The 56,686-nt window shown below is 70.0% G+C and carries 52 protein-coding genes and 1 pseudogene (1 of these 53 cut by a window edge); 17 read left to right on the top strand and 36 right to left on the bottom strand.

Features of this window, described 5'->3' with window-relative positions; all coding sequences use genetic code 11:
• Positions 1 to 290 carry the 5' portion of a response regulator transcription factor gene (locus ADK57_RS32690; protein ID WP_053753261.1) on the bottom strand. It extends 436 nt beyond the left edge of the window, so the window shows 290 of its 726 coding nt (coding positions 1-290); its start codon is at positions 288 to 290; its stop codon lies off the left edge, out of view.
• 135 nt (positions 291 to 425) lie between these two features.
• On the opposite strand from ADK57_RS32690, the gene ADK57_RS32685 reads away from it, so the two are divergent.
• The gene (locus tag ADK57_RS32685) at positions 426 to 1,061 is read left to right on the top strand and encodes a PepSY domain-containing protein (protein ID WP_053753260.1); all 636 of its coding nucleotides are present in this window, start codon (positions 426 to 428) and stop codon (positions 1,059 to 1,061) included.
• Between the two features lie 231 nt (positions 1,062 to 1,292).
• Here the strand turns inward: ADK57_RS32685 and ADK57_RS32680 are convergent, their stop codons facing one another.
• The 3 genes from ADK57_RS32680 to ADK57_RS32670 all read right to left on the bottom strand — a co-directional run bounded on the left by ADK57_RS32680 (position 1,293) and on the right by ADK57_RS32670 (position 4,882).
• Entirely contained in the window at positions 1,293 to 2,501 is a 1,209-nt protein-coding gene (locus tag ADK57_RS32680; protein ID WP_053753259.1) for an MFS transporter, read from the bottom strand.
• Between the two features lie 160 nt (positions 2,502 to 2,661).
• Complete coding sequence (gene meaB, locus ADK57_RS32675) at positions 2,662 to 3,618, bottom strand: methylmalonyl Co-A mutase-associated GTPase MeaB (RefSeq protein ID WP_053753258.1); 957 nt, start codon at positions 3,616 to 3,618, stop codon at positions 2,662 to 2,664.
• A 61-nt stretch (positions 3,619 to 3,679) separates the two neighbouring features.
• A complete protein-coding gene (locus tag ADK57_RS32670) occupies positions 3,680 to 4,882 on the bottom strand; it encodes an acetyl-CoA C-acetyltransferase (RefSeq protein ID WP_053753257.1) in 1,203 nt (400 codons plus the stop codon).
• 151 nt (positions 4,883 to 5,033) lie between these two features.
• Between ADK57_RS32670 and mce the strand changes: the two genes are divergently transcribed.
• The 8 genes from mce (at position 5,034) to ADK57_RS32630 (ending at position 15,169) form a co-directional block, all read left to right on the top strand.
• Complete coding sequence (gene mce / locus ADK57_RS32665) at positions 5,034 to 5,474, top strand: methylmalonyl-CoA epimerase (protein ID WP_053753256.1); 441 nt, start codon at positions 5,034 to 5,036, stop codon at positions 5,472 to 5,474.
• Between the two features lie 233 nt (positions 5,475 to 5,707).
• Positions 5,708 to 9,619: a polarized growth protein Scy gene (gene scy / locus ADK57_RS32660; protein ID WP_053753255.1), complete on the top strand. Its 3,912-nt coding sequence runs from the start codon at positions 5,708 to 5,710 to the stop codon at positions 9,617 to 9,619.
• A 183-nt stretch (positions 9,620 to 9,802) separates the two neighbouring features.
• Positions 9,803 to 10,738, top strand: coding sequence for a cellulose-binding protein (locus tag ADK57_RS32655; RefSeq protein WP_053753254.1), 936 nt, complete (start codon positions 9,803 to 9,805; stop codon positions 10,736 to 10,738).
• Positions 10,739 to 10,835: 97 nt separating this feature from the next.
• Positions 10,836 to 11,138: a hypothetical protein gene (locus ADK57_RS50645; protein ID WP_053753253.1), complete on the top strand. Its 303-nt coding sequence runs from the start codon at positions 10,836 to 10,838 to the stop codon at positions 11,136 to 11,138.
• Between the two features lie 10 nt (positions 11,139 to 11,148).
• Positions 11,149 to 12,105, top strand: coding sequence for an ABC transporter ATP-binding protein (locus tag ADK57_RS32645; protein WP_053753296.1), 957 nt, complete (start codon positions 11,149 to 11,151; stop codon positions 12,103 to 12,105).
• A gap of 2 nt (positions 12,106 to 12,107) precedes the next feature.
• Entirely contained in the window at positions 12,108 to 12,878 is a 771-nt protein-coding gene (locus tag ADK57_RS32640) for an ABC transporter permease (protein WP_053753252.1), read from the top strand.
• 171 nt (positions 12,879 to 13,049) lie between these two features.
• On the top strand, positions 13,050 to 14,303 hold the full coding sequence (locus tag ADK57_RS32635; protein WP_053753251.1) for an ABC transporter ATP-binding protein: 1,254 nt from the start codon (positions 13,050 to 13,052) through the stop codon (positions 14,301 to 14,303).
• Positions 14,300 to 15,169, top strand: coding sequence for an ABC transporter permease (locus ADK57_RS32630; RefSeq protein ID WP_053753250.1), 870 nt, complete (start codon positions 14,300 to 14,302; stop codon positions 15,167 to 15,169). The genes ADK57_RS32635 and ADK57_RS32630 overlap by 4 nt, the downstream gene beginning before the upstream one ends.
• A 12-nt stretch (positions 15,170 to 15,181) precedes the next feature.
• Here ADK57_RS32630 and ADK57_RS32625 read toward each other — a convergent pair whose 3' ends face one another.
• Complete coding sequence (locus ADK57_RS32625; protein WP_053753249.1) at positions 15,182 to 15,523, bottom strand: hypothetical protein; 342 nt, start codon at positions 15,521 to 15,523, stop codon at positions 15,182 to 15,184.
• Between the two features lie 222 nt (positions 15,524 to 15,745).
• On the opposite strand from ADK57_RS32625, the gene ADK57_RS32620 reads away from it, so the two are divergent.
• The gene (locus ADK57_RS32620) at positions 15,746 to 16,774 is read left to right on the top strand and encodes an LLM class flavin-dependent oxidoreductase (RefSeq protein ID WP_053753248.1); all 1,029 of its coding nucleotides are present in this window, start codon (positions 15,746 to 15,748) and stop codon (positions 16,772 to 16,774) included.
• A gap of 83 nt (positions 16,775 to 16,857) precedes the next feature.
• Here ADK57_RS32620 and ADK57_RS32615 read toward each other — a convergent pair whose 3' ends face one another.
• Positions 16,858 to 17,250 carry an SCO5389 family protein gene (locus tag ADK57_RS32615; RefSeq protein WP_053753247.1) on the bottom strand — a complete coding sequence of 131 codons (393 nt, stop codon included), beginning with the start codon at positions 17,248 to 17,250 and terminating at the stop codon, positions 16,858 to 16,860.
• 300 nt (positions 17,251 to 17,550) lie between these two features.
• Between ADK57_RS32615 and nucS the strand changes: the two genes are divergently transcribed.
• On the top strand, positions 17,551 to 18,222 hold the full coding sequence (gene nucS, locus ADK57_RS32610) for an endonuclease NucS (protein WP_053753246.1): 672 nt from the start codon (positions 17,551 to 17,553) through the stop codon (positions 18,220 to 18,222).
• Positions 18,223 to 18,300: 78 nt separating this feature from the next.
• Here nucS and ADK57_RS32605 read toward each other — a convergent pair whose 3' ends face one another.
• The 4 genes from ADK57_RS32605 to ADK57_RS32590 form a co-directional block, all read right to left on the bottom strand.
• A complete protein-coding gene (locus ADK57_RS32605; RefSeq protein WP_053753245.1) occupies positions 18,301 to 20,907 on the bottom strand; it encodes an ATP-binding protein in 2,607 nt (868 codons plus the stop codon).
• Positions 20,908 to 21,162: 255 nt separating this feature from the next.
• Positions 21,163 to 21,486, bottom strand: coding sequence for an STAS domain-containing protein (locus ADK57_RS32600; protein WP_053753244.1), 324 nt, complete (start codon positions 21,484 to 21,486; stop codon positions 21,163 to 21,165).
• Positions 21,487 to 21,650: 164 nt separating this feature from the next.
• The gene (locus tag ADK57_RS32595) at positions 21,651 to 22,499 is read right to left on the bottom strand and encodes a 3-hydroxyacyl-CoA dehydrogenase family protein (protein ID WP_053753243.1); all 849 of its coding nucleotides are present in this window, start codon (positions 22,497 to 22,499) and stop codon (positions 21,651 to 21,653) included.
• A 151-nt stretch (positions 22,500 to 22,650) separates the two neighbouring features.
• On the bottom strand, positions 22,651 to 23,289 hold the full coding sequence (locus tag ADK57_RS32590; RefSeq protein WP_053753242.1) for a TetR/AcrR family transcriptional regulator: 639 nt from the start codon (positions 23,287 to 23,289) through the stop codon (positions 22,651 to 22,653).
• Positions 23,290 to 23,369: 80 nt separating this feature from the next.
• Between ADK57_RS32590 and ADK57_RS32585 the strand changes: the two genes are divergently transcribed.
• The 3 genes from ADK57_RS32585 to ADK57_RS32575 are packed head-to-tail and all read left to right on the top strand — an operon-like array spanning position 23,370 to position 25,499.
• A complete protein-coding gene (locus ADK57_RS32585; RefSeq protein ID WP_053753241.1) occupies positions 23,370 to 24,152 on the top strand; it encodes an ABC transporter ATP-binding protein in 783 nt (260 codons plus the stop codon).
• Between the two features lie 11 nt (positions 24,153 to 24,163).
• The gene (locus ADK57_RS32580; protein ID WP_053753240.1) at positions 24,164 to 24,913 is read left to right on the top strand and encodes an ABC transporter permease; all 750 of its coding nucleotides are present in this window, start codon (positions 24,164 to 24,166) and stop codon (positions 24,911 to 24,913) included.
• Positions 24,914 to 24,926: 13 nt separating this feature from the next.
• On the top strand, positions 24,927 to 25,499 hold the full coding sequence (locus ADK57_RS32575) for a cob(I)yrinic acid a,c-diamide adenosyltransferase (RefSeq protein WP_053753239.1): 573 nt from the start codon (positions 24,927 to 24,929) through the stop codon (positions 25,497 to 25,499).
• On the opposite strand, the gene ADK57_RS32570 is transcribed toward ADK57_RS32575, so the two are convergent.
• A complete protein-coding gene (locus ADK57_RS32570; RefSeq protein WP_053753238.1) occupies positions 25,416 to 26,036 on the bottom strand; it encodes a hypothetical protein in 621 nt (206 codons plus the stop codon). The genes ADK57_RS32575 and ADK57_RS32570 overlap by 84 nt on opposite strands.
• A 152-nt stretch (positions 26,037 to 26,188) precedes the next feature.
• Here ADK57_RS32570 and ADK57_RS32565 point away from each other — a divergent pair, with 152 nt between their 5' ends.
• The 3 genes from ADK57_RS32565 (at position 26,189) to ADK57_RS32555 (ending at position 30,051) form a co-directional block, all read left to right on the top strand.
• Positions 26,189 to 27,346 (top strand): sensor histidine kinase, encoded by a 1,158-nt coding sequence (locus ADK57_RS32565; protein ID WP_053753237.1) that lies wholly within the window; start codon positions 26,189 to 26,191, stop codon positions 27,344 to 27,346.
• Positions 27,343 to 27,993, top strand: coding sequence for a response regulator (locus ADK57_RS32560; RefSeq protein ID WP_053753236.1), 651 nt, complete (start codon positions 27,343 to 27,345; stop codon positions 27,991 to 27,993). The genes ADK57_RS32565 and ADK57_RS32560 overlap by 4 nt, the downstream gene beginning before the upstream one ends.
• Positions 27,994 to 28,221: 228 nt before the next feature.
• Positions 28,222 to 30,051 carry a glycoside hydrolase family 18 chitinase gene (locus tag ADK57_RS32555; RefSeq protein WP_053753235.1) on the top strand — a complete coding sequence of 610 codons (1,830 nt, stop codon included), beginning with the start codon at positions 28,222 to 28,224 and terminating at the stop codon, positions 30,049 to 30,051.
• A gap of 14 nt (positions 30,052 to 30,065) precedes the next feature.
• Here ADK57_RS32555 and ADK57_RS32550 read toward each other — a convergent pair whose 3' ends face one another.
• The 25 genes and pseudogenes from ADK57_RS32550 to ADK57_RS48045 form a co-directional block, all read right to left on the bottom strand.
• Positions 30,066 to 30,512, bottom strand: coding sequence for a DUF2550 domain-containing protein (locus tag ADK57_RS32550; RefSeq protein ID WP_053753234.1), 447 nt, complete (start codon positions 30,510 to 30,512; stop codon positions 30,066 to 30,068).
• A gap of 142 nt (positions 30,513 to 30,654) precedes the next feature.
• The gene (locus ADK57_RS32545; protein ID WP_053753233.1) at positions 30,655 to 31,029 is read right to left on the bottom strand and encodes a F0F1 ATP synthase subunit epsilon; all 375 of its coding nucleotides are present in this window, start codon (positions 31,027 to 31,029) and stop codon (positions 30,655 to 30,657) included.
• Between the two features lie 108 nt (positions 31,030 to 31,137).
• Positions 31,138 to 32,574 carry a F0F1 ATP synthase subunit beta gene (gene atpD, locus ADK57_RS32540; protein ID WP_053753232.1) on the bottom strand — a complete coding sequence of 479 codons (1,437 nt, stop codon included), beginning with the start codon at positions 32,572 to 32,574 and terminating at the stop codon, positions 31,138 to 31,140.
• Positions 32,574 to 33,491 (bottom strand): F0F1 ATP synthase subunit gamma, encoded by a 918-nt coding sequence (locus tag ADK57_RS32535; RefSeq protein ID WP_053753231.1) that lies wholly within the window; start codon positions 33,489 to 33,491, stop codon positions 32,574 to 32,576. Before ADK57_RS32535 ends, atpD begins: the two co-directional genes overlap by 1 nt.
• 21 nt (positions 33,492 to 33,512) lie before the next feature.
• Complete coding sequence (gene atpA, locus ADK57_RS32530) at positions 33,513 to 35,102, bottom strand: F0F1 ATP synthase subunit alpha (RefSeq protein WP_053753230.1); 1,590 nt, start codon at positions 35,100 to 35,102, stop codon at positions 33,513 to 33,515.
• Between the two features lie 129 nt (positions 35,103 to 35,231).
• Positions 35,232 to 36,047 (bottom strand): F0F1 ATP synthase subunit delta, encoded by an 816-nt coding sequence (locus ADK57_RS32525; RefSeq protein WP_053753229.1) that lies wholly within the window; start codon positions 36,045 to 36,047, stop codon positions 35,232 to 35,234.
• Positions 36,044 to 36,601: a F0F1 ATP synthase subunit B gene (locus ADK57_RS32520; RefSeq protein WP_107091697.1), complete on the bottom strand. Its 558-nt coding sequence runs from the start codon at positions 36,599 to 36,601 to the stop codon at positions 36,044 to 36,046. Before ADK57_RS32520 ends, ADK57_RS32525 begins: the two co-directional genes overlap by 4 nt.
• Positions 36,602 to 36,644: 43 nt before the next feature.
• On the bottom strand, positions 36,645 to 36,869 hold the full coding sequence (gene atpE, locus ADK57_RS32515; RefSeq protein WP_018521144.1) for an ATP synthase F0 subunit C: 225 nt from the start codon (positions 36,867 to 36,869) through the stop codon (positions 36,645 to 36,647).
• 77 nt (positions 36,870 to 36,946) lie between these two features.
• The gene (gene atpB / locus ADK57_RS32510) at positions 36,947 to 37,771 is read right to left on the bottom strand and encodes a F0F1 ATP synthase subunit A (protein WP_053753228.1); all 825 of its coding nucleotides are present in this window, start codon (positions 37,769 to 37,771) and stop codon (positions 36,947 to 36,949) included.
• A gap of 225 nt (positions 37,772 to 37,996) precedes the next feature.
• On the bottom strand, positions 37,997 to 38,431 hold the full coding sequence (locus ADK57_RS32505) for a hypothetical protein (protein WP_053753227.1): 435 nt from the start codon (positions 38,429 to 38,431) through the stop codon (positions 37,997 to 37,999).
• A gap of 321 nt (positions 38,432 to 38,752) precedes the next feature.
• Entirely contained in the window at positions 38,753 to 40,096 is a 1,344-nt protein-coding gene (locus ADK57_RS32500) for an MraY family glycosyltransferase (RefSeq protein ID WP_053753226.1), read from the bottom strand.
• 129 nt (positions 40,097 to 40,225) lie between these two features.
• On the bottom strand, positions 40,226 to 41,470 hold the full coding sequence (glyA, locus tag ADK57_RS32495) for a serine hydroxymethyltransferase (RefSeq protein ID WP_053753225.1): 1,245 nt from the start codon (positions 41,468 to 41,470) through the stop codon (positions 40,226 to 40,228).
• Between the two features lie 68 nt (positions 41,471 to 41,538).
• Positions 41,539 to 42,222 (bottom strand): low molecular weight phosphatase family protein, encoded by a 684-nt coding sequence (locus tag ADK57_RS32490; protein WP_053753224.1) that lies wholly within the window; start codon positions 42,220 to 42,222, stop codon positions 41,539 to 41,541.
• Positions 42,219 to 42,866, bottom strand: a complete 648-nt coding sequence (locus tag ADK57_RS32485) for an L-threonylcarbamoyladenylate synthase (RefSeq protein WP_053753223.1) — start codon at positions 42,864 to 42,866, stop codon at positions 42,219 to 42,221. The genes ADK57_RS32490 and ADK57_RS32485 overlap by 4 nt, the downstream gene beginning before the upstream one ends.
• Before the next feature lie 52 nt (positions 42,867 to 42,918).
• Positions 42,919 to 43,764: a peptide chain release factor N(5)-glutamine methyltransferase gene (prmC, locus tag ADK57_RS32480; protein ID WP_053753222.1), complete on the bottom strand. Its 846-nt coding sequence runs from the start codon at positions 43,762 to 43,764 to the stop codon at positions 42,919 to 42,921.
• A 38-nt stretch (positions 43,765 to 43,802) separates the two neighbouring features.
• A complete protein-coding gene (prfA, locus tag ADK57_RS32475) occupies positions 43,803 to 44,879 on the bottom strand; it encodes a peptide chain release factor 1 (RefSeq protein ID WP_053753221.1) in 1,077 nt (358 codons plus the stop codon).
• A gap of 108 nt (positions 44,880 to 44,987) precedes the next feature.
• Complete coding sequence (gene rpmE, locus ADK57_RS32470; RefSeq protein WP_030042685.1) at positions 44,988 to 45,209, bottom strand: 50S ribosomal protein L31; 222 nt, start codon at positions 45,207 to 45,209, stop codon at positions 44,988 to 44,990.
• Between the two features lie 161 nt (positions 45,210 to 45,370).
• Positions 45,371 to 46,507 carry an LCP family protein gene (locus ADK57_RS32465; RefSeq protein ID WP_053753220.1) on the bottom strand — a complete coding sequence of 379 codons (1,137 nt, stop codon included), beginning with the start codon at positions 46,505 to 46,507 and terminating at the stop codon, positions 45,371 to 45,373.
• A gap of 206 nt (positions 46,508 to 46,713) precedes the next feature.
• Positions 46,714 to 48,531, bottom strand: coding sequence for a trypsin-like serine protease (locus ADK57_RS32460; RefSeq protein WP_053753219.1), 1,818 nt, complete (start codon positions 48,529 to 48,531; stop codon positions 46,714 to 46,716).
• Between the two features lie 139 nt (positions 48,532 to 48,670).
• Positions 48,671 to 50,743 carry a transcription termination factor Rho gene (rho, locus tag ADK57_RS32455; RefSeq protein ID WP_053753218.1) on the bottom strand — a complete coding sequence of 691 codons (2,073 nt, stop codon included), beginning with the start codon at positions 50,741 to 50,743 and terminating at the stop codon, positions 48,671 to 48,673.
• Between the two features lie 408 nt (positions 50,744 to 51,151).
• On the bottom strand, positions 51,152 to 52,081 hold the full coding sequence (thrB, locus tag ADK57_RS32450) for a homoserine kinase (RefSeq protein ID WP_053753217.1): 930 nt from the start codon (positions 52,079 to 52,081) through the stop codon (positions 51,152 to 51,154).
• Between the two features lie 266 nt (positions 52,082 to 52,347).
• On the bottom strand, positions 52,348 to 53,406 hold the full coding sequence (gene thrC, locus ADK57_RS32445; RefSeq protein ID WP_053753216.1) for a threonine synthase: 1,059 nt from the start codon (positions 53,404 to 53,406) through the stop codon (positions 52,348 to 52,350).
• A gap of 6 nt (positions 53,407 to 53,412) precedes the next feature.
• A complete protein-coding gene (locus tag ADK57_RS32440; protein WP_078973467.1) occupies positions 53,413 to 54,705 on the bottom strand; it encodes a homoserine dehydrogenase in 1,293 nt (430 codons plus the stop codon).
• A 214-nt stretch (positions 54,706 to 54,919) separates the two neighbouring features.
• A complete protein-coding gene (lysA, locus tag ADK57_RS32435; protein ID WP_053753215.1) occupies positions 54,920 to 56,311 on the bottom strand; it encodes a diaminopimelate decarboxylase in 1,392 nt (463 codons plus the stop codon).
• A gap of 16 nt (positions 56,312 to 56,327) precedes the next feature.
• Positions 56,328 to 56,686: pseudogene (locus ADK57_RS48045) on the bottom strand (DALR anticodon-binding domain-containing protein); the annotation flags it as partial.

The following is a 56,686-nucleotide window of genomic DNA, read 5'->3' as shown; positions in this document are numbered from 1 at the left end:
GTGAGCATCAGGATCGGCACGTCGTGGCCCGCGGCGCGCAGGGCGGCGCAGACGCGGTAGCCGTTGAGGCCGGGGAGCATGATGTCCAGGATCACGAGGTCGTACGTCCCCTCGGTGGCCCGGTGCAGACCCTCCCGGCCGTCGTGGACCACGTCCACGGCGTACCCCTCGGCCGTCAGGCCCTTGGCGAGCGACAGGGCCAGCCGCTTCTCGTCCTCCACGATCAAGAATCGAAAGGGGCGACGCGAAGCGTCTCGAGCAGGGTGGTGGTGGGTGACGGGTGGGCGCATGACTTCAGCTTGGCAAAGCCGAGCTGAAGATCTCTTCAGGGGGCTTCAGGTTCCTCTCAGCGTCGATCGGCCATGTTGGTTGACGTCGAAAGCGAAACGAAGCGACTGAATCAGCATGATTCCGGAGGTAACCCCATGAAGCGCAACATCGTGATCGCCGCCGTTACGGCCGCCGCTCTGGTCGGGGGCGGTACGGCCACGGCTCTCGCGGTGACGGGGGACGGCGACGAGGGGACGGCGCGGCAGACGGACGTCCAGGTGAACGGGAGCGGTGTCCAGGACGACGGCACGGCACGCGTGTCCGGTGACGTGACGGCCGCCGAGGCCATCGCCTCCGCGCTGCGGCACTCGCCGGGCACCGCCGTCTCCGCCGACCTGGACGACCAGGACGACGCCGGGCCGGTCGTGTGGGACGTCGACGTGCTCGGCAGCGGCAACACCTGGCACAGCGTGCGCATCGACCCCGGCACCGGCAAGGTCCTCGGCTCCCACACCGAGCACGAGGACGACACCGCCGAGGTGCGGGCCGCTCTGAAGGGGACGTCCGTGACGGCTGCGGAGGCGGCCGACGCCGCGGCCGGCAAGGGCACCGTGACATCGGTGGACCTGGACGAGGACGGCACCTCGAAGGCCTGGGAGGTGGAGACGCACAAGTCCGGCAAGGCCGAGCAGGACTGGAACGTCGGCCTGAAGACCGGCAAGGTCACGGCGGACCGGGCGGACGACGCGGACGATGCTGATGACGCCGGTGACGACGTCGACGACGACTGACGTGGGGTAGACGTGGGGTAGGGGCGCCGCCCCTGCAACCCGCCACAGGAGGCTCCGCCCCCTGGACCCCCGGCCTATGCCCACCCACCACCCGACTCGGTCGGACAGGAGTGGCCCTCGCCCTGCCGACTCGGTCGGACGGGAGGTGCCCCCCCGGGCTCCGCCTCTCGCCCCACCGGGACGGGTGGCAAGGTGGGCAAAGGCCGGGGGTCTGGGGGGCGGAGCCCCCAATTACGCCCGCGCCGGCGCCGGTGCGCGCACTCCCGCGATCACCGCCGCCCCCACCGACACCCCGCCCGCCACCACGAAGCACACCCCCAGCGGAAGTCGCTCCACCAGCACCCCCATCGTCGCCGCCCCAGCCGAACTCCCCGCGTTGAAGGCCGTGTTGACCCACGCCCCCGACTGCGTACGGAACCCGGCCGGGGCGGCTTCGTCGGCGATCAGATAAGCCGTCGTCAGGGCCGGTGCGACAAACAGCCCCGCACAGGCCGCGGCCCCCGCAAGGGTGACCACGCCGGGCGCCAGACCGGCGACGCCGAGCGTCACGCCCAGGCCCGCCGCCAGGAACGAAAGCCGGACCCGGGCCGGCATACGCCAGTCCACCGCACCGTTGAGCAGGCCACCGACGGCGCTGCCCGCCGACAGCGCCGCGAGCACCCAGGCCACGGTGTCGTCCCCGAGCTGCCGCTGCCCGGCGAAGGCGACGACGAGGAGGTCGACGGCGCTGAGGGACAGACCGACACCGCCCGCGACGACGATCGGCTGCAGCAACTCCCGCCCCGGCGTCAGCGGCGCCCGTCGGCCCTTGCGTACACGCCCGCTCCCGCGCACCGCGCCGACCGCCGGTGACAGGACGAACGCCGGCGTCCCCACCCCCATCAGCAGCGCGCCCAGCACCACGCCCACCGCGGGCGACGCGAAGCCGACCAGCACGCCGACCAGCAACGGGCCGGTGACGTAGAGGAGTTCCTCCGCGACCCCGTCCAGGCTGTACGCGCGCTGCAGCAGGAGCCGGTCCTCGGCGAGTTCGCCCCACACCGTGCGCATGGTGGGGCCGAGCGGCGGCGCGCAGGCGCCCGTGACGGCGGCGATCAGGCCGAGCAGCAGTCCGGAGGCGCCCGGACGCCAACAGGCCACCGCCAGCGCGCAGAGCAGCCCCGCGTACAGCAGCGCCATCGGCAGCAGCGCGCGGCGCGGGCCGTAACGGTCGACGAGGGCCGCCCGGTAGGGCGACAAGAAGACGCCCGTGGCGCCGAACACGGCCATGACGACGCCGGCGACGGCGTACGACCCGGTCGCCCGGGTCACGCAGAGCATCACGGCGATCGGGACCATGCCGTACGACAGCCGGGCGGCGAGGGCGGCCGCGAAGGTGCGCCGGGCATGGGGAATGCGGAGTACCGCGGCATACGAGGGCCGCGGGGAGACAGCGGACACGACAAAGTTCCTCTACTGGAGGCAGGGAAGGGACGCCGAAGTGCCGCGACGGCCACGGCGTGCTGCCGGGTGCGGTCGCGGGCTCGGGCGTGCCCTATGCCAGGAGGAGGAACATGTCGATCAACGTATCAGCGGGTCCGCGGAGTTCGCCATGGGCCGCTCAGCCCTCCGTCAGCCCCGCCACCAGCTCGTCCGCCGCCCGGTAGGGGTCCAGCTCCCCGGCGACGATCTTCTCCGCCAGGGTGCTCAGCCGGCGGTCGCCGTGCAGGTCGCCGATGCGTTCGCGCAGGGCCGTGACGGCGATGGTCTCGACCTCGCGGGCGGCGCGCGTGCGGCGGCGTTCGGCCAGGACGCCCCCCTCCTCCATCCAGGCGCGGTGCTTCTCCAGGGCCTCCACCACCTCGTCGATGCCCTCGGCGCGCGCGGCGACGGTCTTGACGATGGGCGGACGCCAGTCGCCGGGGCCGCGGGACTCGCCGAGGCCCAGCATGTGGTTCAGTTCGCGGGCCGTGGCGTCCGCGCCGTCGCGGTCGGCCTTGTTGACGACGTACACGTCGCCGATCTCCAGGATTCCGGCCTTCGCCGCCTGGATTCCGTCACCCATGCCCGGCGCCAGCAACACCACCGACGTGTCCGCCTGGGAGGCGATCTCGACCTCCGACTGGCCGACCCCGACCGTCTCGACCAGGATCACCTCGCAGCCGGCCGCGTCCAGGACACGGATCGCCTGCGGTGCGGCCCAGGCGAGGCCGCCCAGGTGGCCGCGCGTCGCCATCGAGCGGATGTAGACGCCCGGGTCGGAGGCGTGCTCCGACATGCGGACCCGGTCGCCGAGCAGCGCGCCGCCGGAGAACGGCGAGGACGGGTCGACGGCCAGGACGCCGACCCGCTTGCCCTGCTTGCGGTACGCGGTCACCAGGGCGGACGTGGACGTCGACTTGCCGACGCCCGGCGAGCCGGTGAGGCCGACGACGTACGCGTTGCCGGTCAGCGGAGCCAGTGCCGCCATGACCTCCCTGAGCTGCGGGGACGCCCCCTCCACCAGGGAAATCAGCCGGGCCACGGCCCGCGGCCGGCCCTCCCTGGCCTGGGCGACCAGTGTGGAGACGTCCTGCATCACAGCTCCGTTCAGCGAGATCAGAGAGACCAGAGAGATCAGAGACAGACCTACAGCGAACTCAGGCCTTCGGTACCCGCACGATCAGTGCGTCACCCTGACCGCCGCCACCGCACAGCGCCGCCGCGCCCACACCGCCGCCGCGCCGCCTGAGCTCCAGCGCCAGGTGCAGGACGAGCCGGGCGCCGGACATGCCGATCGGGTGGCCGAGGGCGATCGCGCCGCCGTTGACGTTCACCCGATCCGTGGACACCCCGAGGTCCTTCATTGACTGGACCGCGACCGCCGCGAAGGCCTCGTTGATCTCGACCAGATCGAGGTCGGAGACCTCCAGGCCCTCCTTCTTGAGGGCGTGCAGGATGGCGTTCGACGGTTGCGACTGCAAGGAGTTGTCCGGTCCGGCCACATTGCCGTGGGCGCCGATCTCGGCGATCCACTCCAGACCGAGCTCCTGCGCCTTGGCCTTGCTCATCACCACGACCGCGGCGGCACCGTCGGAGATCTGCGAGGCCGAACCCGCGGTGATCGTGCCGTCCTTGGTGAACGCCGGGCGCAGCTTGCCGAGCGACTCGGCGGTGGTCTCACCGCGGATGCCCTCGTCCTTGCTGAAGACGACCGGCTCGCCCTTGCGCTGCGGGATCTCCACCGGGGTGATCTCGGCCTCGAACAGGCCGTTCTTCTGGGCGGCCGCGGCACGCTGGTGGGACAGCGCGGCGATCTCGTCCTGCTCGGGGCGCCGGATGCCGAGGCGGGTGTTGTGCTTCTCCGTCGACTCGCCCATGGCGATGTTCTCGAAGGCGTCGGTGAGACCGTCGTACGCCATGGCGTCGAGCATCTCGATCGCCCCGTACTTGAAGCCCTCGCGGGACTTCGGCAGCAGGTGGGGGGCGTTGGTCATGGACTCCTGGCCGCCGGCGACGACCACGTCGAACTCGCCGGCGCGGATGAGCTGGTCGGCGAGGGCGATGGCGTCGAGGCCGGACAGACACACCTTGTTGACGGTGAGCGCCGGGACGCTCATCGGGATGCCGGCCTTGACCGCGGCCTGGCGGGCCGGGATCTGCCCTGCCCCGGCCTGGAGCACCTGGCCCATGATCACGTACTGCACCTGGTCGCCACCGATCCCCGCACGGTCGAGGGCGGCCTTGATCGCGAAGCCGCCGAGGTCGGCTCCCGAGAAGGACTTCAGCGAGCCCAGCAACCGTCCCATGGGCGTCCGGGCGCCTGCGACGATCACCGAGGTCGTGCTGTTCGATCCAGTCATGAGCTGCGATCCCCTTATCCGGCCTGCACAGGCCGAGGAGTGAACGAGGGTTTACTTCGAATGTACTGAGCGGTAGTCCACCCCGTCATCGGGCCGTCGGTGTGATCGCGCGCACGTTGCGTAACCACCTCCGGCGCGCTGCACTGAATCCATGCTGACGCGAATCGACCACATCGGGATCGCCTGCCACGACCTCGACAAGACCGTCGAGTTCTACCGGGCAACGTACGGCTTCGAGGTCTTCCACTCCGAGGTCAACGAGGAGCAGGGCGTACGCGAGGCCATGCTCAAGATCAACGATACGTCCGACGGCGGGGCTTCGTACCTGCAGCTCCTCGAGCCGACCAGGGAGGACTCCGCCGTGGGAAAGTGGCTCGCGAAGAACGGCGAGGGCGTGCATCACATCGCCTTCGGTACGGCGGACGTGGACACGGATGCCGCAGCCATCGGGCAGAAGGGCGTACGCGTTCTGTACGAAGAGCCGCGAATCGGTTCCATGGGGTCACGGATCACCTTCCTGCACCCGAAGGATTGCCACGGTGTACTGACAGAACTGGTCACTTCGGCGCCTGTTGAGTCACCTGAGCACTGACCCCCGTACATATGGGCCGGTAGGGTTGGGGGCGGTCGCCGCTCCACCCAGGGCGACCAGGGTCCTGCCATGACGGCGGGACCTGGCCGGGGTCCGGGTTTCGGGGGACGAGCGTCGGGGCAGCAGCCCGTGCTCCGCCGTTGATCTGACACCATTCCCCGGGAGCCCCGTTCGGCAGACGGACGGAGCTCGTTCGGAGAGACTTGCGACCAGGGGACGGATGGGACCGCGCAGTGCGGGGCTACGAGAGCCAGGAGCGGGAACCGGCGGCTGACGTCGACCACCTCACTCGTTTCGAAGCCGAGATGAAGCGGCTGAAGACCGAGCGGGAAAAGGCGATCCAGCATGCCGAGGACCTCGGCTACCAGGTCGAGGTGCTGCGCGCCAAGTTGCACGAGGCGCGTCGCACCATCATGTCCCGGCCCGCCTTCGACGGCGGCGACATCGGCTACCAGGCCGAGCAGTTGCTGCGCAACGCGCAGGTCCAGGCCGACCAGTTGCGCCTGGAGGCCGAGCGCGAGCTGAGCCAGGCCCGGGCGCAGACCCAGCGCATCCTCCAGGAGCACGCCGAGCAGGCCGCCCGCCTCCAGGCGGAGCTGCACCAGGAGGCGGTCACCCGCCGCCAGCAGCTCGACCAGGAGCTGGCCGAGCGCCGGCAGACCGTCGAGTCGCACGTCAACGAGAACGTGGCCTGGGCGGAGCAGCTGCGCGCCCGGACCGAGCAGCAGGCCCGCCGGCTCCTCGACGAGTCCCGCGCCGAGGCCGACCAGGCCATGGCGGCGGCCCGCGCGGAGGCCGAACGGGTGACCTCCGAGGCCCGCCAGCGCCTGACGAACGAGGCCGAGTCGGCCCGCGCGGAGGCCGAGCAGCTGCTGCGCCGCGCCCGCGCGGACGCCGAACGACTGCTGAACGCCGCCTCGACGCAGGCCCAGGAGGCCACCGACCACGCCGAGCAGCTGCGTACCTCCACGTTCTCCGAGTCGGACGCGGCCCGCCGCGAGGCGCAGGAGCTGAGCCGGACCGCCGAGCAGCGCATCGCGGAGGCCGACACGGCCCTGCGCGAGGCCCGCGCCGAGGCGGAGAAGCTGGTCGCCGAGGCCAAAGCCGCCGCCGAGAAGGCGCTGTCGAGCGCGGAGTCGACCAACGAGCAGCGCACGCGCACGGCGAAGGAGCAGGTCGCCCGGCTGGTCAGCGAGGCCACCAAGGAGGCCGAGGCCACCAGGTCGGACGCCGAGCAGATCGTCGCGGACGCCCGCGCCGAGGCCGAGAAGCTGCTCGACGAGGCCGCCGAGAAGGCCCGCACCCTCACCGCCGAGGAGAGCGCGACCCAGCTGTCCAAGGCGGCGAAGACGGCCGAGGACGTCCTCATCAAGGCCCAGGAGGACGCGCGGAACACCACCAAGGCCGCCGCCGAGGAGGCCGAGCGGATCCGCACCGAGGCGGAGTCCGAGGCGGACCGGCTGCGCGCCGAGGCGCACGACATCGCCGAGCAGCTCAAGGGCACGGCGAAGGACGACACCAAGGAGTACCGCGCCAAGACGGTCGAGCTGCAGGAGGAGGCCCGCCGACTGCGCGGCGAGGCCGAGCAGCTGCGCGCCGAGGCGGTCGCCGAGGGCGAGAAGATCCGCTCCGAGGCGCGCAAGGAGGCCGTCCAGCAGATCGAGGAGGCGGCCAGGACCGCCGAGGAACTGCTGGCGAAGACCCGGCAGGACGCGGACGAGCTGCGCCAGAAGGCCACCACGGACAGCGAGAAGGTCCGTACGGAGGCCATCGAGCGGGCGACGACCCTGCGCCGGCAGGCCGAGGAGACCCTCGAGCGCACCCGCAAGGAGGCCGAGCGGCACCGCGCCGAGGTCGTCGAGGAGTCCGAGGGCATCAAGGCGGACGCCGAGCGGGCCGCGCGCGAGCTGCACGAGGAGACCGAGCAGGCCATAGAGGCCCGCCGCGCGGAGGCCGCCGAGGAACTGACCCGGCTGCACACCGAGGCCGAGGAGCGACTCGCCGCCGCCGAGCAGGCGCTGACCGAAGCCCGTGAGGAGGCCTCACGGATCCGTCGTGAGGCCGCCGAGGAGGGCGACCGGCTGCGCAGCGAGGCCGCCGAGCGGATCCGTACGCTCCAGCAGCAGGCCGAGACGGAGGCCGAGCGGCTGCGTACCGAGGCCGCGTCCGACGCCTCCGCCTCCCGCGCGGAGGGCGAGGCCGTCGCCGTACGCCTGCGGTCGGAGGCCTCGGCCGAGGCCGAGCGCCTGAAGTCGGAGGCGCAGGACAGCGCCGATCGCGTACGGGCGGAGGCGCAGGCCGCCGCCGAGCGGCTGGCGACGGAGGCGTCGGAGACGCTGGCCGCCGCGCAGGAGGAGGCCAACCGGCGCCGCCGCGAGGCCGAGGACCTCCTCGGCGCGGCCCGCGAGGAGGCCGGCCAGGAGCGCGAGCGGGCCCGCGAGCAGAGCGAGGAACTGCTGGCCTCGGCGCGCAAGCGCGTCGAGGAGGCCCAGGCCGAGGCCGTACGCCTCGTCGAGGAAGCCGACCGGCGGGCCACCGAGATGGTGTCGGCCGCCGAGCAGCACGCCCAGCAGGTACGGGATTCGGTCGCCGGGCTGCACGAGCAGGCACAGGACGAGATCACCGGGCTGCGGTCGGCCGCCGAGCACGCGGCGGACCGTACGCGGCGCGAGGCCCAGGAGGAGTCGGACCGGGTCCGTGCCGACGCCTACGCCGAGCGGGAGCGGGCCACCGAGGACGCCAACCGGGTCCGGCGCGAGGCGGCCGCGGAGACGGACGCCGCCAAGGCGCTCGCCGAGCACACGGTTTCGGACGCGATCGCGGAGGCGGAGCAGCTGCGGTCGGACGCGGCCGAGCACGCCCAGCGGGTGCGTACGGAGGCATCGGACGCCATCGCCGAGGCCGACCAGGCGGCCGCGCGTACCCGGGCGGACGCCCGCGAGGACGCCAACCGCATCCGGTCGGACGCGGCGACGCAGGCCGACACCCTCATCACCGAGGCACGCAACGAGGCCGAGCGGCTCACCACCGAGACGATCACGGACACCGACCGGCTGCGCCAGGAGACGGTGGCCGAGGCGGAGCGGCTGCGGTCGGAGACCATCGCGGAGGCCGAGCGGGTACGGTCCGAGGCGCTCGCCAAGGCCGAGCAGCTGCTCGGGGAGGCGGGCGGCGAGGCGGAGCGGCTGCGCGCCGAGGCCGCCGAGACGGTCGGGGCGGCCCAGCAGCACGCCGAGCGGATCCGCAACGACTCGGAGCGGGTCAAGGCCGAGGCGCTGTCGGAGGCCGAGCGGGTCACCACGGCCGCGCGCGAGGAGGCCGAGCACACCCTCGACGAGGCTCGCAAGGCCGCCAACAAGCGGCGCTCCGAGGCGGCCGAGCAGGTCGACAAGCTCATCACGGAGACCACCGCCGAGGCCGACAAGCTGCTCACCGAGGCGCAGCAGCAGGCTCAGAAGACCACCGCGGACGCGGAGGCGCAGGCCGACAGCATGGTCGGCGCGGCCCGCACCGAGGCCGACCGGCTGGTGTCCGAGGCGACGGTCGAGGGCAACGCGCGGGTGGAGAAGGCCCGTACGGACGCGGACGAACTGCTCGTCGGCGCCCGCCGGGACGCCACCGCGATAAGGGAGCGGGCCGAGGAGCTGCGCGACCGCATCACGACCGAGATCGAGAACCTGCACGAGCGGGCCCGCCGCGAGGCCTCCGAGACGATGAGGTCGACCGGCGACCGCTGCGACGCGCTCATCAAGGCCTCCGAGGAGCAGCTGCAGAAGGCGCAGGCGAAGGCCAAGGAGCTGGTGTCGGAGGCGAACTCCGAGGCCGGCAAGGTGCGGATCGCCGCCGTCAAGAAGGCCGAAGGGCTTCTGAAGGAGGCCGAGCAGAAGAAGGCGGCCCTCGTGAGGGAGGCCGAGGAGCTCAAGGCCGAGGCGATCCGCGAGGCGAAGCGCACTGTCGAGGAGGGCAAGCGCGAGCTGGAGATCCTGGTGCGCCGTCGCGAGGACATCAACGCCGAGATCTCCCGTGTCCAGGACGTCCTGGAGGCGTTGGAATCCTTCGAGGCCCCCGCGGGAGGCAAGGACGGTGTCAAGGCGGGTGCCACCGTCGGCGCCCCTCGTTCGGGTACCAAGTCGTCGGACGGCTAGAACAGAGAGCGGATTCCGGTGTCTTCTGGGGCCTTTGACCAAGTCTTTGGCAAGTAGTCCGCGGGTTAGCCACCCAAAAGGGGTGTCATTCTCCAGATCAAACACGCATCCGCTCGATGACACACCGCTTCGGCCCCTAGGATTCCCCCTATCACCTCACCGGTCTCATTCGACAGGAACCCCATGAGCGACACTTCCCCCTACGGCTTCGAGCTTGTGCGGCGTGGGTACGACCGCGCTCAGGTGGACGAACGCATCTCGAAGCTCGTCTCCGACCGTGACAGCGCTCTGGCCCGTATCACTGCTCTGGAAAAGCGCATCGAGGAGCTCCACCTCGAGACGCAGAACGCCCAGGCTCAGGTCAGCGACGCCGAGCCGTCGTACGCCGGTCTCGGCGCGCGTGTCGAGAAGATCCTCCGCCTCGCCGAGGAAGAGGCCAAGGATCTGCGCGAGGAGGCCCGGCGCGCTGCCGAGCAGCACCGCGAGCTCGCCGAGTCCGCGGCCCAGCAGGTTCGCAACGATGCAGAATCGTTCGCTGCGGAGCGCAAGGCCAAGGCCGAGGACGAGGGCGTCCGGATCGTCGAGAAGGCCAAGAGCGAAGCCTCGCAGCTGCGCTCCGAGGCCCAGAAGGACGCGCAGTCGAAGCGCGAGGAGGCCGACGCCCTCTTCGAGGAGACCCGCGCCAAGGCCGCGCAGGCCGCCGCCGACTTCGAGACGAACCTCGCCAAGCGCCGCGAGCAGTCCGAGCGCGACCTGGCGTCCCGTCAGCAGAAGGCGGAGAAGCGCCTCGCGGAGATCGAGCACCGCGCGGAGCAGCTGCGTCTGGAGGCGGAGAAGCTGCGCACGGACGCCGAGCGTCGCGCCCGCCAGACCGTCGAGACGGCACAGCGCCAGGCCGAGGACATCGTGGCCGACGCCAACGCCAAGGCGGACCGCATCCGTTCGGAATCCGAGCGGGAGCTGGCGGCCCTCACCAACCGTCGCGACTCCATCAACGCCCAGCTGACGAACGTGCGCGAGATGCTCGCCACGCTCACGGGCGCCGCGGTGGCCGCCGCCGGCTCGCCGGCCGACGACGAGCCGATCTCCCGGGGTGTCCCGGCTCAGCAGTCCCGGTAAGCGAGTGAAGTAGTGAAGTAGTGCGACTGGGCCCGCATCCTCTGCGAAGGGGGTGCGGGCCTTCGTCGTGTCAGGGCATGTCATGCCATGGCATGACATGAGCGGCAGGAACCCCTCGTCCACGATCTCCTCCGGCGCCCCGCGCGATGCCGGCGAAGGACGGCCCCACGTCCCGGGCCTCGGCCGGCAGCCCGTGCACCATGTCCGGGTCGCCACCGGGATCGTGCGGCAGCTCGGCGGCTCCTTCGGCACGGCCGTCCTGGCCGCCGTACCGGCACCGGGACACGGCACCGGCGCCTTCGCCCACGCCTTCCTGTGGTCGACGGCTTTCACGGTTGTTGCCGCCCTCGTCGGTATCCGTTTGCCCATACGATTGGCATCCGCAGAACCCCGCCCCTAGCGTGGGGCGCATGATCGAGCTCGAGGGATTGACCAAGCGGTACGGCGAGAAGGTGGCGGTCAACAACCTGACCTTCACCGTCAGACCGGGCATCGTGACGGGCTTCCTCGGGCCCAACGGCGCCGGCAAGTCGACGACCATGCGGATGATGCTGGGGCTCGACCGGCCGACCGCCGGGGACGTCCGTATCGACGGCAAGCACTACGACCAGCTCAAGGACCCGTTCAAGTACATCGGCGCCCTGCTGGACGCCAAGGCCATGCACGGCGGGCGCAGCGCCTTCAACCACCTGCTGTGCCTGGCGCAGAGCAACGGCATCCCGAAGAAGCGGGTGCACCAGGTGCTGGACACGGTGGGCCTCACGGCCGTGGCGAAGAAGAAGGCCAAGGGCTTCTCGCTCGGCATGGGCCAGCGGCTCGGCATCGCGGGCGCGCTGCTCGGCGATCCGCGGATCCTGATGTTCGACGAGCCGGTCAACGGCCTCGACCCCGAGGGCATCCACTGGATCCGCAACCTGATGAAGTCGCTGGCCGCGCAGGGCCGTACGGTCTTCGTCTCCTCCCACCTCATGAGCGAGATGGCGCTGACCGCCGACCACCTGGTGGTCATCGGGCAGGGGCGGCTGCTGGCCGACACCTCCATGGCCGACTTCATCGCGCAGAACTCGCGGTCGTACGTGCGGATCCGCTCCCCCCACCGCGAGCGGCTGCTCGACGTGCTGCACAGCGCCGGGATCACCGTCGTGCAGACCGGCAACGGCACGCTGGAGGTCGACGGCTGCAAGCCCGAGTACATCGGCGAACTGGCTGCCCAGTACCAGATAGTGCTGCACGAGCTGAGCCCTCAGCAGGCCTCCCTGGAGGAGGCGTTCATGCAGCTGACCGCGGAGTCGGTCGAGTACCACGCACACGCCGACACGCCCGCCGCGCAGCAGCCGCAGTGGGGCGACGGCTGGAAGGGGAACTGACCATGGCGGCGATCCAGGTCGTCCGGTCCGAATGGACCAAGATCCGGTCGGTGGCGTCCACGGTGTGGACGCTCTCCCTGGCCGTGGTCGTCACCATCGCGCTCGGCATGCTGATCTCGGCGCTGTCGAAGAACGAGTTCGACAACATGAGCCGGGGCGACCGGCTCTCCTTCGACCCGACGTTCATCAGCTTCGCGGGCATGAGCCTCGGTCAGCTCGCGATGATCGTGTTCGGGGTGCTCGTGGTGTCGAACGAGTACAGCACCGGCATGATCCGCACCTCGCTGGCCGCCGTACCGCAGCGCGGCACCTTCCTCTTCAGCAAGATCGCGGTCGCCACCGGGCTCTCCCTCGCCGTCGGCCTGGCCACCAGCTTCGTCGCCTTCTTCCTGGGGCAGGCGATGCTCGGCACCCACAGGGCGGAGATCGGTGACTCCGGCGTACTGCGCGCGGTCATCGGCGGGGGCCTCTACATGACCCTCATCGCGATGTTCTCGATGGGCGTCGCCGCGATGCTGCGCTCGCCGATGCTGTCGCTGGGCATCCTGATGCCGTTCTTCTTCCTGATCTCCAACATCCTGGGCAACGTCGACGCGACGAAGAAGCTCGGCCGCTATCTGCCCGACCAGGCCGGCAGCAAGATCATGCAGGTGGTCACGCCGATCGACGACGACACCCCGTACGGCCCCTGGGGCGGCCTGGGGATCATGGCACTGTGGGTGGCCGCCGCGCTGCTCGGCGGTTACGTACTGCTCAAGAAGAGGGACGCCTGACGCCGACGAGCGACGCCTGATGCCGACGAGCGACTCCTGAAGCCGAAGAGGGCCACCGGAAGCTTTGGGCTTTGCTTTCATTTGAGCGGAACCGTCAGCGCCCCGATAAGCTCCTAACCCTTACGGGGGGCGTGTGCCCCGCTGTCCTGAACCTTGCGATGGGTGCGGAGCATGATCGAGGCAGTCGGCCTGACCAAGCGCTACGGCGACAAGACCGCTGTGTACAACCTTTCCTTCCAGGTGCGGCCCGGTGCCGTCACCGGCTTCCTCGGGCCCAACGGCTCGGGCAAGTCGACGACGATGCGGATGATCCTCGGTCTGGACAACCCCAGCTCGGGGCAGGTGACGATCGGCGGCTACCCGTACCGCAAGCTGCCCAACGCGCCCCGCCAGGTCGGCGCGCTGCTCGACGCCAAGGCCGTGCACGGCGGCCGGGCCGCCCGCAACCACCTGCTGTGCCTGGCCCAGCTCTCCGGCATCCCGGCCCGCCGGGTGGACGAGGTGCTCGGCGTGGTCGGCCTCCAGGACGTGGCGAGGAAGCGCTCCAAGGGCTTCTCCCTCGGCATGGGCCAGCGGCTCGGCATCGCCGCCGCGCTGCTCGGCGACCCTCAGGTGCTGCTGTTCGACGAGCCGGTCAACGGCCTCGACCCCGAGGGCATCCTCTGGGTGCGCAACCTGATGAAGGCACTCGCGGCGGAGGGCCGTACGGTCTTCGTCTCCTCCCACCTCATGAGCGAGATGGCGCTGACCGCCGACCACCTGATCGTGATCGGGCGCGGGCAGCTGCTCGCCGACATGAGCATCAAGGAGTTCATCTCGGCCAACTCCGCCGACTTCGCGCGCGTCCGTACGCCCGACACCGACCCGCAGCTGCGCGAGAAGCTGTCGTCCGCGCTCACCGAGGCGGGCGGGCACGTGCTGCCGGAGCAGGACGGCGGGCTGCGCGTGACGGGGCTGCCGCTGCCGCGCATCAGCGACATCGCGCACGACACCGACGTACGCCTGTGGGAGCTGTCGCCGCACCAGGCCTCGCTGGAGGAGGCGTACATGCGGATGACGCAGGGCGCCGTCGACTACCGCTCGACCATCGACCAGAAGGCCGGGCTCCAGCAGCCGCTGCCGCCCGGCGCGCAGCCGCCGATGCCGGTGCCGGGGCAGGGCCAGCCGGGCTGGTACGCCCCGCCGCCGCCCCAGCAGGGCGGGCAGCCGTTCCCGGTGCCACAGGGGCAGCCGCAGGCGGGTCCGTACGGCGCTCCCGGCGCCGCACCGGCCCCTGGCGCCGGTGCGCCCAACCCGTACGCCCCGCAGGCCCCGTACGCCCCTCAGCCCCCGCAGGCACCCGCGCAGCCCGCGGCCCCGGGAGCCCCTGCCCCCGCCTCCTCCGCCCCTGCCGCCGACCCGAACAAGCCCGAGGACGCCCGATGAGCACCCCGCAGCCCCAGATGCCGCAGGCCGCACCCACCTGGCAGGCGGCGCCCGGCCCGTCGTTCCCCACGTACACCTCGCCGATCCCGGTGGTGCGCACGCACCTCGGGCACGCGATCGCCTCCGAGTGGACCAAGATCCGGTCAGTGCGCTCCACGATGTGGACGCTCGGCGTGTTCGTGCTGCTCGTCATCGGCATCGGGCTCGCGGCCGGCGCGCTCGTCGCCGCCAACTCGGCGGAGGAGAGCCTCGCGGGCGAGAACCCCCTGTCGTTCGGCTTCTTCGGACTGCTCCTCGGCAGCATGTGCGTCATCACGCTCGGCGTGCTGACCACGGCCTCGGAGTACGGCACCGGCATGATCCGGACCACCATGGTGGCGTGCCCCTCGCGCGGCCGGGTCCTCGCCGCGAAGGCGATCGTGTTCTTCTCGGTGGCCTTCGTGGTGACGCTGGCGTCGGCCCTGCTGGTCGCCATGGCGGACGTCGCCCTGCTGGAAGGCGCGAAGGAGCCGTCCGGCCAGGAGTGGCTGAAGGGCACGGTCGGCATCTCGCTCTACATCGCGCTGCTCGGCCTGCTCTCGCTGGTGATGGGCTCGATCATCCGGCACTCGGCGGGCGCGATCACCATCATGATCGGCGTCGTGCTGGCCCCGCTGGTCATCGCGCTGTTCATGTTCTCGGCGTCGCTGGAGGACCTGCGCCAGGCCCTGTTCGAGTACTCCATCCCGAACCAGCTCAGCGTCTTCTACTCCAACTCCCTCACCGAGACGGGCCCGTCCGGCTGGGACCCGCTGTGGATCGCCCTCGGCGTGACGGCCGCCGCGTTCGCCGGCGCCTTCGCGCTGCTGGAGAAGCGGGACGTGTGAGCCGCGGGGTTCCTAGAACCTCGGCGCGTTACGGGACCGCTGCACCCGCGTGGTGCGGCGGTCCTTCGCGTTCCAGCACGCCTTGTGCCAGTGGCGGCGCTCGTCGACGCCCGAGTGCGCGGGCCAGGCGACGACGTGCGGGACGCCGTCCGGGATCAGCTGCTCGCAGCCCGGGCAGCGGTACGCCTTGCCCTGGGCACTCGCCCCGGCCACGTGCCGCACGCTCCACTGCTCCCCCTGCCAGTCCTCGGCGGACTGGAAGCCGCCGTAGCGGCCGGAACGGTCGTCCTCGGCGCTCCGGCCGGACGAGCCTGACGAACCAGCTCCCTTGGGTCGGTTGCGACGCGGGGACACGGGACACCTCACGGGGCTATACAGGAAGCACGGGCCGTGTCCAGCCTACGCGGCGCGGACGGGGGTACGCGTAGGGAACCAACCCCCACAAGTCCCCCTCCATCGCGACCCATTCTGCAGACAATCCGCAAATCTCTTCGCCAGGCCGTGTCCTCGGCACGTGTCAGACGGTTATGCCGCGTGGGGGAGCTCCGCGTCGGGGCCAAGGAAGCAGGAAGAGCGATGCACGTAGGAAGTTTCGTGTTGGCGGCCCAGTTCCCGGGGCAGGGCCAGGGAGAGGCGCTGCACCGCGCGGTCCGCTCGGCCGAAGCTGCCGAGGAGGCCGGCCTGGACGCGGTCTGGCTGGCCGAGCACCACTTCGTGCCGTACGGCACGTGTCCGTCGGCGGTCACGCTGGCGGCGCTGCTGCTCGGTCGCACCCACCGCATCCGGGTCGGCACTGCCGTCAGCGTACTGCCCACCACCCACCCCGTGGCGCTCGGTGAACAGGCCGCGCTGCTGCACATGACGAGCGGCGGGCGCTTCTCGCTGGGCGTGGGGCGCGGCGGACCGTGGGTGGACCTGGAGGTGTTCGGCTCGGGCCTCGATGCGTACGAGTCGGGGTTCCCGGAATCACTCGATCTGCTGGTGCGCTGGCTGCGCGAACCCTCGGTCGCGGCCGCCGGCGAGCGGTTCACCTTCCGCGAAGTCCCCGTCGTGCCGCGGCCGTCGGAGGCGCTGACGGAGGCCTCGGGCCCCGAGGTCGTCGTCGCGTGCACCTCCCCGGCGAGCGTGCGGCTGGCCGCCGAGCGCGGGCTGGCGATGCTGCTCGGGATGCACGTCGGGGACGAGGAGAAGGCCGAGATGGTCGCCCTGTGGCGCAGGTGCGCGCGCGCGGCGGGGCGTTCGCCGGAGGAGGTCCTCGGCGCGGCCCATGTGTCGGCCGGTGTCTGCCAGATCGCGGACCGGCGTACGGACGCGGTGGAGGCGCTGACGAAGGCGATGCCGGGCTGGCTGAAGGAGGGCCTCGGCGCCCATGTCACGGTGGACGGCCGCGAGCGCCGGATGCGCGATCCGCTGGCGTACACCGAACTGCTCTGCGGGCTGCACCCGGTGGGCACCCCGCGACTGTGCGCCGACCGGCTCGCGGCGACCAGCGAGCGGACCGGCGTCTCCCGCTTCGCCCTGCTCACGGAGGGCTCGGGAGACCTGGCGGCCACCGAGGAGAACATCCGGCGGCTGGGTGCCGAAGTCATCCCGCAGCTCGGCTGAACCGCCCTGTCCGGCGAGGAGCTTGCCGCCCCGGTACGAATGCACCTCCCGCGTCCGGAGCGGCAAGCAAGCGGCTCACCGCGTCAGCAGTCCCGCAGTTCCGGGGACTGGTTCAGCAGTTGGTTGCGCGCCGAGGTGAAGCGGGCCAGCGTCTCGTCGACGGAGGAGTCCAACGGGAAGACGGCCACCCGGTGGCAGTTCTGGAATGCCAGCCGCACACCGAAGTGCCGTTGCAGCGCGCCGCGTATCGCGTCACTCGCAAGCGCACGCAGCAGCTGACCGCGTGCCTGCTCGTCCGGCGGAGGCGTCTGGTTGTCGGCGAACGGTCCGCCGTCGACCTTCAGCTGGGCCACCAGGGAGCTGATCATCTCCCATGCGTAGGGCAGGGAGGTCCGGACGCAGTCGACGAAGGCAGCTTCGTCGACCTCGCCTCGCTCGGCCTGTTCGAGTAGGGCCGGTGAGACGTCGAGCGACATGGGTTCTCCTCTCGCACCCCCGGTCAACAGGGGTTGCCGGACAGATAAAGGGAGTTCGCGATACCGAACACGCTGCGTACACAACTCGCGACCTCCCGTTTACTACGGTAAGCAACGGACGGTGACGGCACCAGGAGAATGCGTACATGCGGAGACCTCATTAGGCACACAATCGGCCACAACCGAACAGGCATGTTCCACAACAAGAGGGACGGGCCGCAGGCCCTCGGTTGAGGGCGGTGGTGGGCGACGGGAGGGCGAATCGCGTGTACCTGTGCCCGTCGAGTAGCGTTGCCGACCATGCGTCTCGTCATCGCCCGGTGCTCCGTCGACTACGCCGGCCGGCTCACCGCCCACCTCCCCTCCGCCCCCCGTCTCATCCTGGTGAAGGCGGACGGCAGCGTCTCCATCCACGCGGACGACCGGGCCTACAAGCCCCTGAACTGGATGTCGCCGCCCTGCACGCTGAAGGAGGGTTCCGGCGAGGAGGAAGGCGTCTGGACCGTCATCAACAAGGCGGGCGAGAAGCTCATCATCACGATGGAGGAAGTTCTCCACGACTCCTCGCACGAACTGGGCGTGGATCCCGGCCTGATCAAGGACGGCGTGGAAGCGCACCTCCAGGAGCTCCTCGCCGACCGCATCGAGACCCTCGGCGAGGGCTACACGCTCATCCGCCGCGAGTACATGACGGCCATCGGCCCGGTCGACATCCTGTGCCGGGACGCGGACGGCAGGACCGTCGCGGTGGAGATCAAGCGACGCGGTGAGATCGACGGAGTCGAGCAACTCACCCGCTACCTCGAGCTGTTGAACCGCGATCCCCATCTCGCCCCGGTCCGCGGCGTCTTCGCCGCCCAGGAGATCAAGCCGCAGGCCCGCGTCCTCGCCACGGACCGCGGCATCGGCTGCACGGTCCTCGACTACAACGCCCTGCGGGGGATCGAGGACGACAAGCTGCGGCTGTTCTGACGGTCACACTCCCACGACGTGAAGGGCCCGGTCCGTTTCCTCGGACCGGGCCCTTGTGCGCTGTGCCTGTACGGGACGTCAGATCACCGGATCCGCGCTGCTCGTGCCTGCCTCGCTGCTCTGCGGGGCACCGGCGGAGCTGCTGGACTCCACCGGTGAGGATGCCGGGCCACTGGCCGAGTCGGAGGTCGACGGGGTGGTCGTGGGGTCATCCGTCGGCGTGGTCGTCCCGGTCCCGGTGGGCGTCGGCGTCGGTGTCGGTGTCGGCGTCGGAGACGTCGAAGTGCTCGGCGGCTTCGACGGCGACGTCGGCGGCTTGGACGAGGACGGCGGCTTCGTCGACGGCTTGGTGGGCGACGTCGACGAACCGCTGCTCGCCCCCTGCGTCCCGCTCGGCTCGTCGGACGGCTCGGCCGCGTCCGTGGGCGTCGGGTCGTCGGAGGTGCCGTACGTGCCGTCAGGGCCCGGATCGGTCGGCCGGCTGGTGGCCGAGCCGGTGTCGCCGGAGCCGTCGTCCTTCGGCACGTCCGCGCCCAGGCTGCCGTCGTTCAGGTCCTGGCTGGCCGACGGGTTGACGCCGACCTGGTCGGACGGATTCTTGGCGTCGTTCTCGGAGGTCGCGCCGAGCGTCACCACCGTGCCGAGTACGGCCACGAGCAGCGCGCCCGCGCCGGCCGCCACGAGGTTGCGCCGGGCAAGGCCCCTGAGGCCGCCCCGCGCCTTGTGAGACGCCGGGGACGGCCCGGAGGACCCGGGCGCGGAGGACGACGCGGACGCAGCCTGGTAGGTGACCAGCGTGGAGCTGTCCGCGGGCCGCTGAAGCTGCGGGAACGCCGCGGGGACGCCGCCGGGAGGCGACTGCGACTCCTCGTACCGGGCGTCCGGCACCTCCTCCCCCGCCATCGCGGCGAGGCCGGGCACGGTGCCCGAGCGGTCGGCCACCAGGGCGAGGGCGCGGCGCCCGGCGACGGTGCCGCGCTTGTCGGCGAGCGCCGCGCGCAGGCCGATGGAGGCCTCCAGCTCGGCACGGGCCCGGTCGAGCTGTCCGCCGCAGAGCGCGAGGATGCCCAACTCGTGCTGGAAGTAGGCTTGTTCCGACACGTCCCCGGCGAGCCGGGAGGCCTCCGCGCCGGAGCGCAGCGCCCGCTCCCAGGCGCCCCAGTGCCCGCCCGCGGCGAACGCCGGAGCCGCCGTGCGGGCCAGCTGCACGGTGGCGCTCTCCTCGTCCTCGGCGGGCGGTGTCGTGCCCGGCACGAGCAGCCCGAGGGCGGCGAGCACGGCATCGGCCTCGACGCACACCCGCTCGGGGGTGACGGAGGGGTGGCCGGCCCACCAGGCGTAATGCTGGGCGGCGGTGCGGGCGGCGGCCTCGATGTCGTCGCCGTAGCCGGCGGCTTCCAGCTGGGTCTGCACGCCGGCGGCGAGGCGGTAACGGGAGCCGACCGGGGAGACCAGGCCGCAGGAGGCCAGCTCACCGAGGGCGGCGTCCGCGTGGGTGTCGCCGACGAGGGCGGGCAGGTGCGCCTGATGCGGCACCTCTCCGCCGAGCGCGACGGCGAACCGCAGGGTGGCGCGGGCCGACTCGCTGAGGCGTGCGGCGAGCAGCGGGGCGGGTGCGGCGGCCTCGCCGAGCGCGGGCAACGGCGGGGTCTCGGCGTCGTCCGTGTCGAGGGACGGATCCACGGAGGTGTCGAAGGGCGCGTCGAAAGGTGCGTCAAAGGGTGCGTCGACCGGCGTGGCGTCCGCGAAGACACCGAACTCGTCGACGGCACCGGCTTCGGCCCGCTGGCGCTCGCGCTGCCTCAGCAGCGCCCCGGCCTGGACGAACCGCAACGGAAGGCCCTCGGATTCGAACCAGAGGTCCCCGGCCCAGTTCGCCTCTTCCTCCGTGAGGACGCGGCCGACGGCACGCTCCAGGAGCTCCACGCCGTCGGCCCGCTCCAGGCCGGCGAGGAAGACCTCTTCGAGCGCGGAGTCGGCGGACGGGGCGGGCACGTCGGGCGTGGCCGCGATCAGGAAGGCGCACTCGGGCGTGGCGTCCAGCAGTTCGTCGAGGGCGGCGCCGCCGAACTCGACGTCGTCGAGGACGACGACCGCGCCGATCTCACGGACGTGGGAGAGCAGTTCGTCCCGGTCCGGGCGGTGCAGGGGCGCGTTGTGGACGGCGTAGAAGAGGTCGTGGAGCAGGTCGCTCGACGTGCGGTGGAAGCCGCTGAGGCGGACGACGCCGTCGGGGGCGAGGTCCGCGCAGTCCTCGGCGACGACGTCGAGGAGGCTGGTGCGGCCGGAGCCGGCCGGGCCGGTGAGGCGTACGGAGCGGCCGCGGGCGAGCAGCCGTACCAGCCGCTCACGCTCCTCCTGGCGGGCCAGGAGCGGCAGCTCGGGCTGCGTCGGTCCCGGCGGGACCGGCGGCTTGGCCGTGCGGGCGACCTCCGCGCGTTCGGCGGCGCCGAGCTTCTCGGGACGGCCGGGGCGCTCGCCCGGCGGGCAGGCCTCTATCTCGCTGCCGTCGACAGGGTTGACGGTGAGCAGGTAGTCGCCGACCACGAGTTGCACGGTCCGGGCGATTACGGGTGAATGTGGTGCGAAGTCCGATGTGAGGGGATCCCTCGGCGGACGCCGGCCGGACGCATGGGCGTCACCGTCGTGGCCGTACTCCTCGGGCTCCCGGTTGTTCGGGTCCATAGGTTCAAGCCCCCCAAAAGCGTCGTGTGCCAGCTCCGGCCCCTCCCGGCCTGTTGCACACCGCGCTGTCGCTTCTGGTCCGGGCCCGCTCGAGGGTTGTCTGTAGCGGGCGACCGAACCCTAAACCTTCGCACAGTATCTACGACAGCCCGGGGTCCCGCGCCGTCCGAGACGTCACAGTCTCATGAGGATTGCGCGCGTCGTGTGTTTCGCAACCGGAAACGCCCGGCCGCCTGCCCCCACCCGTACCGGGCGTCACACCCGGGGCAGTGACTCCACCCCGATGCCGCCCTCGATCGCCAGGATCCGGTGCAGCCTGGTGGCGACCAGCAGGCGCTGCATCTGCGGCGGTACGCCGCGCAGCACGAGCCGTCGGCCGCAGCGGCCGGCGCGCCGGTGGGCCCCCATGATCACCCCGAGGCCGGTGGCGTCCCAGGAGTCCAGCTCGGACAGGTCCAGCACGAGGTCGCCGACTCCGTCGTCGACGGCCGTGTGCAGGACCGTACGGGCGTCCGCCGCGCTGCGGACGTCGAGGCGGCCCCCGACGACCAGCTCGGCGTGGTCGCCCCTGATGTACATATGCGCTCCCCGTGCGTCGTCTGTGCTCCGCGGAAGTGAAAGGCCGGTGATGCAACTCCGGTGATGCAACCTCTGACGGTGTTGGGCGGTCAGAGGTTGCCGTCTGTAAGCGAACCGATACCGAATTCACCCAGGGGTGTGAAGCCCCAGGGGCCTGTGCGGTTTCAGTGCTTGTAGAAGCCCTGCCCGCTCTTGCGTCCGATGTCACCGGCGTCAACCATCCGGCGCATCAGCTCGGGCGGGGCGAACTTCTCGTCCTGGGACTCGGTGTAGATGTTGCCGGTGGCGTGCAGGAGGATGTCGACGCCGGTGAGGTCCGCCGTGGCGAGCGGCCCCATGGCGTGGCCGAAGCCCAGCTTGCAGGCGAGGTCGATGTCCTCGGCGGTGGCCACGCCCGACTCGTACAGCTTCGCCGCCTCGACGACGAGCGCCGAGATGAGACGGGTCGTCACGAAGCCGGCCACGTCACGGTTGACGACGATGCAGGTCTTGCCGACGGACTCGGCGAACTCCCGCGCGGTGGCGAGGGTTTCGTCGCTCGTCTTGTAGCCGCGTACGAGCTCGCACAACTGCATCATCGGGACCGGCGAGAAGAAGTGCGTGCCGACCACGCGCTCCGGGCGCTCCGTCACGGCCGCGATCTTGGTGATCGGGATGGCGGAGGTGTTGGAGGCGAGCACGGCGTCGTCCCGCACGATCTTGTCGAGGGCGCGGAAGATCTCGTGCTTGACTTCGAGCTTCTCGAAGACGGCCTCGACGACGATGTCGGCGTCCGCGACGGCATCCATGTCGGTGGTCGCGGTGATCCGGGCGAGGGCGGCGTCGGCATCGTGCGCCTCCAGCCTGCCCTTGCTCACGAACTTGTCGTACGAGGCCTTGATGCCGTCGGTGCCACGTTTGAGTGCCTCGTCGGTGACGTCACGCAGGACGACGTCCCAGCCCGCCTGCGCGGAGACCTGGGCGATACCGGAACCCATCAGGCCGGCGCCGATGACGGCAAGCTTCCGTGCCACTGTGCGACTCCCCTTTGATGACTGCACACGCGCGCTTACACGCTGTTTACGATTGCCTCTCCGGCGGACCTTAGCGAAGGTGAGGGGCCGTGTGACCGGTAAGTAATGCGCGTCACGTCTCATCTGACGGACATCACACCGGCACGGCTCACTACTGGCCTCGTACGGCGTAGTTGAGCACCTTCTCGCTCAACAGCTCCTCGATGTGGTCGAGAAGCACAAGCACCTCTCGTGACACTTCGTCCGGATTGCGCCCGGCGACCATCTCGCGGCCGATGACACCCATGACCGCCTGGTGGACCCAGTTGAGCTGACCGGCCATCAGGGTGGGGATCGGGTCGTCGGCCGCCGCGCCCGTCTCCTCGCGCAGGGCCACCTCCAGGTTCTCCTGGACCTGCTGCTGGATGCTCCAGAGCCGGGAGCGCAGCGGGGGCGCGTCGTGGATGACCCGCATGAACCGCTCGTAGCCCTCCATCAGGCCGACCCGGGGCGAGACCGCCTCGACCTCGTCGCGCAGCTCCCGCAGCACGGCCGCGGCCGCCGACTCACCCACGTCACGGGCGCGCACCCAGCGCGAGAGCCGGTCGACGACGCCCTTGCTGCGGTCGAGGAAGAGGTCCTCCTTGGTCGGGAAGTAGTTGTAGACGGTGTTCACGGAGACGTCGGCGGCCTCCGCCACCTCCGCGATGGTGACCGTGACGAAGCCGTGCTCCAGGAACAGCCCGGTGGCGATGTCCGAGATGCGCTGCCTGGTCTCGCGCTTCTTCCGTTCCCTGAGTCCCTCAACCATGTCCGAATCCTATCGCTTCTTGGACTCCCTGAAATTTTGGGGCTGTTGCAAAATTTAAGAGGCTCTGTTTTTCTGGGGCCATGGCAATCATCAGTACGGCCGGTCTGGCCCGTACCTTCCAGACGAAGCTCGGCCCGGTGGAGGCCGTGCGCGGCATCGACCTGACCGTCCGAGAAGGGGAGATCCTCGGCTTCCTGGGCCCGAACGGCGCCGGGAAGACCACGACCCTGCGCATGCTGACCACGTTGCTGCCCCCGACCGGCGGCGCCGCCACCGTCGCCGGCTGCGACCTGGCCGCCGACCCGGCCGGGGTACGGCGGGCCTGCGGCTATGTGGCGCAGTCGGGCGGGGTCGACCCGCAGATCGGCGTGCGGGAGGAGCTGGTCACCCAGGGCCGCCTGTACCGCCTGACGAAGGCGCAGGCGACCGAGCGTGCCGAGGAGTTGGCCCGCGACCTGGATCTCACCGGCCTCCTCGACCGCAAGGCGGGCGCGCTCTCCGGCGGGCAGCGCAGGCGCCTGGACATCGCGATGGCACTCACGCACCGCCCGAAGGTCCTCTTCCTCGACGAGCCGACGACCGGACTGGACCCGGGCAGCCGCGCCGACCTGTGGGACCTGGTCCGCCGCCTGCGCGACGACCACGGCACGACCGTCTTCCTCACGACCCACTACCTCGACGAGGCCGACGCCCTGTCCGACCGCCTGGTGATCGTCGACAAGGGCGTCGTGGTGGCGGAGGGCACGCCGAGCGCGCTGAAGCTGGAGTACGGCGGCTCGATCGACGCGAGCCTCCAGGACACCTTCCTCGCGATCACCGGCCGCAGCGCCACGCCGACCGACGCCGCCCCCGTAGCCGTATAGGAATCGAAGAGATGCTGCTCCACGACACGGCCCTCATCTACGGCCGCTACCTCCGTCAGTCCCTGCGCTCCCGCTTCGCACTGCTCTTCGGCGTGCTGATGCCGCTGCTGTATCTGGTGTTCTTCGGCCCGCTGCTGACCGGGCTGCCGCTCGGCGGGCAGGGCAGTTCCTGGCAGCTGCTGGTCCCCGGCCTGCTGCTCCAACTCGGCCTGTTCGGGGCGTCGTTCGCGGGTTTCTCGATCATCATCGAGAAGAGTCAGGGCGTGGTCGAGCGCATGCGGGTCACGCCCGTCAGCCGCCTGGCCCTGCTGCTGGGCCGCGTCCTGCGCGACGCCACGGTGTTCGTCTTCCAGGCGGTGCTGCTGGTGCTGGCCGCGGTGGCGATGGGGCTGCGCGCTCCCCTGCCCGGGATCCTGATCGGCTTCGCGTTCGTGGCGCTGCTCACGGTCTCGCTGGCCGCGCTGTCGTACGCGCTCGCCATGAAGGTCGCCACCCCGGGGGAGTTCGGCCCCACGATCAACGCCCTGACCATGCCGTCCATGCTCCTGTCCGGCCTGATGCTCCCCATGGCCCTGGGCCCGGCCTGGCTGGACGTCCTCTCGCACTTCATGCCGTTCCGCTATCTGGTGGACGCGGTGCGGGAGGCGTACATCGGCTCGTACACGTCGATGCCCATGCTGTACGGCGTCCTGGTGGCCGTCGGCCTCGCCGCGCTGTCCGTGACGGTGGGCACACGGGTCTTCCGGACGTCCGGGGCGTAATTACGCTGGCCTCATGGTCAATCTGACGCGCATCTACACGAAGACCGGCGACAAGGGCACCACCAACCTCGGTGACATGAGCCGGGTCGCCAAGACCGATCTGCGGATCTCGGCGTACGCCGACGCCAACGAGGCGAACGCGGTGATCGGCACGGCAATCGCGCTGGGCAACCTCCACGAGGAGATCGTCAAGGTCCTCATCCGCGTCCAGAACGACCTGTTCGACGTGGGTGCGGACCTGTCGACGCCGGTGGTGGAGAACCCGGAGTTCCCGCCCCTCAGGGTCGAGCAGTTCTACATCGACAAGCTGGAGGCGGACTGCGACCGCTTCAACGAGCAGCTGGAGAAGCTCCGCTCCTTCATTCTCCCGGGGGGAACCCCGGGCGCGGCCCTGCTCCACCAGGCCTGCACGGTGGTGCGCCGGGCCGAGCGGTCCACGTGGGCGGCGATGGAGGTGCACGGCGAGGTGATGAACCCGCTCACCGCGACCTACCTCAACCGCCTATCGGACCTGCTCTTCATCCTTGCCCGGGCGGCGAACAAGGACGTCGGGGACGTGCTCTGGGTCCCGGGCGGGGAGCGCTGACCCGGGCGGCCGCCTCCTCGGCCAGATCGTGTAGGAGAGGGCGATCAGGCCGTAGATGCCGACCGTGCGCAGCGCCACCCACTGGAAGCTGCGCAGCGAGCTGACGTCACCCGAGTCGCCGACGTACCAGACGGCGAGCTGGAGCAGGGCCAGGGCCACCGCACCCCCGTACACCGCCCGAAGCCACAGCTTGGCCTCGTGCCGGGCACGGGCGCGGCCGTAGCGCGGCGGCTTCGCCGGGGGCGGGGCGCCGGCCAGGCGGTGGGCGGCGTGACCGTCGAGCCACCGGATCGTGTAGTGGCCGTAGGCGACGGTGAAGCCGATGTAGAGCGCCGCCAGGCCGTGCTCCCAGCTCGGCTCGGCGCCGTTCTTCAGGTCGATCGCCGTCACGACGAACAGGACCAGTTCCAGTACGGGCTCGCACAGCAGCAGCACCACGCTCGTCCGGCGCCACTTCAGCAGGTAGCGGACGGCCAGGCCCAGCGCCAGCAGCACCCAGAAGCCGACCTCGCAGGCGATGATCAACGCGACGATCACGGTTCGCTCCTCTCGGTCACCCTTCCAGGCTCCCGGTGCGCTCCACGGGAATCGTCGTCGGCGTTGACGAGGTCGCGGTACATCGAAAGATGCAGTTCCGGACCCTTCCCGGGAATCAGGCGCCCGGCGTGCGGCCCGTGTTGGATGGAGTCATGGCCCTGCGACTGCCCCGCCCGCACCGCTTCGACGTGTGCGTCGCCGTCACCGGACTGCTCTGCGGTGTGCTGGTCTGGGCGCTCGGTCTGTACTCCAACCCCGGGCGGGTCCTCCCCGGAGCGTGGGTGCTGGCGCCGCTCGCCGTGATGTCGGTCCTGGAGCTGATGCGCCGGACCAGGCCCCAGCTTGCGGTCTGCATCGGGACCGTCATGGTGATCGCCGACCAGTTCACCCGCGGCAACATCGTCACGGTCACGATGTACACGGACCTGATGTACGCGGCCGCCCTGTACGGCAGCCCGTCCGCCGCCCGCCGTCTGCCCGTCACCACGGGCCTGGTCACCGTGGCCATGACCATCGGGTTCGTGGCCTGGTGGCGGGAGCCGGAGGCGCTGCTGATCGGGTTCGTGACCGGCGTGGTGTCCTTCGCCCCGGCCGCCACCGGCGCACTCGTCCGCTACCACCGCGACGCCGCCGAGGCGGCCCGGCTGCGTGCCGAACAGACCGCGCTGCTCGCCGAGGTGGACCGCTCCCAGGCGGTCGTCGCCGAGCGTGCCCGGATGGCCCGCGAGCTGCACGACCTGGTCGCGGGCCATCTCTCCGCGATCGCCATCCACTCCACGGCCGCGCTCTCCCTGGAGGACCCCGCCACCTCCCGGGAGGCCCTCGGCGTCATCCGCGAGAACAGCGTCGAGGGACTCGCCGAGATGCGGCGGCTCATCGGCATCCTGCGCGACAGCAGCGGCGACCTGGAACCGGCCGCGGCCCCGACCCTCGACGGCCTCGGCTCCCTCGTCGACGGCGCCCGCACCAACGGCCTCGACGTCATCCTCGACACCGAGTACGGCCCGCTGCCCACGCCGGTCGAGCTCGCCGCGTACCGCATCGTGCAGGAGTCCCTCACCAACGCCCTCAAGCACGCCCGCCCCGGCCGCGTCACCGTGGCGCTCGCCCAGCGGGACGGCTCGCTCACCGTCGCGGTCAGCAGCCCGTACGGCGACCGGGACGGGCCGCGCGCCCCCGGTTCGGGCGCCGGACTGGTCGGCATGCGGGAGCGGACGGCGCTGCTGGGCGGCACGTTCGAGGCCGGCCCCGAGGGCAGGTCCTGGACCGTACGCGCCACGCTTCCCCTCACCGAAGGAGATCCCGCATGAGCCGACCCGTCCGGGTCCTTGTCGCCGAGGACCAGTCGGCCGTCCGTGCCGGACTGGTCCTCATCCTGCGCAGCGCCCCCGACATCGAGGTGGTCGGCGAGGCGGCGGACGGCGAGCAGGCGGTGGCGCTGGCCCGCGAGCTGCGGCCCGACCTCGTGCTGATGGACATTCAGATGCCGCGCCTGGACGGGGTGTCGGCGACGGGGCAGGTCGTCGCCGAGGGCCTGGCGGACGTGCTCGTGCTCACCACCTTCGACCTCGACGAGTACGTGTTCGGGGCGCTGCGGGCGGGGGCCGCCGGGTTCCTGCTGAAGAACACGGAGGCGAAGGACCTCCTCGAAGCCGTCCGCACGGTGGCCCGAGGCGAGGGCCTGATCGCACCGGCCGTCACCCGGCGCCTGATCGCCGAGTTCGCGGCGAAGCCCGTACGGGAACCGGGCACCGATCCGGCGGTCCTCGACGCCCTCACCCGCCGCGAACGCGAGGTGCTGTCCTGTCTCGGCGAGGGTCTGTCCAACGCCGGCATCGCGACCCGCCTCGACATGGCCGAGGCGACGGTGAAGACGCACGTCAGCAGGCTGCTGGGGAAGCTGGAGCTGCGCAGCCGGGTCCAAGCGGCCGTACTGGCACTGGAGTTGGGGATCTGACCGACCAGTAGGCCTACTGGTCCAGACCTATTGACCGATGGTCCAGACCTTTCTATTCTCTCGGCACCGTGGGTGCGAAGGCTCAGTCGCGCCCCCAATTCCCCCGCCAAAGGCGCGCGACGGTGTCGAGAGTGCGAGCGCGCGGAGGCCCGAAGGGCTGAGCACGGTCGTGCTCTCGACACCGGCTGCAGCGCGCCGGAGGCGCAAAATGACAAGAGGAGGCGCAGCATGCGCTTCAGACTCAGACACAAAGCCGCGGCAGGGTTCGCCACCCTCCTGCTCCCCTTCGCCGGCCTGGTCGGCCTCGCGAGCCCGGCCCAGGCCGCGACGTCCGCCACCGCCACCTACACCAAGGCCTCCGACTGGGGCACCGGCTTCGAAGGCAAGTGGACGGTGAAGAACACCGGCACCACCTCCCTCAGCTCCTGGACGGTCGAGTGGGACTTCCCCTCCGGTACGTCCGTCACCTCCGCCTGGGACGCCGACGTCACATCCTCCGGAACCCACTGGACCGCCAAGAACAAGTCCTGGAACGGCACCCTCGCCCCGGGCTCCTCCGTCTCCTTCGGCTTCAACGGCACCGGCTCCGGCTCCCCCGCCAACTGCAAGCTCAACGGCGGCAGTTGTGACGGCACCACCGTCCCCGGCGACGCGGCTCCCTCCGCCCCCGGCACCCCCACCGCCTCCGACGTCACCAACACCTCGGTGAAACTGGCCTGGAGCGCGGCCACGGACGACAAGGGCATCAAGAACTACGACGTCCTGCGCGACGGTGCGAAGATCGCCACCGTGACGACGACCTCGTACACGAACACCGGCCTCACCGCCGGCACCGACTACTCCTACTCCGTCCAGGCCCGCGACACCGCCGACCAGACCGGTCCGGTCAGCGGCGCGGTCGCCGTGCGCACCACCGGCGGCACCACCGACCCGCCGCCCACCGGCGGCAAGGTCAAGCTCGGCTACTTCACCGAGTGGGGCGTCTACGGCCGCAACTACCACGTCAAGAACCTGGTGACCTCGGGCTCGGCCTCCAAGATCACGCACATCAACTACGCGTTCGGCAACGTCAAGGACGGCAAGTGCGTCGTGGACGACACCTACGCCGCCTATGACAAGGCCTACACCGCCGACCAGTCCGTCAGCGGCACCGCCGACACCTGGGACCAGCCGCTGCGCGGCAACTTCAACCAGCTCCGCCAGCTCAAGGCCAAGTACCCGCACATCAAGGTGCTGTACTCCTTCGGCGGCTGGACCTACTCGGGCGGCTTCGCCCAGGCCGCGGCCAACCCGGCCGCCTTCGCCGCCTCCTGCAAGGCCGTCGTCGAGGACCCGCGCTGGGCCGACGTGTTCGACGGCATCGACATCGACTGGGAGTACCCGAACGCCTGCGGGCTGACCTGCGACACCAGCGGGCCGGCAGCCTTCAAGAACCTGATGTCGGCGCTGCGTTCGTCATTCGGCTCCGACTACCTGGTCACCGCGGCCATCACCGCCGACGGCTCCACCGGCGGCAAGATCGACGCGGCCGACTACGGCGGCGCCTCGGCCTACGTCGACTGGTACAACGTGATGACGTACGACTACTTCGGCGCCTTCGACGCGGACGGCCCGACGGCCCCGCACTCCCCGCTCACCTCGTACTCCGGCATCCCGACCGCGGGCTTCAACTCCGCCGACGCGATCGCCAAGCTGAAGTCGAAGGGGGTCCCGTCCGCCAAGCTCCTGCTCGGCATCGGCTTCTACGGCCGTGGCTGGACCGGCGTCACCCAGTCCGCCCCCGGCGGCACGGCGACCGGCGCCGCCCCCGGCACCTACGAGGCCGGCATCGAGGACTACAAGGTGCTCAAGACGTCCTGCCCGGCCACCGGCACGATCGCGGGCACGGCGTACGCGTACTGCGGCACCAACTGGTGGTCCTACGACACTCCCTCGACGATCGCCGGGAAGATGACCTGGGCGAAGAACCAGGGCCTGGGCGGCGCGTTCTTCTGGGAGTTCAGCGGTGACACCGCGGGCGGCGAGCTGGTGAGCGCCATCAACAGCGGCCTGCAGTAGACCCGTCAGGCCCGTCAGGCCACGTTGACGCGCTGTCCGGGTGGGGCTGCCTCCAGCCACGCGAGGAAACCGGTCAGCGCGTCTTCGCTCATGGCGAGTTCGAGGCGCGTGCCCCGGTGCAGACAGGTGAGGATGATCGCGTCGGAGAGCAGCGCCAGCTCCTCCTCGCCCTCGGGCAGACGGCGGCCGGCCACCTCGATCGACGAGCGCTCCAGGACGCGGCGCGGGCGGTAGGCGTAGGAGAAGACGCGGTACCACTCGACACGGTCGCCGTTGTAGCGGGCGACGCCGTAGCTCCAGCCCTTGCCACTGGTGTCCGGTTTCTCGGAGACGTCCCAGCGCAGCGAACAGTCGAACGTCCCGCCGGAGCGCTGGATGAGTCTGCGGCGCAGGCCGAAGACGAAAAGCCCCAGTACCACCAGGGCCACGACGATTCCGCACACAGTCAGAGCGAGGACCATCGACACCGACCTCCTCGTCTCCTAGGTACCCGAAATAGGTAACGGAACGGAAAAAACATCCATATCTGCCTCAGCCGCGGTCGGCTCCGGATTGCTCCGGTGCCGGCCGCGGCTGAGTGACGTCATCGCATCCGCGCTGGGGTCAGCGCGCCGCCGCCGCACGCAGTCGTACGTCCGCGCGACGCTCGGCGGAGGCGTCGCCCTCCGCCTTCGCGCGCTCGAGCTCCCGCTCCGCGCGCTGGACGTCGATCTCGTCCGAGAGCTCGGCGATCTCGGCCAGCAGCGACAGCTTGTTGTCGGCGAACGAGATGAAACCGCCGTGCACCGCGGCGACGACCGTTCCACCGTCACTCGTACGGATGGTCACCGGGCCCGACTCCAGCACACCGAGCAGCGGCTGGTGACCGGGCATGACGCCGATGTCGCCGGACGTGGTGCGCGCGACGACCAGGGTGGCCTCGCCGGACCAGACCTCTCGGTCGGCCGCGACCAGCGCGACGTGCAGCTCAGCAGCCAAGGTGGCTCCTCGGGTCACCACCCGGCGGGTCTGCCGGGTGTTGGTTACAAGTCTAGTGGGCGTGGAAGAGGGGGCGGGACGCACCCGCCCCCTCTACGAGCACGAGGCTCAGGAGACGCCCAGCTCCTTGGCGTTGGCCTTGAGGTCCTCGATGCCACCGCACAGGAAGAACGCCTGCTCCGGGAAGTGGTCGTACTCGCCGTCGATGATCGCGTTGAACGCGGTGATCGACTCGTCCAGCGGGACGTCCGACCCGTCGACGCCGGTGAACTGCTTGGCGACGTGGGTGTTCTGGGACAGGAAGCGCTCCACGCGACGGGCACGGTGGACGGTGAGCTTGTCCTCCTCGCCCAGCTCGTCGATACCGAGGATCGCGATGATGTCCTGGAGGTCCTTGTACTTCTGCAGCACCGTCTTGACGCGCATGGCGGTGTTGTAGTGGTCCGCCGCGATGTAGCGCGGGTCCAGGATGCGGGAGGTGGAGTCCAGCGGGTCCACGGCCGGGTAGATGCCCTTCTCGGAGATCGGACGGGAGAGAACCGTCGTCGCGTCGAGGTGGGCGAACGTGGTGGCCGGGGCCGGGTCGGTCAGGTCGTCCGCGGGGACGTAGATCGCCTGCATCGAGGTGATCGAGTGACCACGGGTCGAGGTGATGCGCTCCTGGAGGAGACCCATCTCGTCGGCCAGGTTCGGCTGGTAACCCACCGCGGAGGGCATACGGCCGAGCAGCGTCGAGACCTCGGAACCGGCCTGCGTGAAGCGGAAGATGTTGTCGATGAAGAACAGCACGTCCTGCTTCTGCACATCGCGGAAGTACTCCGCCATGGTCAGACCGGCCAGGGCCACGCGCAGACGGGTGCCCGGGGGCTCGTCCATCTGACCGAAGACCAGGGCGGTCTTGTCGATGACGCCCGACTCCGCCATCTCCTCGATGAGGTCGTTGCCCTCACGGGTGCGCTCGCCGACACCGGCGAACACGGAGACACCGTCGTGGTTGTTGGCGACGCGGTAGATCATCTCCTGGATGAGCACCGTCTTGCCGACGCCGGCACCACCGAACAGACCGATCTTGCCACCCTTGACGTACGGGGTCAGCAGGTCGATGACCTTGACGCCGGTCTCGAACATCTCGGTCTTCGACTCGAGCTCGTCGAAGTTCGGCGCCTTGCGGTGGATGGACCAGCGCTCACCGTCGTAGGTCTCGTCGACGTTCAGCACCTCACCGAGGGTGTTGAACACCTTGCCCTTGGTGAAGTCGCCGACCGGGACGGTGATGCCCGTGCCGGTGTCGGTGACCGGGGCCTGGCGGACCAGACCGTCGGTGGGCTGCATCGAGATCGTGCGGACCAGGCCGTCACCCAGGTGCTGGGCGACCTCCAGGGTCAGCGTCTTCTTCGCACCGGCCTCGGCCGGGTCGGAGATCTCGACGTGAAGGGCGTTGTAGATCTCCGGCATGGCGTCGACGGGGAATTCCACGTCGACGACCGGGCCGATGACCCGGGCGACGCGGCCCGTGGCAACGGCCGTCTCAACTGTCGTCGTCATTACCTGTCACTCCCCGCGGACGCGTCGGCCAGGGCTGCGGAGCCACCGACGATCTCGCTGATTTCCTGGGTGATTTCGGCCTGGCGGGCCGCGTTGGCAAGGCGGGAGAGGGTCTCGATGAGCTCTCCGGCGTTGTCGGTCGCCGACTTCATCGCGCGCCGCGTCGCGGCGTGCTTGGAGGCGGCCGACTGGAGAAGCGCGTTGTAGATGCGGCTCTCCACATAGCGCGGCAGCAGGGCGTCGAGGACGTCCTCTGCCGACGGCTCGAAGTCGAACAGCGGAAGGATCTCGTCCTTCGTCGCCGACTCCTGAGCCACCTCGTCGAGGCTGAGCGGCAGCAGCCGGTCGTCGAGCGCCGTCTGCGTCATCATCGAGACGAACTCGGTGAACACGATGTGGATCTCGTCCACACCGCCGTCCGCCGTGTCCTTCTCGATGGCCTCGATCAGCGGGGCCGCGACCTGCTTGGCGTCCGCGTACGTCGGCTCGTCGGTGAACCCGGACCACGACTCCGTGACCTTGCGCTCACGGAAGTTGTAGTGGGCGAGGCCACGACGGCCGACGATGTACGTGTCGACCTGCTTGCCCTCGCGCTCCAGGCGCTCGGTCAGCTTCTCCGCGGCCTTGATGGCGTTGGAGTTGAAGGCGCCGGCCAGACCGCGGTCACTGGTCAGAAGCAGTACCGCGGACCGCACGACCGTCTCGGCCTGCGTGGTCAGCGGGTGCTTCGTGTTCGAACCGGTACCGACCGCCGTGACCGCGCGGGTGAGCTCGGTCGCGTACGGCGCGGAGGCCGTCACCTTGCGCTGCGCCTTGACGACGCGCGAGGCGGCGATCATCTCCATCGCCTTGGTGATCTTCTTGGTCGCGGTGACGGAGCGGATGCGACGCTTGTAGACCCGGAGCTGGGCTCCCATGAGTCAGGTCCCTTCCTTACGTCACTTGGCCGCGGCCGGGGCGTCCTCACCGAGGAGCTTGCCGTCCGAGGTCTCGAACTGCTTCTTGAACTCGGCGATGGCGTCCGCGATGGCGGTGAGGGTGTCGTCCGACATCTTGCCGCCCTCCTTGATGGAGGTCATGAGGCCCTGCTCCTTGCGGTGCAGGTACTCCAGGAGCTCCTTCTCGAAGCGGCGGACGTCGGCGACCGGTACGTCGTCCATCCTGCCGGTGGTACCGGCCCACACGGAGACGACCTGATCCTCGGTCGGCATCGGCTGGTACTGAGGCTGCTTGAGCAGCTCGACCAGCCGCTGGCCCCGCTCCAGCTGCGACTTCGACGCGGCGTCCAGGTCGGAACCGAAGGCGGCGAACGCCTCCAGCTCACGGTACTGGGCGAGGTCGAGGCGGAGCCGGCCGGAGACCTGCTTCATCGCCTTGTGCTGCGCGGAACCACCGACTCGGGAGACGGAGATACCGACGTTCAGCGCGGGGCGCTGACCGGCGTTGAACAGGTCCGACTCCAGGAAGCACTGGCCGTCGGTGATGGAGATGACGTTGGTCGGGATGAACGCCGACACGTCGTTGGCCTTGGTCTCGACGATCGGCAGACCGGTCATCGAGCCGGCGCCCAGGTCGTCGGAGAGCTTCGCGCAGCGCTCCAGCAGACGGGAGTGCAGGTAGAAGACGTCGCCCGGGTAGGCCTCGCGGCCCGGCGGACGGCGCAGCAGCAGCGACACGGCGCGGTAGGCGTCGGCCTGCTTCGAGAGGTCGTCGAAGATGATGAGGACGTGCTTGCCCTCGTACATCCACTGCTGACCGATGGCCGAACCGGTGTACGGCGCCAGGTACTTGAAGCCGGCCGGGTCGGACGCCGGGGCGGCGACGATGGTCGTGTACTCCAGCGCGCCGGCCTCGTCGAGGGCGCCACGCACGGAGGCGATGGTCGAACCCTTCTGGCCGATGGCGACGTAGACGCAGCGGACCTGCTTCTTCGGGTCGCCGGAGCGCCAGTTGTCACGCTGGTTGATGATCGTGTCGACAGCCAGGGCGGTCTTGCCGGTCTGGCGGTCACCGATGATCAGCTGACGCTGGCCACGGCCGACCGGGGTCATCGCGTCGACGGCCTTGTAGCCGGTCTCCATGGGCTCGTGCACCGACTTACGGGCCATGACGCCCGGGGCCTGCAGCTCGAGGGCGCGGCGGCCGGACGTCTCGATCTCGCCGAGGCCGTCGATCGGGTTGCCGAGCGGGTCGACCACGCGGCCGAGGTAGCCCTCGCCCACGGCGACCGACAGGACCTCGCCGGTACGGGTGACCGGCTGACCCTCCTCGATGCCGCTGAACTCACCGAGGACGACGCAGCCGATCTCGCGCTCTTCCAGGTTGAGCGCGAGGCCGAGGGTTCCGTCCTCGAACTTCAGCAGTTCGTTGGCCATGGCCGAGGGCAGTCCCTCGACCTTCGCGATGCCGTCGCCGGCAAGGGTGACCGTACCGACCTCCTCGCGCGAGGCCGCGTCCGGCTTGTACGACTGGACGAAGTTCTCCAGTGCGTCCCGGATCTCCTCCGGCCGGATCGTGAGCTCCGCCATCTGGGTTCCCTGCTCTCCTTGTTGGGCCCGAAGTTTCAACTTGGGGGTCTGGGGGCGACCCCCAGGAATCCTCTGCACGGCCCAACCGGGCCGTAGGTACACGTACTGCTCTGCTTTATGAAGTTGCTGCTAGCTCGCCATGCGGCGGCCGACGTCCTCGATACGGTCCGCGATGGAGCCGTTGATGACCTCGTCACCGACCTGCACCCGGATCCCGCCGAGGACCTCGGGGTCCACGTCGAGGTTGAGGTGCATCCTGCGGCCGTAGAGCTTCGCGAGGGCGGCACCCAGGCGCTGCTTCTGCGGGTCGCTCAGCGGTACCGCCGAGGTGACGACGGCCACCATGCGGTCCCGGCGCTCGGCGGCGAGCTTGGACAGGGACTCCAGTCCCGCCTCCAGGCTACGTCCCCGCGGCACGGTCACAAGGCGCGTCACCAGACGCTCGGTGGTCGCGGCGGTCCGGCTGCCGAGCAGGCTGCCGAGCAGCTCGCCCTTGGCCGAGGCCGGGGCCTTGTGGTCGGTCAGCGCGGCACGCAGCTCGGTGCTCGAGGTGACGATCCGGCCGAACCGGAACAGCTCGTCCTCGACGCTGTCGAGCGTGCCCGCCTGCTGCGCGGCGGTCAGGTCGGCCAGGGCGGCCAGCTGCTCCAGCGCGTCCACCAGGTCGCGCGACTGCGACCAGCGGGAACGCACCAGACCGGACACCAGGTCGACGGCCGAGCCGCTGACCTGGGAGCCGAGCAGGCGCTGGGCCAGTTCGGCCTTGGCCTCGCCGGACTGCGCCGGGTCGGTCAGGACCCGACGCAGCGACACCTCGCGGTCGAGCAGCGCGGTGACGGCGGCCAGCTCGTCGGCGAGCGAGCCGGCGTCCACGGACGTGGAGTCCGTCAGCGCGTCGAGACGCTCGCGTGCGGCTGCCAGGGCCTCGCGGCTCGCTCCGTTCATCGCGTGGCCTCGGCCTTCGAAGCTGCGTCATCGAGCCCGTCGAGGAAGCGGTCGATGACACGGCTCTGCCGGGCGTGGTCCTCGAGGGACTCGCCGACGAGCTTGCCGGCCAGTTCGGTCGCGAGCGTGCCGACGTCCTGGCGCAGCGCGGACGCGGCGGCCTTGCGGTCGGCTTCGAGCTGGGAGTGACCCGCGGCGACGATCTCCTCGCGCTGCCGCTGGCCTTCCGCACGCATCTCGGCGATGAGCGCGGCACCCTGCTCCTGCGCCTCCTGGCGCAGCCGCGCGGCCTCGTGGCGGGCCTCGGCGAGCTGGGCCTTGTACTGCTCAAGGACGCTCTGGGCCTCGGTCTGTGCGGCCTCGGCCTTCTCGATACCGCCCTCGATGGCCTCGCGACGCTCTTCCAGAACCTTGTTGATGGTCGGGAGGAGCTTCTTGGCGAGGAAGCCGAAGACGATGACGAAGGCGATCAGGCCGATGACGAGCTCCGGCCACGGCGGAATGAGGGGGTTCTCCTTCTCCGCCTCGGCCGCCAGCTGAACCAGGGGGTTCACATCAGTGCCTTTCGTCTAATACGGCTGGTCGTGGGGGTTCGTCTTAGTAGACGAACGGCATGACCAGACCGATGAGGGCGAGCGCCTCACAGAACGCGAAGCCCAGGATCTGGTTGGCGCGGATCAGGCCGGCCGCCTCGGGCTGGCGGGCGAGAGCCTGCGTGCCGTTACCGAAGATGATGCCGACGCCGACGCCGGGGCCGATGGCCGCAAGACCGTAACCGACGGAGCCAAGGTCACCGGTGACAGCAGCGAGGGTCTGGGACATGCCAGTTCTTCCTTCTCTTTACGGACCGGTGGGGGTTGGCCACCGGACGACTCTGGGGTGTTCGAAAGCGGCGGTGCTCAGTGGTGCTCGGCGAGCGCGCCCTGGATGAAGGTGCAGGTCAGGAGGACGAAGACGTACGCCTGAACAGCCTGGATGAAGAGCTCGAAGGCAGTCATCACGATGACCATCACGAACGAGACGGCGGAGTAGGCGATGCCGATGCCGTTCAGCATGTACCAGCTGGCGATCGTGAAGAGCAGCAGCAGGGTGTGGCCGGCGAACATGTTCGCGAACAGTCGCACCGCGTGCGTGAAGGGGCGGACCAGCAGGTTCGAGAAGAACTCGATGGTCATGGCCAGCGGGAGCACCGGGCCGAGCGACTTGTCGTAGCCGGTGAAGTTCTTGAAGGCGCCCACGAAGCCGTGCCGCTTGAAGGTCAGCGAGACCCAGGTGATGTAGACGATCGCCGCCAGGACCATCGGGTAGGCGATGATCGACGTCACCGGGAAGGCGGCGACCGGGACGATCGACCAGAGGTTCATCATCCAGATGAAGAAGAACAGCGAGACGGCGAGCGGGACGTACTTCTCGCCTTCCTTCTTGCCGATCGTCTCGTAGACGACGCCGCGACGTACGAAGTCGTAGCCGGCCTCGGCGACCATCTGGAGCTTGCCGGGGATCAACTTCGGCCTGGCGAACGCGGCCCAGAAGAAGCCCACGATGATGATGGAGCCCAAAAGCGCCAGCAGCATCGGCTTGTTGAAGTAGAGGCCGTTGCCGTCGGCGTCGCCCAAGAGCGGCTCGAACAGGAACGAGTGCAGGCCCGGAGCCGGGAAGCCACAACCGTCGAACAAGTGGCAGTCGGTCTCGAAGGCGAGCGTCTGCGTCGGGTCAGCACTCACCGCGGGCTCCTTCAGCGTGGCGCATAGGTACGGCAACCTCGTTGTGTCGGCGCGGCGCGCAGCCGCGGTTCGGCACGGGACTGGTGTTTCGGATGTGGGGGCGGCTGGGGGGCATCTCGCCTCGCGATTGAGCAGGCGTCAGCTCAGATGCCCGCGCCCGCGATGCCGCAGTTGGCACCGGACGATAGCAGCATCTCTGTAGCGCCCTTATCCCGGCCCTACCCCTCACGACGAGTGCCCCGTCTTTTCGGGCTTGTCGCCCGACGACTCGGGTTCTACGTAGAGGATCTTGGCCTTCATGTGGGCGCGCGTCTGTGCGGCGATCCACACGAGGGTGCCGGCGACGAGCGTGAGCGCGAAGGCCCGGGCGTTGAACAACGTCGTGTTCTTGAAGGCGGCGAGGAAGATGAACAGCAGCAGGATCTGTGCCGCGTACAGCATCAGACCCATCGCCTGGAAAAGGTGCGGAAGCGATTTGGCAGTGCGCTGCAGAACGTAGAGACCGATCCCCATGAACAGGATCACGATCAGCGTCGCGACGCCCGCCCCGATCGCACCCTTGCCACCGGCGACCACACCACTGATGACGGCGGCTACGGCGCCGACGGCAGCTGTGGGCACAGCAGCGTGGAGCAGGATCCGGACGTCATTGGACGGCATGGCGGCAACTCCGCTTTCACAGGGGGCAGGGTGTCGTCATGGACGAGCGTAGTCCCGGGGCGAGGGTCGAAACCTCACACCAATGGACCGTCGCACTACGGTCCTTCGGCTCCATCCGGGGTTCTCGTGAACCGTATCACAAACTATTTGATGCGGTCTTTACCAAGTGGGTGTGCTCGCTGTCACACATGAGAGTGACAGTGCGCGTCTGTGCAGAATCGCGGCCGAATTGTCTGGTATTGGGGCCGTTTGCACCCCAACTCGTCCCCCACGCTTTGGCAATGCTTTAGTCAGATTCTTACCTTGGGCGTCAGCGTGACGTCAGCGCGACGAGTCGGCTTTACCCCGGTCCAGGAAGCGCGAACGGGCGCCGAGGGCGGTCGCGCCGTTGACTCCCGCCACCCCGGCGGCGACCGGAGTGCGCGGCTCCTCTTCGATCGGGGCGCTCTCGTCGGCCTCGATCTGCCCGCCGACGGCGGCCGGTTCCTCCACCGCCCCGCGGCGGCGGTAGCGCGGCGGCACGAAGTGCTCGGCCCAGCGCGGGGCGCGCGGGGTGAAGCGGGGCAGCAGGAGCAGCGCGAGGCCGATCGCACTGAGGAAGACGACGCCGAGCACGATCCACATGGACGCCGAGTTCACCGAGTAGGCGAGGGCGCCGAAGGCGATCAGCGCCGACCAGAAGTACATGATCAGCACCGCCCGGCTGTGCGAGTGCCCGATCTCCAGCAGCCGGTGGTGCAGGTGCCCCCGGTCCGCCGCGAACGGCGACTGGCCGCGCCAGGTACGCCGCACGATCGCCAACACCAGGTCGGCGGCCGGGATCGCGATGATCGTGAGCGGCAGCAGCAGCGGGATGTAGACGGGCACCGTCTGGTGCACGGCCGCCTTCTCGGACCCGGCGAACAGCTTCAGCGCGTCCGGGTCGACCTGCCCGGTGATGGAGATGGCACCTGCCGCCAGCACCAGGCCGATGAGCATCGAGCCGGAGTCGCCCATGAAGATCCGCGCGGGGTGCATGTTGTGCGGCAGGAAGCCGAGGCACATGCCCATCAGGATCGCCGCGAACAGTGTGGCGGGGGCGGCGGCCTCGATGCCGTACGAGACCCAGACGCGGTAGGCGTACAGGAAGAACGCGGCCGAGGCGATGCACACCATGCCGGCCGCGAGGCCGTCGAGGCCGTCGACGAAGTTGACCGCGTTGATGGTGATGACGACCAGCGCCACCGTCAGCAGGGTGCCCTGCCACTGGGTCAGCGCGACGTTGCCCACGGACGGGATCGGCAGCCACAGGATCGTCAGACCCTGCATGACCATCACGCCCGCCGCGATCATCTGGCCACCCAGCTTGATCAGGGCGTCGATCTCGAACTTGTCGTCCAGGACGCCGATCAGCCAGATGACCGCCGCCCCGGAGAGCAGCGCCCGTGGCTCGTTGGACTTGGCGAAGACCTCGTTGAGGTTGGCGAGGTGGTCGGCGACCAGCAATCCCGCGCACAGGCCGAAGAACATGGCGATCCCGCCGAGCCGCGGAGTCGGTTCCCGGTGCACGTCACGGGCCCGGATCTCCGGCATCGCTCCGGCCACGATCGCGAACTTCCGTACCGGCCCTGTCAGCAGATACGTCACCGCGGCCGTCACGCAGAGCGTCAGCAGGTATTCACGCACGGGCTTCCCCACAGGTCTCGCTGGCCATCTCAGCCCCACACCCTAGCGACGGACGCATACGGTTGGGGACTTCCGGGTAGCGACGATGGTTGCACGGGTGGCTGTGCACCCTGGTGCGCCTACCCCCGCTCAGCCCGGATAGGGCGGAAATCCACCGACCAGCTCCCGCACTTCTTCACGGGCCTTCTGACTCTCCACCTCACCCCTGAGGACCTGCGCGAACAGTACGGCGATCCGCACCATCTCCGCCTCCCCCATGCCCTGCGTGGTCACGGCCGCGGTGCCGAAGCGCAGGCCCCGGACATCCGCATGCGGAAGGGCACAGCAGTCGAGCACCATACCCGCCGCCGCGAGCCGGCCGCGCGCGGTGCGTCCGTCGACGCCGAGCGGCGCCGGGTCGGCCGTCACCAGGTGGGTGTCGGTCCCCCCGGTGGTCACGACGAGCCCCTCGGTGGCGAGCCTCTCGGCCAGCATCCGCGCGTTGGCGACCACCTGGTGGGCGTACGCCGTGAAGGCCGGTGTCGCCGCCTCGCCGAACGCGACGGCCTTGGCGGCGATGGTGTGCATCTGGGCGCCGCCCTGGGTGAAGGGGAACACGGCCCGGTCGACCCGCTCGGCGAGATCGGCACCGCACAGGATCATGCCGCCGCGGGGGCCGCGCAGCACCTTGTGGGTGGTGGCGCACACCACATCGGCGTACGGCACCGGGTTCGGCGCCGCTCCCCCGGCGACGAGCCCGATGGGATGGGCGGCGTCGGCGATGAGATAGGCGCCGACCTCGTCGGCGACCTCCCGGAAGGAGGCGTAGTCGATGTGGCGCGGGTAGGCGATGGAGCCGCACACGATCGCCTTGGGCCGGTGCGTACGGGCGAGCGTGCGCACCTGGTCGTAGTCGATGAGCCCGGTCTCCGCGTCCACCCCGTATCCCACGAAGTCGAACCAGCGGCCGGAGAAGTTGGCGGGCGAGCCGTGCGTGAGGTGTCCGCCGTAGGGCAGCCCGAGGGCGAGCACGGTGTCGCCGGGGCGCAGCAGGGCGGCATACGCGGCCAGCACGGCCGACGAGCCCGAATGGGCCTGCACGTTGGCGTGCTCGGCGCCGAACAGCGCCTTCGCCCGCTCCACGGCGATCCGCTCGGCGACGTCGACGATCTCGCAGCCGCCGTGGTGCCGGGCTCCCGGATACCCCTCCGCGTACTTGTTCGCGAGGGGGGAGCCGAGGGCGGCCAGCACGGCCGGCGAGGAGAAGTTCTCGGCGGCGATCAGCTGCAGCGTCGTCGACTGCCGGTCGGCCTCCCCGAGCAGGATCTCGGCCAGCTCGGGGTCCTGCCGGCGCAGGACGTCGGCGGCGGTCTCGGGGGCATGGGTGACCGACATGGTGGGCTCCGGGCGTCGACGGTGACGTACGTCCAATGTAGGCCCGGGACGGAGGGGGTGCTCGGTTGTTACGTCCTTGCAGGTACACCCGTGAGCGCCGTGACGACCGGATCCAGTGCCTGGTTTATCTCGTCCCCGATCGACCGGAAGAACGTCAGCGGGGCCCCGTACGGGTCGTAGACCTCGTCCGCCTCGGCCGTCGGGGCCAGCAGCCACCCGCGTAGAGCCGCTGCCGCGCGGACCAGGGCGCGTGCGCGGGCCACCATCCCGTCCTCGAGGGGAGGGAGGGTCGCGGGGTCGATCGCCTTCACCAGGCGGGTGAACTCCTTCAGGGTGAAGGTGCGCAGGCCCGCCGAGTGGCCCATGGAGATGACCTGGGCGCGGTGGTCGCGGGTCGCCGTCAGGACCAGGTCGGCCATGATGACGTGTTCGTCGAGCAGTTCACGGCCGGTGAAGCCGGAGGCGTCCGCGCCGAAGTCGGCCAGCACGGTCTCCGCGTTGGCCTCCATGGGCGCGCCCTCGTGGCCCCAGGTGCCGGCGCTCTCCACGATCAGCCCGCCCCACAGGGGGTCGCCGAGCCGGTCCGCCAGGGCATGACGGGTCAGCCGCTCGGTGATCGGCGAGCGGCACACGTTGCCGGTGCTGACGTGGAGGATGCGGAAGCTGTCGCGCGGAAGCCCGACGAATGTCGTCGTGATCTCCGCGGCACTTTCCCCGTTGCCTATGCCACGCCCCGCGTCAGGGGCCGTCAATTCGCCACCTCGAGGTCGGGTACGACCTTCCGCAGCTCGTCGGCCGAGATGGCGCCCTCGCGCAGGAGGAGGGGGATCTCTCGGGTGACGTCGACGATCGAGGACGGGACGTTGCCCGGGGTCGGACCGCCGTCGAGGTACACGGAGACCGAGTCGCCGAGCATCTCCTGGGCCGCGTCACAGTCCTCCGGCGCCGGGTGGCCCGTCAGGTTCGCCGAGGAGACCGCCATGGGGCCGACCTCGGTCAGCAGCTCGATGGCGACCGGGTGCAGCGGCATGCGCACGGCGACCGTGCCACGGGTGTCCCCCAGGTCCCACTGGAGGGACGGCTGATGCTTGGCGACGAGCGTGAGCGCGCCCGGCCAGAAGGCGTCGACCAGCTCCCAGGCCAGCTCGGAGAAGTCCGTGACCAGCCCGTGCAGGGTGTTCGGGGAGCCGATGAGGACAGGGGTGGGCATGTTGCGGCCCCGGCCCTTGGCCTCCAGCAGGTCGTGCACCGCTTCCGAGGAGAACGCGTCGGCGCCGATGCCGTACACCGTGTCGGTCGGCAGCACCACGAGCTCGCCACGGCGGACGGCGGACGCGGCCTCGCGCAGACCCGTCGTGCGGTCGGTCGCGTCGTTGGTGTCGTATCGCCGTGCCATATCTAGCGGGCCTCCTCGTACACGTACTTCTGGAAAAGACTCTGCGGGGCGCTCACGGCGTCGCCTTGCGGGCGGTCGCGAAGCGCGGGCGGTTGTTGAGGTCGGGGTGGTCGGCCGCGTCGGCCCAGCCCCGCTCCTCGGTGAAGATCCACGGCACCTGGCCGCCCTGGGTGTCGGCGTGCTCGATGACGACGACCCCGCCCGGGCGAAGGAGCCGGTGTGCGGTGCGTTCGATGCCGCGGATCAGGTCGAGGCCGTCCTCCCCTGAGAACAGGGCGAGTTCGGGGTCGTAGTCCCGCGCCTCGGGGGCGACGTACTCCCATTCGGTGAGCGGGATGTACGGCGGGTTGGAGATGACCAGGTCGACCTGGCCGTCGAGGTCCGGGAAGGCGTCCAGGGCGTTGCCCTGACGCAGGTCGACCCTGGACCCCGCCATGTTCTTGCGCGTCCACTGGAGGGCGTCCTCGGACAGCTCCACGGCGTGCACACGGGAGCGCGGGACCTCCTGGGCGAGGGCGAGGGCGATCGCGCCGGATCCGGTGCACAGGTCGACGATCAGCGGCTCGACCACGTCCATCGCGCGTACGGCGTCTATGGCCCAGCCGACCACGGACTCCGTCTCGGGACGCGGGACGAACACCCCTGGCCCGACCTGGAGTTCCAGGTACCGGAAGAAGGCCCGCCCGGTGATGTGCTGCAGCGGCTCGCGCTGTTCACGCCGGGCGATGACCTCCCAGTAGCGGGCGTCGAAGTCCGAGTCCTTCACGGAGTGCAGCTCGCCCCGCTTCACGCCGTGCACGAACGCGGCGAGCTCCTCCGCGTCGTTGCGCGGCGAGGGCACGCCGGCGTCGGCCAGCCGCTGGGTGGCCTGGGCCACCTCTGCGAGCAGCAGGTTCACGCAAGTCCTCCGTGTCGTACTCGTGCGTGGGTACGCGCTTACGCGGCCGCCAGCTTCGCTGCCGAGTCCGCGTCGACGCAGGCCTGGATCACCGCGTCGAGGTCGCCGTCCAGGACCTGGTCCAGGTTGTACGACTTGAAGCCGACGCGGTGGTCCGAGATGCGGTTCTCCGGGAAGTTGTACGTACGGATCTTCTCGGAGCGGTCGACGGTGCGGACCTGGCTGCGGCGGGCGTCGGCGGCTTCCCGCTCCGCCTCCTCCTGCGCCGCGGCAAGCAGCCTGGAGCGCAGGATACGCATCGCCTGCTCCTTGTTCTGCAGCTGGCTCTTCTCGTTCTGGCAGGAGGCGACGACTCCGGTGGGAATGTGCGTGATGCGCACCGCGGAGTCGGTGGTGTTGACGGACTGTCCGCCGGGACCGGAGGACCGGTAGACGTCGATACGGAGGTCGTTGGGGTTGATCTCCACGTCCACCTCCTCCGCCTCGGGGGTCACCAGGACACCGGCCGCGGAGGTGTGGATACGGCCCTGCGACTCGGTCGCCGGCACGCGCTGCACGCGGTGCACGCCGCCCTCGTACTTCATCCGGGCCCACACGCCCTGCCCGGGCTCGGTGGCCCCCTGGCCGCCCTTGGTCTTCACGGCGACCTGGACGTCCTTGTAGCCGCCCAGCTCGGACTCGGTGGCGTCGATGATCTCGGTCTTCCAGCCGACCCGCTCGGCGTACCGCAGGTACATGCGCAGCAGATCACCGGCGAACAGGGCGGACTCGTCGCCGCCCGCGCCCGCCTTGATCTCCAGGATGACGTCCTTGTCGTCGCTGGGGTCGCGCGGGACGAGGAGAAGGCGCAGCTTCTCCGTCAGTTCCTCGCGCTGCTTCTCCAGCTCCTTGACCTCGGCGACGAAGTCCGGGTCGTCGGCGGCGAACTCGCGGGCGGTCTCGATGTCGTCGCCGGTCCGCTTCCAGGAGCGGTACGTGGCGACGATCGGGGTGAGCTCGGCGTACCGCTTGTTCAGCTTGCGCGCGTTGGCCTGGTCGGAGTGGACCGACGGATCGGCCAGCTTCTTCTCCAGGTCGGCGTGCTCACCGACGAGGTCCTCGACGGCCTCGAACATCTTTCGGCTCCTGTACTGCTGGAATGAGGGGAAGGCGGGCGACCAAAAACGCCGGTCCCGGTGCGCCCGGAGAAGGGGCGCGACCGTGGACCGGCGAAATGGGGCTCGCTACTTCTTGGAGCCGGCAGCCTTGCCGAAGCGGGCCTCGAAGCGGGCCACACGGCCACCGGTGTCGAGGATCTTCTGCTTGCCCGTGTAGAACGGGTGGCACTCGGAGCAGACCTCGGCACGGATGGTGCCGGAGTCGATGGTGCTACGAGTGGTGAACGAGGCGCCACAGGTGCAGCTGACCTGCGTCTCGACGTACTCGGGGTGGATGTCGCGCTTCAAGGGTGTCTCCTAGTTTCGGGAGGGCGCCGGGTCGCAGCCGCGGGATGCGGAGGCGTGAACCGGAGCCGACGTACCAGTCTGCCAGGACTGGCCGCATCCCCCAAAACCGGGGGGCGCGACGATCTATTCCCGCGGGTTCGTCCCACAGCCTCGGGAAGAGGTCAGGAGGACGTCACGACGCCGTCGGCGTCGCCGGTGGCGGTGCCCTCGGTGGCCGACTTCGGGATCGCCTTGTCGTTCTTCAGGGCGGTCCACACCTGCTTGGCCTTGGTCTCCTCGACGATCACACGGTTCGGGTTCGCCGGGTCGTACTGGACCGGCATCGTGACCATGTTCATGTTGGAGGAGCTGATGCCCTTCAGGCCCTTGGCGAAGGACATGAGCGAGTTGATCGAGCCCAGGTCGGAGTCGGTCGTCACGGCCTTGGTGGCGGTGTTGGCGAGGTCGTACAACTTGGTGCCGCTGCCGAACAGGTCGACGTTCTTGACCTGGTTGATCAGCGCCTTGATGAAGGCCTGCTGGAGCTGGATGCGACCGAGGTCGGAGCCGTCGCCGACGCCGTGCCGGGTGCGGACCAGGCCGAGGGCCTGCTCGCCGGTGAGCGTGTGCGTGCCGGCCTTCAGGTCGAGGTGGCTGTCGGAGTCCTTGATGTCCTTGGTCGTGGTGACCTCGACTCCGCCGAGCTCGTCGATGATCTTCTCGAAGCCGCTGAAGTCGACCTCGAGGTAGTGGTCCATGCGGACGCCGCTGATGGTCTCGACGGTCTTCACCGCACAGGCGGCGCCCCCGGTCGAGTACGCGGAGTTGAACATCACCGCGGACGCGGCGTCGTGCGTTTCGCCCTTGGTGTCGGTGCACTCGGGGCGGTCGATGATGGTGTCGCGGGGTATGGAGACCACGCTGGCCTTCTTGTGGCCCTCGTAGACGTGCACGATCATCGCCGTGTCGGAGCGGGCGCTGCCGTCGTCGGTGCCGCCGCCGAGCTTCTTGTTGCTGCCGGAGCGGGTGTCCGAGCCGAGGACGAGGATGTTCTCGGAGCCGTTGTCCACCTTGGTCGGCCGGTCGGTGCCGAGGGCCGAGTCGATGTCGACGCTCTTGATGTTGCCGTTGAGCTTGAAGTAGACGTAGCCGGCTCCGGTGCCGCCCAGGATCACGATGCCCGCCGCGGTCCAGGCCATGACGAGGACGCCCTTGCGGCGCCCGCCTCGGGGCTTGCGGCGGCTGCCCTTGGCCCGATGGCGGCCTTTGGTAGCGGACTCACCCGGTATGCCGGGCTCCGGCGTGCTCTCGGCGGTCATGTGCTCCTCGAATCTCGTCCGGTCGGTTACCCCCTGTTTTCAGGGTCAGGCGTGGTCGTGAGGGACCCGTATCGCCTCATCGTCGCTCCGCCTGGTCAGACGGCGAAACCTGGGAAAGGGTTGCACAACGCACTGTGGCCACCCTGTGAATCGGTGGCCACAGTGCGTAACGGACTATCCGGGGCGAACGCCGCTCACCAGCGGTTTCAGCCGAAAATGTCGTACTGCTTGAAATCGGTCCCCACGGAGACCCGTGTGGCAAAGATCTCGCTCGTGGCCTTGCCGGTGCCCTTGTACAGATAGAGCGTGCCGCCGGGCGTACGGGCCAGGAAGTCGGCCTTGCCGTCTCCGGTGATGTCGCCGACCGCGTCGAAGGCGTTGTACGTCGTGCTGCTCCAGGTGCGCACCTTGATCCGGCCGGAGAAGGCTCCGCTGCCGGACTTGCCGGTGCCCTTGTACAGGTACACGTAGCCGTTGCTCTTGCCGCGGGCGATCAGGTCGGCCTTGCCGTCGCCGGTGAAGTCGCCGTGGCCGCGCAGGGAGTTGTACTGGTTCCAGCCCGAGCCGACCTTCACTCGGGCCGCGAAGGTGCCGTCGCCCTTGCCGGGGTAGATCCACAGGACGCCTGCGGAGTCGACCGAGAGCAGGTCGGGCAGGTAGTCGCCGGTGACATCGCCGGGAGTGAGGATGCGGGTGCGGGTCTTCCAGTTGTCGAAGATCTGCTTGGGGTCGGCCCAGCTCTCGGTGGCCGGGACGTAGCGCCACCAGTAGACGTCGCCGGTCGTGCTCTCGCGGTACACGAAGTCCTGGTAGCCGTCCCGGTTGAGGTCGGCCTGCAGGACGACGTTGGCGCCGCCCCAGTTGCCCCAGGACTGGCGTGCGCCGAACGCGCTGCCCGTGGAGTCCTTCTCGTAGCCGGTCTTGGTGGAGGCGTTGCGCACCCACAGGTCGGCCTTGTGGTCGAAGCTCAGGTTGGTGTCGTCGACGCGCGGATAGGCGGCGCCGACGTACGTGCTGACCTTGGTGAAGACGCTGTACGCGCCCTTCGTCACACAGTTGGGCACGCCCCAGGAGACGACGCCCACGATCCGGTTGTTCACGACCAGCGGGCCGCCGGAGTCGCCGTTGCAGGCGGAGGTGGTGCCGGTGTCGCTGCCGGTGGCGGGGGTGCCCGCGCAGACCATGTGGCCCTTGACGAAGTCGGTGCCGTAGTAGCCGGCGCAGGTGGCGTCGGACTTGATCGGCAGCGTGGCCGTCTTCAGCGTCTCGGAGATGTCCTGCGTGGTGGAGGTGGTACGGCCCCAGCCGTAGAGCTTCGCACTGGTGCCGGAGACGTACGAGGCGGTGTCGCCGGACGTCGTCATGCGGATCGGCGTGGCCTTGACGGGGCTTGCCAGGGTGAGCACCGCGAGGTCGTTGTCGATCGTCCGCGCGTTGTACGACGGGTGGTTCCACTGCCGCAGGACCCCGCTGACGGTGCCGCCGTGCAGGTCGCCCGACGAGGGCAGTTGGGAGGTCCCGGTCACGACGGCGCCGCCCGCGTGCCAGTCGTAGCCCTTCACACAGTGCGCGGCGGTGAGGATCTTCGTCGGCGCGACGACGGCACCACCGCAGAAGAAGCCGGTGTCGTCGCTCTCGTCGGCGGTGCCCTGGTCGTCGGTGTACCAGAGCTGGGCCATCCACGGAGCCGTGGTGATGGTGGTCGTCGTACCGCCGATGACCATCGGGTCGACGGTGGACGTGCCGGTGTCGGTGCCGGTGTCGGTGCTCGCGCTGAGCGAGGTCTTGGCCGTCGTGCCGCCCGGGGTGTCGTCACCCGCCATGGCGTCGGCGATCCGCTGCTCCAACTCGGCGAGCGAAGGCTGCGCGACCGCGGCCTTGACCGGCGGTTTCGGTGTGACGCCGGTGGCGGCGCCCGCGGACGACGTCAACAGCGCGGCAGCCACGGCGGCGACCACACCGGCCGCGCCGACCGGCAGGCCGATCCGTATCCGACGTCTGTGCCGGCCACCGCCGCCGGACATGGGTGTACCCACGCAAGTCCCCCCTCGGGATCATGAGTTCATGGTCGAAAAGTTGACCGAATCGCGTGATCTTACCCCGCGCGCATACAGCACAAAGGGCCACCCCTGGCACAGGGGTGGCCCTCTATGGAAGGTGACGTCAGTCGCCGTTGCCGGGCGTCGGGGTCGTCTTCTGGATCTGCAGCAGGAACTCGGCGTTCGACTTCGTCTGCCGCATCTTGTCGAGCAGCAGCTCGATCGCCTGCTGCTGGTCGAGCGCGTGCAGCACCCGGCGCAGCTTCCACACGATCGCCAGCTCGTCGCTGCCGAGCAGGATCTCTTCCTTACGGGTACCGGACGCGTCGACGTCCACCGCCGGGAAGATGCGCTTGTCGGCGAGCTTGCGGTCGAGCTTGAGCTCGGCGTTGCCCGTGCCCTTGAACTCCTCGAAGATCACCTCGTCCATGCGGGAGCCGGTGTCGACGAGTGCCGTCGCCAGGATGGTGAGCGAGCCACCGTCCTCGATGTTGCGCGCGGCACCGAAGAAGCGCTTCGGCGGGTAGAGCGCCGTCGAGTCGACACCACCGGACAGGATGCGGCCGGACGCGGGCGCAGCCAGGTTGTACGCACGGCCCAGACGCGTGATCGAGTCGAGCAGCACGACCACGTCGTGGCCCAGCTCCACCAGACGCTTGGCGCGCTCGATGGCGAGCTCGGCGACCGTGGTGTGGTCCTCGGCCGGGCGGTCGAAGGTCGAGGAGATGACCTCGCCCTTGACCGACCGCTGCATGTCGGTGACCTCTTCCGGACGCTCGTCGACCAGGACGACCATCAGGTGGCACTCGGGGTTGTTGTGCGTGATCGCGTTGGCGATCGCCTGCATGATCATGGTCTTGCCGGTCTTCGGCGGGGCCACGATCAGACCGCGCTGGCCCTTACCGATCGGCGCGACGAGGTCGATGATGCGGGTGGTGAGGATGCCCGGGTCCGTCTCCAGACGGAGGCGGTCCTGCGGGTAGAGCGGGGTCAGCTTGTTGAACTCCGGCCGCCCGCGCCCGGATTCGGGCGCCATGCCGTTGACGGAGTCGAGGCGGACCAGCGCGTTGAACTTCTCGCGGCGCTCGCCTTCCTTGGGCTGACGCACGGCACCGGTGACGTGGTCACCCTTGCGCAGGCCGTTCTTGCGGACCTGGGCGAGGGAGACGTACACGTCGTTGGGACCCGGCAGGTAGCCCGACGTACGGATGAAGGCGTAGTTGTCGAGGATGTCGAGGATGCCCGCGACCGGGATCAGGACGTCGTCGTCGGCGACCTGCGGCTCGGGGCCGCCCATCTCGTCACGGCCGCGACGGCCACGGCGGTCGCGGTAGCGGCCTCGACGGCCACGGCGGCCGCCCTCGAAGTCGTCGTCGTCCTGCGGGCCGTTGTCGCGCTGGCGGTCCTGGCGGTCCTGACGACCACCACCGCCGCCGCCCTGCTGCTGACGGTCCTGACGCTGCTGCTGGCCGCCGCCCTGGCCGCCCTGCTGGTCGTCGCCCTTGCGGCGCTCACCGCGGTCACCGCGCTCGCCACGGTCGCGGCCGCGCTCACGGCGGTCGCGACGACGGCCCTCGCCGCCGTCGGCGTCGCCCTTGGCCTCGCCCTGCGTCTGCGGGGCGGGCGTCTCGGCCTTCGGCTCGCTCTTGGCCTCGGCGGTGACCGTCTCGGGGCTGCCGGCCTCGGCGGTGGCGCGGCGGCGACGGCGCTCGACGGGAGCGTCGTCTCCCCCACGCTCGGCTTCGCTCGCGCGGGAGGGGCCCCCAGCCGGCTGGCCGGGAATCTCGATCTGCTGCTGGGCCACGGCCTTCTCGGCGGGGGCCTCGGACTTCGCGGCCGCCTTCTTCGCGGCGGCGGGAGCGGCCTCGTCGCCCGTACGGGCCTTGGAGGTGGCGCGGCGCTTGGGCTTGGTCTCGGCAGCGTCCCCGGCGGGAGTCGCAGCCTTGGGAGCCTCGGCACCCCCTCCTGCCTGCGCCTCCTTGATGACCTCGATCAGCTGGCTCTTGCGCATCCGCGCGGTGCCCCTGATTCCGAGGCCCGAGGCGACCTGCTGCAGCTCGGCCAGCACCATGCCCTCGAGGCCGGTACCGCGGCGCCGCCGGGAGCCGGCACCGGTGGCAGGCGCGGAGGCGTCCGTGGCGGGCGCGGCAGCGGTCTCCTCGACACGTGCGCCCATCAGATCGGTGGTGTCGCTCACGAAGGGTCCTTCCCTGGAGCGGACGTCGGCCTGTCTGGCTCGGCGACCGGTTGTGCTGTCCGGCTTCGGTCCTTGCTGTGTGGACCGTGCCGGGGCGGTGGTCCGCCTAGACGGCGGAGGAATGTGGTGACGGCGCTTCCCAAAGCCGTGGCACTGAGTGCCGGTGTCACGTGGCTTGGTCGCACCGGTTCCGGAGCGTGCCCGGCAAGTCGCTCAGTGCCCGCGTACGGCGTACTGCCCGCGTACGTCGTACGGAACACAGTGCGGCTTGGGAGGCTCCCGGAAGAATGTCTGTCCCGGACGGGGACGTGAAGCACCTCGCCATGGTGGGGTCGGGTGCAGACTTGAGGTTAACACTACCGGATCCAACAAACATTCCCCCTCTCGAAATCCGGCATGCGCCGGATCTCAGATGTCACTGGTGGGCGCGAGCGGCAGCACGCTCGCCCCCTGGGCGTCGAGTTCGAGCCGGTTCGCGGCCCAGCCCTCGCCCGCCAGATGGGCGACCTTGTCGGCGCTCTCGCCGTCGACCAACGCGAGCACCGTGGGGCCCGCGCCGGAGATGACTGCCGGGACCCCGTCGGCCCGCAGCCGCTCCACCAGCGCCGCGCTCTCGGGCATGGCCGGCGCGCGATATTCCTGGTGGAGACGGTCCTCGGTGGCGGGCAGCAGGAGCTCGGGCCGCCTGGTCAGGGCCTCGACGAGCAGGGCGGCACGGCCCGCGTTGGTGGCCGCGTCGACGTGCGGCACGGTGCGCGGGAGCAGTCCGCGCGCGGTCTCCGTCAGGACCGGCTTACCGGGCACGAAAACCACCGGAACGACGGAATCGGCGGGATCCATCCTGATTGCCCGGGCGGCTCCGGCCTCCATCCAGGAGAGCGTGAAACCGCCGAGCAGACAGGCCGCCACGTTGTCGGGGTGGCCCTCGATCTCGGTCGCGAGCTCGAGCAGGGCGGTGTCGTCGAGCTTGGAGTCGCCGCCTATGGTCACGGCGCGTGCGGCGACGATGCCGGCGCAGATCGCGGCCGAGGAGGAGCCGAGGCCCCGGCCGTGCGGAATGCGGTTCGCGCAGACGATCTCCAGGCCGCGCGGCTGTCCGCCGAGCAGGTCGAAGGCGGTGCGCAGGGACCGTACAAGAAGGTGGTTCTCGTCACGCGGGAGCGTCTCGCTGCCCTCACCCGCGATGTCGACGTGCAGCCCCGAGTCGGCCACCCGGACGACGACGTCGTCGTACAGCCCCAGCGACAGGCCGAGGGCGTCGAAACCCGGGCCGAGGTTGGCGCTGGTGGCGGGGACGCGCACCCGGACGGCGGCGGCGCGGAATGCTGGACCGGCCATCTCTCGATGACTCTCCTTGAGCTGCGGGACTGTCGAAGACATTCGATACGTACGTGAGGTTCCCTGGGGCGATGAGGACCCTGGGAACCGCTTCCGGGCCGCTGAGACGACGCGGCACCCGGCCATATGCGGAGGCATATGCGGCGGGCGGGTTCGGTACAGCCTATCGAAGGAAGGTTCTGTGGCGACATAGGGCGCACAGGAGGCGCACGATGCGTGTCGTAAGCCCCCTGTGCCACCCCCTGCGGGTTGACCCTTCGCGGAGGTCAGGCGAGCCCGAGGCGCTCGGCCGCCGTCGCCGCGTCGACCGGGACGGTGACCGGCTGCGGAGCACCCGCGACGGCCCAGTCGGGGTCCTTGAGGCCGTTGCCGGTGACGGTGCACACGATCTTCTGCCCCGGGTCGACCTTGCCCTGCTCGGCGGCCTTCAGCAGACCGGCCACGGACGCGGCGGACGCCGGCTCGACGAAGACACCCTCCTGAGCGGCCAACAGCCGGTAGGCGCGCAGGATTTCACGGTCCGTCACCTCGTCGATGAAGCCGCCGGACTCGTCCCGCGCCGCCAGGGCGAACTTCCAGGACGCGGGGTTGCCGATGCGGATCGCGGTGGCGATGGTCGACGGGTCCTTGACGATCTCGCCGCGCACGATCGGGGCACTGCCGGACGCCTGGAACCCCCACATTCGGGGGGTCTTGGCGGCGATGCCGTCGGCGGCGTACTCCTTGTAGCCCTTCCAGTACGCCGTGATGTTGCCCGCGTTGCCGACCGGCAGGACGTGGATGTCGGGCGCATCGCCGAGCATGTCCACGATCTCGAACGCGGCCGTCTTCTGGCCTTCGATACGCACCGGATTGACCGAATTGACCAGCGCCACGGGGTAGTTGTCGCTCAGGGCGCGGGCGAGGGTGAGGCAGTCGTCGAAGTTGCCGTCGACCTGGAGGATCTTGGCGCCGTGCACGAGCGCCTGCCCCATCTTGCCGAGCGCGATCTTGCCCCGCGGGACGAGAACGGCGCACACCATGCCGGCGCGCACGGCGTACGCGGCGGCACTCGCGGACGTGTTGCCGGTGGAGGCGCAGATGACCGCCTTCGCGCCCTCCTCCTTGGCACGCGTGATGGCCATGGTCATGCCGCGGTCCTTGAAGGACCCGGTGGGGTTGGCGCCCTCCACCTTGAGGTGGACCTCGCAGCCGGTGCGCTCGGAGAGCACCTGCGCGGGCACGAGGGGCGTGCCGCCCTCACGGAGCGACACGACCGGCGTGGTGTCGGACACCGGCAGCCGGTCCCGGTACTCCTCGATGATTCCGCGCCACTGGTGGGTCATTGCTGGTTACTCTCCTTCAACCCGCATGATGCTGGCGACACCACGCACGGTGTCGAGATTGCGCAACGCCTCGACGGTCCCGCCCAGGGCGGCGTCGGACGCTCGGTGCGTGACGACGACGAGAGATGCCTCGCCGTCCTTCCCCTGCTGGCGAACCGTATCGATCGAGACGCCGTGCTCGGCGAACACGGTGGCCACCTGGGCGAGAACACCCGGTTTGTCCGCCACGTCGAGGCTGATGTGGTAGCGCGTGACGACCGCACCCATGCCCGACACGGGCAGTGCGGCGTACGCGGACTCGCCGGGGCCGGTGGCGCCGTTGAGCCGGTTGCGGCAGACCGCGACGAGGTCGCCGAGCACGGCGGAGGCGGTGGGGGCACCGCCGGCGCCGGGGCCGTAGAACATCAGCTGCCCGGAGGCGTCGGACTCGACGAACACGGCGTTGTACGCGCCGCGCACGGAGGCGAGCGGGTGGGTCAGCGGGATCATCGCGGGATGCACACGCGCGGTGACGGACCCGCCGTCCTCCGCCCGCTCGCAGATGGCCAGCAGCTTGATGGTGCAGCCCATCTCCCTCGCGGAGGCGAAGTCGGCGGCGGTGACCTCGGTCATGCCCTCGCGATAGACGTCGTCGAGCCGTACGCGCGTGTGGAAGGCGATCCCGGCGAGGATGGCGGCCTTGGCGGCGGCGTCGAACCCCTCGACGTCGGCGGTCGGGTCGGCCTCGGCGTATCCCAGGGCGGTGGCCTCGTCGAGGGCCTCCTGATACCCGGCGCCCGTGCTGTCCATCTTGTCGAGGATGAAGTTGGTCGTCCCGTTGACGATCCCGAGCACGCGGTTCACCTTGTCGCCGGCGAGGGACTCGCGCAGCGGGCGGATCAGCGGGATGGCACCGGCGACGGCGGCCTCGTAGTACAGGTCCTTGTTGTTAGCTTCCGCGGCCGCATGGAGGTCGGCGCCCTCCTGTGCGAGGAGGGCCTTGTTCGCGGAGACGACCGAGGCACCGTGCTCGAACGCGGTGGTGATGAGCGTACGAGCGGGCTCGATCCCGCCGATGACCTCGACGACCACGTCGATGTCACCGCGCTTGACGAGGGCGGTGGCGTCGGTGGTGACGAGGGCCGGGTCGATGCCTTCGCGGACCCTGGACGGCCGTCGTACGGCCACACCGGCGAGCTCCACGGGGGCACCGATCCGCGCGGCGAGGTCGTCGGCGTGCGTCGTCATGATGCGCGCCACCTCTGAGCCGACCACTCCACAGCCCAGCAGCGCCACCTTCAGCGGACGCGTACGCATCATCCGACCTCGTTTCCTCATACCGTCACGGTTGGACCAGTCTCACTCACCGAACGGGAGTTTCTATCCCATGTCCGGATCGTGAGACATCGATTTCATTTGTACAGGGGTGAAAGACAGGAGATCTTCCACCCTCTGTTTTGTCCTCTGCTTTATGTCTGTTCTGGTGTCTGTTCTGGTGTCTGTTCTGGTGTCTGTTCTGGTGTCTGATTCCGGCTCACCCGACGTCGAGGCGCAGGAGGTCCTCCTCCGTCTCACGGCGGACGATGACGCGGGACTCGCCGTTGTTGACCGCGACGACCGGCGGGCGCAGCACATGGTTGTAGTTGCTGGCCATGGACCGGCAGTACGCCCCCGTCGCCGGTACGGCGATCAGGTCACCCGGTGCCAGGTCCGCCGGCAGGAACGCGTCCTTCACCACGATGTCGCCGCTCTCACAGTGCTTGCCGACGACACGGGCGAGCATCGGCGCGGCATCGGAGGTGCGGGACACGAGAGCGACGCTGTACTCGGCGTCGTAGAGCGCGGTACGGATGTTGTCGGACATGCCGCCGTCGACGGAGACGTACGTCCGCAGCCCGTCGAGGGGCTTGATGGTGCCGACCTCGTAGAGCGTGAACGCGGTCGGGCCGACGATGGCACGCCCCGGCTCGACGGAGATGCGGGGCGTGCGGAGCTTGGCGGAGTCGCACTCGCGGCTGACGATCTCCGTCAGGGCCTTGGCGATCTCGTGGGGCTCACGGGGGTCGTCGTCGCTGGTGTAGGCGATACCGAGGCCGCCGCCGAGGTCGATCTCGGGAAGCTCGACGCCGTGCTCGTCGCGGATGTCCTTCAGCAGCCCGACCACGCGGTGGGCCGCGACCTCGAAGCCGGACATGTCGAAGATCTGCGACCCGATGTGGCTGTGAATTCCGATGAGTTCGAGCCCGTCGAGCTGGAGGGCACGGCGTACGGCCTCGGCGGCCTGGCCCCCGGCAAGCGGAATGCCGAACTTCTGGTCTTCGTGGGCGGTGGCGATGAACTCGTGCGTGTGGGCTTCGACGCCGACGGTGATACGGATCTGGACGCGCTGGCGCTTGTCGAGCGACTGCGCGATGTGGGCGACGCGGACGATCTCCTGGAAGGAGTCGAGGACGATACGTCCGACGCCTGCCTCGATGGCCCGGTGGATCTCTTCCGTCGACTTGTTGTTGCCGTGGAAGGCGATGCGGTCGGCGGGCATGCCGGCGGAGAGGGCGGTCGCGAGCTCGCCGCCGGAGCAGACGTCGAGGTTGAGCCCTTCCTCGTGCAGCCAGCGCACGATCGCGCGGGAGAGGAAGGCCTTGCCGGCGTAGAAGACGTCGGCGTCGTGCCCGAAGGCGGTGCGCCAGGCGCGGGCGCGGGCGCGGAAGTCGGTCTCGTCGATGACGTAGGCGGGGGTGCCGTGCTCTTCGGCGAGGGCCTGTACGTCGATACCGCCGACGGTGACGACACCGTGGGAGTCACGGGTGACCGTCTGGGCCCAGACCTTCGGGTCGAGGGTGTTGAGGTCGGCCGGCGGGGCCGAGTAGTGGCCCTCGGGGAGGACATCGGCGTGACGGGGCCCGGCGGGGTGTGCGGAACGGCTCATTTCTCGGGTGGCTCTCTCAGAGGTGTTGGGGTGCGTCGATACCGAGCAGGGTCAGGCCGCCGGCCAGCACCGACCCGGCGGCTTCGGCAAGCGCGAGCCGGGCACGGTGGGCGGCCGAGGGTTTCTCGTCGCCGCGCGGCAGGACGGTGGGAAGGAGGGGGGCGACGGCATCGGCGACGGTGACGAGGTGCCGGGCGAGGCGGTCGGGGGCGCGGTGCGCTGCGGCTCGGGGGTGAAGCCCAGGTCGGCGGCGTTACGGCTGAGGGCCCGGGTGCGGGCGTGGGCGTAACGGACGCGGAAGAGGGGGTTGCTCTCGCACTGGACGAGGGGATCGTGGGTGAGGCGGGGGCGGTCGTGGGGCGCGGGGTGCAGGAG

This window comes from Streptomyces sp. MMG1533, assembly GCF_001279775.1.
GTDB lineage: Bacteria > Actinomycetota > Actinomycetes > Streptomycetales > Streptomycetaceae > Streptomyces.
The sequence above is the reverse complement of the archived record's forward strand: the minus strand, read 5'-3'. Positions and strand labels throughout refer to the sequence as shown.

Excerpts from the sequence above, each read along its gene's own strand:
- ADK57_RS32685 (WP_053753260.1), top strand. The coding sequence starts at position 426 with ATGAAGCGCAACATCGTGATCGCCGCCGTTACGGCCGCCGCTCTGGTC.
- meaB (WP_053753258.1), bottom strand. The coding sequence starts at position 3,618 with ATGCAGGACGTCTCCACACTGGTCGCCCAGGCCAGGGAGGGCCGGCCG.
- ADK57_RS32670 (WP_053753257.1), bottom strand. The coding sequence starts at position 4,882 with ATGACTGGATCGAACAGCACGACCTCGGTGATCGTCGCAGGCGCCCGG.
- mce (WP_053753256.1), top strand. The coding sequence starts at position 5,034 with ATGCTGACGCGAATCGACCACATCGGGATCGCCTGCCACGACCTCGAC.
- ADK57_RS32655 (WP_053753254.1), top strand. The coding sequence starts at position 9,803 with ATGAGCGACACTTCCCCCTACGGCTTCGAGCTTGTGCGGCGTGGGTAC.
- ADK57_RS50645 (WP_053753253.1), top strand. The coding sequence starts at position 10,836 with ATGAGCGGCAGGAACCCCTCGTCCACGATCTCCTCCGGCGCCCCGCGC.
- ADK57_RS32645 (WP_053753296.1), top strand. The coding sequence starts at position 11,149 with ATGATCGAGCTCGAGGGATTGACCAAGCGGTACGGCGAGAAGGTGGCG.
- ADK57_RS32640 (WP_053753252.1), top strand. The coding sequence starts at position 12,108 with ATGGCGGCGATCCAGGTCGTCCGGTCCGAATGGACCAAGATCCGGTCG.
- ADK57_RS32635 (WP_053753251.1), top strand. The coding sequence starts at position 13,050 with ATGATCGAGGCAGTCGGCCTGACCAAGCGCTACGGCGACAAGACCGCT.
- ADK57_RS32630 (WP_053753250.1), top strand. The coding sequence starts at position 14,300 with ATGAGCACCCCGCAGCCCCAGATGCCGCAGGCCGCACCCACCTGGCAG.
- ADK57_RS32620 (WP_053753248.1), top strand. The coding sequence starts at position 15,746 with ATGCACGTAGGAAGTTTCGTGTTGGCGGCCCAGTTCCCGGGGCAGGGC.
- ADK57_RS32615 (WP_053753247.1), bottom strand. The coding sequence starts at position 17,250 with ATGTCGCTCGACGTCTCACCGGCCCTACTCGAACAGGCCGAGCGAGGC.
- nucS (WP_053753246.1), top strand. The coding sequence starts at position 17,551 with ATGCGTCTCGTCATCGCCCGGTGCTCCGTCGACTACGCCGGCCGGCTC.
- ADK57_RS32605 (WP_053753245.1), bottom strand. The coding sequence starts at position 20,907 with ATGGACCCGAACAACCGGGAGCCCGAGGAGTACGGCCACGACGGTGAC.
- ADK57_RS32600 (WP_053753244.1), bottom strand. The coding sequence starts at position 21,486 with ATGTACATCAGGGGCGACCACGCCGAGCTGGTCGTCGGGGGCCGCCTC.
- ADK57_RS32590 (WP_053753242.1), bottom strand. The coding sequence starts at position 23,289 with ATGGTTGAGGGACTCAGGGAACGGAAGAAGCGCGAGACCAGGCAGCGC.
- ADK57_RS32585 (WP_053753241.1), top strand. The coding sequence starts at position 23,370 with ATGGCAATCATCAGTACGGCCGGTCTGGCCCGTACCTTCCAGACGAAG.
- ADK57_RS32580 (WP_053753240.1), top strand. The coding sequence starts at position 24,164 with ATGCTGCTCCACGACACGGCCCTCATCTACGGCCGCTACCTCCGTCAG.
- ADK57_RS32575 (WP_053753239.1), top strand. The coding sequence starts at position 24,927 with ATGGTCAATCTGACGCGCATCTACACGAAGACCGGCGACAAGGGCACC.
- ADK57_RS32565 (WP_053753237.1), top strand. The coding sequence starts at position 26,189 with ATGGCCCTGCGACTGCCCCGCCCGCACCGCTTCGACGTGTGCGTCGCC.
- ADK57_RS32560 (WP_053753236.1), top strand. The coding sequence starts at position 27,343 with ATGAGCCGACCCGTCCGGGTCCTTGTCGCCGAGGACCAGTCGGCCGTC.
- ADK57_RS32555 (WP_053753235.1), top strand. The coding sequence starts at position 28,222 with ATGCGCTTCAGACTCAGACACAAAGCCGCGGCAGGGTTCGCCACCCTC.
- ADK57_RS32550 (WP_053753234.1), bottom strand. The coding sequence starts at position 30,512 with ATGGTCCTCGCTCTGACTGTGTGCGGAATCGTCGTGGCCCTGGTGGTA.
- atpD (WP_053753232.1), bottom strand. The coding sequence starts at position 32,574 with ATGACGACGACAGTTGAGACGGCCGTTGCCACGGGCCGCGTCGCCCGG.
- ADK57_RS32535 (WP_053753231.1), bottom strand. The coding sequence starts at position 33,491 with ATGGGAGCCCAGCTCCGGGTCTACAAGCGTCGCATCCGCTCCGTCACC.
- atpA (WP_053753230.1), bottom strand. The coding sequence starts at position 35,102 with ATGGCGGAGCTCACGATCCGGCCGGAGGAGATCCGGGACGCACTGGAG.
- ADK57_RS32525 (WP_053753229.1), bottom strand. The coding sequence starts at position 36,047 with ATGAACGGAGCGAGCCGCGAGGCCCTGGCAGCCGCACGCGAGCGTCTC.
- atpE (WP_018521144.1), bottom strand. The coding sequence starts at position 36,869 with ATGTCCCAGACCCTCGCTGCTGTCACCGGTGACCTTGGCTCCGTCGGT.
- ADK57_RS32505 (WP_053753227.1), bottom strand. The coding sequence starts at position 38,431 with ATGCCGTCCAATGACGTCCGGATCCTGCTCCACGCTGCTGTGCCCACA.
- glyA (WP_053753225.1), bottom strand. The coding sequence starts at position 41,470 with ATGTCGGTCACCCATGCCCCCGAGACCGCCGCCGACGTCCTGCGCCGG.
- ADK57_RS32485 (WP_053753223.1), bottom strand. The coding sequence starts at position 42,866 with ATGGCACGGCGATACGACACCAACGACGCGACCGACCGCACGACGGGT.
- prfA (WP_053753221.1), bottom strand. The coding sequence starts at position 44,879 with ATGTTCGAGGCCGTCGAGGACCTCGTCGGTGAGCACGCCGACCTGGAG.
- ADK57_RS32465 (WP_053753220.1), bottom strand. The coding sequence starts at position 46,507 with ATGACCGCCGAGAGCACGCCGGAGCCCGGCATACCGGGTGAGTCCGCT.
- ADK57_RS32460 (WP_053753219.1), bottom strand. The coding sequence starts at position 48,531 with ATGTCCGGCGGCGGTGGCCGGCACAGACGTCGGATACGGATCGGCCTG.
- thrB (WP_053753217.1), bottom strand. The coding sequence starts at position 52,081 with ATGGCCGGTCCAGCATTCCGCGCCGCCGCCGTCCGGGTGCGCGTCCCC.
- thrC (WP_053753216.1), bottom strand. The coding sequence starts at position 53,406 with ATGACCCACCAGTGGCGCGGAATCATCGAGGAGTACCGGGACCGGCTG.
- ADK57_RS32440 (WP_078973467.1), bottom strand. The coding sequence starts at position 54,705 with ATGATGCGTACGCGTCCGCTGAAGGTGGCGCTGCTGGGCTGTGGAGTG.
- lysA (WP_053753215.1), bottom strand. The coding sequence starts at position 56,311 with ATGAGCCGTTCCGCACACCCCGCCGGGCCCCGTCACGCCGATGTCCTC.